Origin of the sequence: Nocardia aobensis NBRC 100429 (assembly GCF_000308375.1) — a bacterium.
In the GTDB taxonomy this organism is placed as follows: Bacteria; Actinomycetota; Actinomycetes; order Mycobacteriales; family Mycobacteriaceae; genus Nocardia; species Nocardia aobensis.
Map to the genome: position 1 here is coordinate 1 of NZ_BAFQ01000139.1, position 56,117 is coordinate 56,117.

Consider the following 56,117-nt stretch of genomic DNA (forward strand, 5'->3'; position numbering starts at 1 on the left):
GGCCGGGGCACCGCGGCGCTGCTGGTCCGCGCCGCCGGCCACACCCACGCGGCGGATTCGCTCGCCCCGTCGGCGGCGGGCGGTGCCGCCGCCCTGCTGCCCCGCTTCGGGGCGGATTCCGCGCGCCGCCACCGGGAATCCGGTGCGGTGGAACTGGGCGGGCACTGGCCCGGTCTGCGACTCGACGTCGACACCGCCGAGGATCTCGACCGTGCGCTGTCGCTCGGGGTCGGCACGGCCACCGCCGCGCTGTTGCGCGACATCGGCTGGCCGGTAGGTGTTCACGAGAACCTCATTCGGAGGTGTGCCGCACCGTCACATGTGTGCTAGATGATCGCCAGGCCTCTATGGGAGGCCGCACCACGGTGGTGTCGAGCGCGACACCACCCGAGCCGTAAGGAATGATCGTGAGCGTGAGCGAAACGGAGACCGTCCCGCAACAGCCCCGGCTACCGGCGGCCCCGCCGGCGGCCACGCCACCGCCCACCACGGCCGCCGCGACACAGTTGCCCGCAGATCGCTACCTCAATCGAGAACTGAGCTGGCTGGATTTCAACGCCCGCGTGCTGGCCCTGGCCGAGGACCCTTCCGAACCGCTGCTGGAACGCGCCAAATTCCTCGCCATCTTCTCCTCGAACCTCGACGAGTTCTACATGGTGCGGGTGGCCGGCCTCAAACGCCGCGCCGAGGCCGGGCTCTCGGTCCGCTCCGCCGACGGCCTGTCGCCCACCGAACAGCTCACCCTCATCGCCGAACGCACCCAGGAACTGGCCGGGCGGCATGCGCGGGTCTTCCTCGACCAGGTGCGGCCCGCCCTGGCCGAGGACGGTATCGCCATCATCGGCTGGGCCGATCTGGACGACGACGAACGCCGGAGGCTGTCGGGGTACTTCCTCGACCAGGTGTTCCCGGTGCTGACCCCGCTCGCGGTCGATCCCGCGCATCCGTTCCCCTACATCAGCGGCCTGAGCCTGAATCTGGCTGTCACGGTGAAGGATTCCGAGACCGGCGGGGAGCATTTCGCCCGCGTGAAGGTGCCCGACAACGTCGACCGTTTCGTCCGGGTGCGCCGCACCCTCACCGAAACCGCCGGCGCCCGCCGAGATTCCGACATCGCCGCTGTCCCCCGCCTGGCCGCCTTCCTGCCGATGGAAGATCTGATCGCCGCTCACCTCGATCAGCTCTTCCCGGGAATGGAAGTGGTGGAACACCATTCGTTCCGCATCACGCGCAACGCCGACTTCGAGGTCGACGAGGACCGCGACGAGGATCTGCTGCAGGCCCTCGAACGCGAACTGGCCCGCCGCCGCTTCGGATCGCCGGTGCGCCTGGAAGTTTCCGACGATATGACCGAGCACATGCTCGAGCTGCTGCTGCGCGAACTCGACGTCGACCCGGGCGATGTGATCCAGGTTCCCGGCCTGCTCGACCTGTCGTGCCTGTGGCAGGTCTACGGCGTCGACCGGCCGCTGCTCAAGGACGCGCCCTACGTTCCGGCCACCCCGCCGGCATTCGGTGAAAGAGAAACGCCACGAAACGTTTTCGCCGCCCTGCGTGAGGGCGACGTGCTGGTGCACCACCCCTACGATTCGTTCTCCACCAGCGTGCAACGTTTCATCGAGCAAGCCGCGGCCGATCCGCAGGTGCTGGCCATCAAACAGACCCTCTACCGCACCTCCGGCGACTCTCCCATCGTCAACGCGCTCATCGATGCCGCCGAGGCCGGTAAACAGGTCGTCGCGCTGGTCGAGATCAAGGCCCGCTTCGACGAACAGGCCAACATCAAATGGGCACGCGCCCTGGAACAGGCGGGCGTGCACGTGGTCTACGGCCTCATCGGCCTCAAGACGCACTGCAAGACCTGTCTGGTGGTGCGCCGCGAAGGGGCCACCATCCGCCGCTACTGCCATATCGGGACCGGTAACTACAACCCGAAGACCGCGCGGCTCTACGAGGACGTCGGACTGCTCACCGCCGCACCGGAAATCGGCGCCGACCTCACCGACCTGTTCAACTCGCTGACCGGCTATTCGCGAAAGGCCAACTACCGCAACCTCCTGGTCGCGCCGAGCAGCGTGCGCTCGGGCATCGTGGAACGGATCCGGCGCGAGACCGAACTGGCCGCCCAGGGCGTGCCGGCTCGAATTCGCCTCAAGGCCAACGCGATCGTCGACGAGCAGATCATCGACGCGCTCTACCGCGCGTCCCAGGCCGGGGTGCCGGTGCAGATCGTGGTGCGCGGCATCTGCGGGCTGCGCCCTGGTGTGCCCGGGATGAGCGAGAACATCGAGGTGCGCTCGATTCTCGGCCGGTTCCTGGAACATTCGCGCATCATGCATTTCCAGGCCCAGGACGAGTACTGGATCGGCAGCGCCGACATGATGCATCGCAATCTCGACCGGCGCGTGGAGGTCATGGCGCAGGTGAAGGATCCGAAGCTGCGCGAGCGGCTGGCGGTGGTGTTCGATTCCGCACTCGATCCCGCGACCCGGTGCTGGGTGCTGCAGCCCGACGGCAGCTGGGCGGCCCAGCCGAGCCCCGAGGCCCTGGGGCGCGGCGTGCAGGTGCGTGACCACCAGGAGTTCCTCATGCGACTGCGGAGGCCGGACCAGCAGTGAAATCCTCGGCGACACGAGATTTCGATCGGTCCCCGGACGACGGCGACACCGCCCTCGATCGCCTCGGCGACACCGGCGGGTCGATGAGCGACGGCAAGGTGGATGCAGGTGAGAGCAGTTCGGGCGACACCATCTCGGATCCGCGGGTGACCGCCAACATCATCGCCGCCGGCGCGGTGGTGTGGCGGCGGCCCCGCGACGGCGGACCGGTCGAGGTGGCCCTCGTACACCGGCCGAAATACGACGATTGGTCCCTGCCCAAGGGAAAGCTCGACCCGGGCGAAACCCCGATGGTCGCGGCCGTGCGCGAAGTGGCCGAAGAAACCGGCCTGAACTGCCGTCTGGGGCGCTATCTCGGTCGGGTCACATATCCGGTGCCCGGACATCGCAAACTCAAACGAGTGGACTATTGGGCGGCCACTCCCGTCGGCGGCGAGTTCGTCACCAATTCCGAAGTCGACCAGCTGCGCTGGCACCGGGTGGACCGGGTGATGGATCAACTGTCCTACCCGATGGATCGCCGCATCATCCGCAATTTCCTGCGTCTGCCGCCGGATACCGCGACCCTGGTGCTGGTGCGGCATGCGAAAGCGGGCCGCCGCGACCGATTCACCGGTCCCGACGACGAACGGCCGCTGGAAAAGGCCGGTCGCGCACAGGTTCAGGTGCTGACGCCGAATCTGCTCGCCTTCGGCCCGGGCGCGGTGTACTCGGCGCCTCCGCTGCGGTGCGTACAGACCGTCGCGCCGGTCGCCGACGCCCTCGGCCTCGAAATCGCCCGCGAGCCGCTGCTGTCGGAAAGCGGTTATGCCGCAGCACCGCAAGCCGGTGTGGATCGGCTGCGGGAACTGGTCTCCCCCGACGTCGTTCCGCTCGTGTGCAGTCAGGGCAAGGTCATTCCGGATCTGCTGCAACGCTGGGCCGACGACGACGGTCTCACCCTGCCGCCGGCCCGGAACCGCAAGGGCAGCGTGTGGGTGCTGTCGGTCGCCGACGGACGGCTGGTCGCCGCCGATCACCTCGATCGGTCCCTGCGTACCCACTGAAAACCTGCGTACCCACTGAAACGCAATGACCCCGGCCCGAAAGGACCGGGGTCATTGTCGTCGCGTCACTCGCTATCGCCGCGTGGTGCGCTTGGTTGCCGTGCGCTTGGCAGCGGTCTTCTTGGCGGGCGCCTTCTTGGCCGCGGTCTTGGCCGCGGTCGTCTTCTTCGCCGCGGTCGTCTTCTTGGCTGTCGCCTTGGTGGCCGTGGTCTTCTTGGCGGCGCTCTTCTTCGCCGCGGTCGTCTTCTTCGCCGCGGTCACCTTCTTCGCGGGCGCCTTCGCGGCTGCCTTCTTGGCGGTCGTCTTCTTGGCCGGAGCCGCCTTCTTGGCCGTGGTCTTCTTCGCGGCGGTCTTCTTCGCCGTGGTCTTCTTGGCGGCGCTCTTCTTCGCCGCACCCGACACCGGCGCTGCCACACCGCGTTTCACGGCCGGACCGGCCGCCGCGATCTTCTGCTTGCCCGAGATGATCGCCTTGAACTGCGCACCCGGGCGGAACGCGGGCACCGAAGTGGGCTTCACCTTCACCGTCTCGCCGGTTCGGGGATTACGCGCCACCCGTGCCGCCCGCTTGCGCTGTTCGAATACACCGAATCCGGTGATTGTGACGCTCTGACCCTTGTTCACCGCACGCACGATCGTGTCGACAATGTGCTCGACTGCCGCAGTGGCCGTGCGCCTGTCAGTACCCAACTTCTCGGTCAGAACATCGATCAGTTCCGCCTTGTTCATTGAATCCTCCGCAGACTAATGGCCCGTCGTCGGACCGACTAGGTACCACGGTAAACCCTGAATGGGCAAGAGTCTATGTGCCACGCCAAATTTCATGTGGCGTGGCACACGCACAGCAACCTCGATTGGTTGCTCTCAGCTAACACTCGAGACTGTTCAGTCCCCGGAAATAGCCGCTGGAATGGTGGTCGGTTTCCAAGACGGCCTTGCCTTTTCGAACTGCTCGATGGCCTCTTCCTGCCGAAGTGTGAGTCCGATGTCGTCCAGACCTTCCAGCAGCCGCCACCGGGTGTAGTCGTCAATATCGAAGGGCAACACGGTGGTTCCAGCGGCCACAGTGCGCGCCTCGAGATCGACGATCAATTCCAGGCCGGGATGTTCTTCGATCAACTTCCAGAGCAATTCGACATCATGTTGTGACATCTGCGCGGCCACCAAGCCGCCCTTACCGGCGTTGCCCCGGAAGATGTCGGCGAAGCGGGAAGAGATCACCACCCGGAAGCCATAGTCCATCAATGCCCAAACCGCATGCTCTCGCGACGATCCCGTACCGAAATCCGGTCCCGCGACCAACACACTTCCCCGGTCGAACGGGCTGGTGTTGAGAATGAAGCCCGGATCCGAACGCCAGGCGGCGAACAGACCGTCCTCGAATCCCGTTCGAGTCACCCGTTTCAGATAGACCGCCGGGATGATCTGGTCGGTATCGACATTCGACCGGCGCAACGGCACGCCGATCCCCTTGTGCACCTTGAACGGTTCCATAGTTGCTCCTGTAGTCCTGAGGTGAATTCCGGCCGGTCAGTTCAGATCCGCAGGCGCCGACAACCGGCCCCGCACCGCCGTCGCGGCCGCGACCTGCGGCGAAACCAGATGCGTACGGCCGCCTTTACCCTGACGCCCCTCGAAGTTGCGGTTCGATGTCGAAGCACACCGCTGACCGGGAGAAAGCTGATCCGGATTCATTCCCAGGCACATCGAGCAGCCGGCCTGACGCCATTCCGCGCCGGCGGCGGTGAAAATCTCGCCCAAACCCTCGGATTCGGCCTGGGCGCGCACCCGCATCGAGCCCGGAACGATCAACATCCGCACGCTCTCGGCCACCTTGCGGCCCTTCAGAACGTCCGCCACGGCCCGCAAATCCTCGATCCGGCCGTTGGTGCACGACCCCACGAAAACCGTATCCACGGACACCTCACGAAGCGGAGTACCCGGCTCCAAATCCATATAAGTCAGCGCCTTCTCGGCGGACGCTCGCTCGTTTTCGTCGGCGAAATCCTCCGGATTCGGCACCACATCGCCCAGCGGGGCGCCCTGACCGGGGTTGGTGCCCCAGGTGACGAACGGCGTCAACGACGAGGCGTCCAGGTGCACCTCGGCGTCGAAAGTGGCGTCCGGATCGGTCTTCAGCGCCTCCCAGGCGGCCACCGCCGCATCCCAGTCCGCGCCGGTCGGAGCATGTTCGCGGCCCTTCAGGAATTCGTAGGTGACCTCGTCGGGGGCCACCATGCCCGCCCGGGCGCCGGCCTCGATCGACATGTTGCACATCGTCATCCGCGCCTCCATGGACATGGCGCGCACGGCCTCGCCGCGGTATTCGAGCACATAGCCCTGCCCGCCGCCGGTGCCGATCTTGGCGATGACCGCCAGAATCACGTCCTTGCTCGTGACGCCGGGCGGCAACTCGCCGTCGATATTGATCGCCATGGTCTTGAACGGCCGCAGCGACAACGTCTGCGTCGCCATCACATGTTCGACCTCGCTGGTGCCGATACCCATCGCCAGCGCGCCGAATGCGCCGTGGGTGGAGGTGTGCGAATCACCACACACCACGGTCATGCCCGGCTGCGTCAAACCCAGCTGCGGACCGACCACGTGCACGATGCCCTGTTCGATATCACCCATGGGATACAGCTGGACGCCGAATTCCTCGCAATTGCGCCGCAGGGTTTCCACCTGGGTGCGTGAGATCGGATCCGCGATCGGCTTGTCGATATCGACCGTCGGCACGTTGTGGTCCTCGGTCGCGATGGTCAGATCCGGCCGGCGCACCGGACGACCCGCCGCCCGCAACCCGTCGAAGGCCTGCGGACTCGTGACCTCGTGCACCAGGTGCAGATCGATGTAGATGAGATCGGGTTCGCGCTGCGCACCCTCCCCCGCACCCCGTGCGACGACATGCTGGTCCCAGACCTTCTCCGCCAGCGTGCGTGGCCGTTCGGCCATGACAACCACCTCTCTGTGTTATCTGCGACGGCTTCGCCGTCGCGGGTTCGCGGCCCCCTGGGCCTCGATTTTTCCCTCCTCCGCTCAGTCGCTGCGCTCCCTCGCTCCGTCGGTCCAAAATCGAGGCGGGCCGCGAACTCGCAGGTGGACTCCCTGTCAGAGGTCCACCGGAGGTGCGTTCTCACATCGTTCGATCAGACTTGCCAATCTCACTATGCGAGACGCTAATATCGTTCTATGAGACAGCATAGCGGTATCGGGGTGCTCGACAAAGCCATGGCCGTGCTTTACGCCGTGGCCGAACAACCGTGTGGGCTCAACGAGCTGTGCACCCGCACCGGACTGCCCCGGGCCACCGCGCATCGACTGGCCGTGGGGCTGGAGACCCATCGGATGCTGGCCCGCGACGCCGCCGGCTCGTGGCGGCCCGGCCCGGCGTTGTCGGAGCTGGCCACCACTGCCGAGGACCCGCTGCTCGACGCCGCCGCCGTCATCCTGCCCCGGCTGCGCGAGATCACCGGCGAGAGCGTGCAGCTCTACCGGCTCGACGGGCACTCCCGCATCTGCGTGGCCGCTCTCGAACCCACCTCCGGCCTGCGCGACACCGTCCCGGTCGGCGCCCGCCTGCCGCTGACCGCCGGATCGGCCGCGAAGGTTCTGCTGGCCTGGGCCGACCCGGAGCTGCAGCGCGGTGTCCTGGCCGACGCGATCTTCGGCGAGCGCGCCCTGGCGGAGGTCCGCCGCCGCGGCTGGGCGCAGAGCGCCGCCGAACGGTCCGCGGGTGTGGCCAGTGTCTCCGCACCGGTCCGCGACGGGTCGTCCCAGGTGATCGCCGCGGTCTCGGTTTCCGGCCCGATCGATCGCATGGGCCGGCGCCCGGGTGCGCGCTGGGCCGCCGACCTCGTGGCCGCCGCCGACGCCCTGCACAAGCGACTCTGATCACCCCGATCCCGAGCTGTGATGCCGGCCATACGCCGTAAAGTATCGTGACCGCATGGGAGTGAACCAACGCGCACAGATCGTGATGTCCGAGACGGAGATCACCGAATTTCTGGAACGCAGCCGCATTATGACGCTGGCGAGCCTGGGCAAGAACGGAACGCCGCATCTCACGGCGATGTGGTACGGCTTGGTCGACGGTGAGATCTGGTTCGAGACCAAGGGCAAGTCGCAGAAGGCGGTGAATCTGCGGCGCGATCCGCGCGTCACCGTCCTGGTCGAAGCGGGCGACACCTACGACCAGTTGCGCGGGGTCTCGATCGAGGGCCGCACGGAGATCGTCGAGGACCCGGAGGCACTGTTCAAGGTCGGCGTCAGCGTCTGGGAACGCTACACCGGGCCCTACACCGAGGAGCTGCGCCCGATGGTGGAGGCGATGTTGAACAAGCGCGTCGCGATCCGCGTGGTGCCGGAACGGGTGCGCAGCTGGGATCATCGGAAGCTCGGTATGCCCGCGATGCCGGCGGGTGGATCCACCTGGCCGGTGCGGGACTGACCGCACGCCGGCGAGAGACCTCGGAAACGAGAAAAGCCCTCCAGCTCGCGCTGGAGGGCTTTCGAATGTAGCCCCGACGGGATTTGAACCCGCGCTACCGCCTTGAGAGGGCGGCGTCCTAGGCCGCTAGACGACGGGGCCAGAGGACTTCCCCGAGGGGAGATCTCCGTGGATCTTTCGATCGAGGAGGCTCGGCAAGCTTAACCGGCCGAGACCCGGCGACCAAATCGCCGGGGATGCTGTTCCGACTCGACCGAACGAAGCGAATCAACATTCTCCGCTGGGGTACCAGGACTCGAACCTAGAATGGCTGAACCAGAATCAGCTGTGTTGCCAATTACACCATACCCCAATGACCTGGGCTTTCAGCCTCTCCCCTGCCGGTTCGAGGCCCTCGTTCCGGGCCGAGAAGAAGAGTACCAAACCCCTCCCCGATATATACAAATCGTCTGGTCAGAGCCACTTTTCAGCGCCGGTACGGCCCGCCGGGCTCTCGTCGGGCGGTCACGAAGCCGCGACCGCCCGACGCAGCGACCGATTCGGCCAGCACCCGGCGCCGCCACTACGCCAGCGCGGCCCGCAGCCGCTGCATGGTCACCTCGCGGCCGAGCAGTTCCAGCGATTCGTACAGCGGCGGGCTGATGTGCGATCCGGTGACCGCCACCCGTACCGGACCGAAGGCCTTACGCGGTTTGAGCCCCAGATCGTCCACCAGAGCCTTTTTCAGCGCCTCCTCGAGCACGGGTGGCGTCCATTCGGAAACACCGTCCAGCGCCGCGACGGCGGCCTGCACCACCGGCGCCGCGTCGGGGCCCAGATTCTTTTGCGCCGCGGCCTCGTCGACAGCAAACTCCTCGGCGGGCACGAACAGAAACTTCAATAGATCCCACGCATCACCGAGAACCACGATCCGGGTCTGCACCAACTCGGCCGCCGCGGCGAAAACTCCGTCGTCCACTTCGGCGCCGATGTGGCCCTGTGCGGTGAGGAACTCCCGCAACCTGTGGGCGAAATCCCCGGTATCCAGCAAACGAATGTGTTCGGCGTTGATCGCATCCGCCTTCTTCTGGTCGAAGCGCGCCGGATTCGAATTTACTTTCGATATCTCGAACGCATCGACCATCTCCGCCATCGAGAAGACATCGCGGTCCTCGGTGAGGCTCCATCCGAGCAAAGCCAGGTAATTCAGCAAACCTTCAGGAATGAATCCGCGGTCCCGATGCGCGAAGAGATTCGACTCCGGATCACGTTTGGACAACTTCTTGTTGCCCTGGCCCATCACGAAGGGCAGATGGCCGAACTCCGGGGTGAACTCCGCCACCCCGATCCGCTGCAAAGCGGCATACAACGCAAGCTGGCGCGGGGTGGAGGAAAGCAGATCTTCCCCGCGCAACACGTGTGTGATTTTCATCAGTGCGTCGTCGACCGGATTCACCAGCGTATAGAGCGGATCTCCGGTGCCGCGGGTGAGCGCGAAATCGGGCACCGTCCCGGCCTTGGCAGTGATCTCCCCGCGAACCAGATCGTTCCACACCAGATCGGTGGCGGGCATCCGCAGCCGCACCACCGCCGGGCGGCCCTCGGCCTTGTAGGCGGCGATCTGCTCGGGGGTCAGATCGCGGTCGAAGTTGTCGTAGCCGAGCTTCGGATCGCGTCCGGCGGCGCGGTGACGGGCCTCGACTTCGTCTGGGGTGGAGAAGGATTCATAGGCCTCACCGGCCGCCAGCAACCTCTGGACGACATCGAGATGAAGCTCACGCCGCTGCGACTGACGGTAGGGACCGTAGGGCCCGCCGACCTCCGGCCCCTCGTCCCAGGTCAGTCCGAGCCACCGCAACGCGTCCAGAATCGCGTGGTACGACTCCTCGGAATCGCGTGCGGCATCGGTATCTTCGATACGGAAGACGAAGGTGCCGCCGTGGTGGCGAGCGAACGCCCAGTTGAACAGCGCGGTGCGGATCAGGCCGACATGCGGTGTGCCGGTGGGTGACGGGCAGAATCGGACCCGTACGTCAGTCATATTCCTTCTCTCGATCAACGTTTGGCGGCAACAGGATTGGTAAGGGTACCGATGCCCTGAACCGTCACGGATACGGTTTGCCCATCCGTCATCGGTCCTACACCTTCCGGCGTTCCGGTGAGAATGACATCACCGGGCAGCAATGTCATCACCCTGGTGACCCATTCGATCACCTTCGGAATGTCGTGCAGCAGAAGTGAAGTCCGGCTGCGCTGGCGCACCTCTCCGTCGAGTTCGGTGGTGATCTCGAGATCGCCCGGATCGAGTTCGGTTTCGATCCAGGGGCCGAGCGGGCAGAAGGTGTCGTAGCCCTTGGCGCGCGTCCACTGCCCGTCGTGGCGCTGCTGGTCACGCGCGGTGACATCGTTGGCGACGGTGTAGCCGAGGATGACGTCGGCGGCCCGGGCGGCCGGCACGTCCTTGCACGGGCGGCCGATCACCACCGCCAGTTCGCCCTCGTATTCGACCTGAGAGGAATTGGGCGGCAAGAGGATCGGCAGGTTCGGTCCGACGATGGCGGTGTTGGGCTTGAGGAAGATCACGGGATCCTCCGGCGCGGGGCCGCCCATCTCCGCGGCGTGCGCGGCGTAGTTCTTTCCGACGCACACCACCTTGCTGGCCAGAATGGGAGCCAGCAGTCGCACATCGGCCAGCGGCCAGGTACGGCCGGTGAATGTCGGGGTACCGAACGGATGCTCGGCGATTTCACGAGCGATCTCGTCGGAACCGTCGGTTTCGATACTCACGAACGCGACCCCATCGGGGCTGGCAACACGACCTAGACGCATGGCGAAGAGTCTATCCACCTGCCCGAACACGGCCGACCACCCGGTCTGCGACGGGCAGATGTGACGAATTTCGAGTTGCCTACCGGGCACGTCCTGGGTGTACGGTAAGAGCCTGTTCACAGAGTAAGACACTGATCCCAAAATATGAGATTCGAGGTGAGGGCGATGACCACCGCGACAGATGTGCGCACGACCCGGCGGTGGACCATGCTCGCCCTCGGAGTCTTCGCCCAGAGCTCGAGCGCGGTCATCGTGCACGGCACCCCGTTCCTGTTGCCGGCGCTGACCGATCGCGGAATGCCCTTGGCCACAGCGGGTCTGCTGGTCGCGATGCCGACGGTCGGCCTGGTGTGCACGCTGATCGCCTGGGGGTACATCGTCGACCGAGTAGGTGAGCGCTCGGTTCTGGTCGCCGGTCCGGTCGTGATGTGTGTGGCAGGTGTGGCTGCTGCGACGGTGACCAATTACGGCGCGCTGGGTGTGCTGCTCTTTCTGGCCGGTATGGGCGCTGCCAGCACCAACGGCGCGAGTGGCCGGGTGATCGTCGGCTGGTTCCCGGTCGATCAGCGCGGGCTGGCGATGGGTATCCGGCAGACCGCACAGCCGCTGGGTGTCGCGATCGCGGCGATGTCGATACCGGCTGTCGCTGCCGCACACGGGTTTTCCACGGCGATCCTGGTTCCGGCGGCGATGGCGGGCGTCGCGGCGATCGGCTGTCTGATCGGAATCGTCGACCCGCCCCGGCCGGCGAGCAACGGCGAGCATCCCGACAACCCGTATCGGGGCGATTCCACGCTGTGGCGCATCCACGCGGTGTCGGTGCTGCTGGTGATTCCGCAGGCCACTCTGTGGACGTTCGCGCTGCTCTGGCTGCATCGCGACGCCGGGTTGTCGCTTCCGGTGGCCGGGGCGATCGTCACCGCGACCCAGATCCTGGGCGCCGCCGGGCGCATCGGCGCCGGTATCTGGTCCGACCGCGTCGGCAGTCGCCTGCGTCCGTTGCACACCGTGGCGATCGCGGCCGTGGTCTCGATGGCGGCCCTGGCCGGTGCGGCCTGGTTGCACTGGTGGTGGGCGGCGATCCCGATCCTGTTCGCCGCGTCGGTGATCACCGTGGCGGACAACGGCCTGGCCTTCACCGCCGTCGCCGAGATCGCCGGTCCGTACTGGAGCGGTCGCGGTCTGGGCATCCAGAACACCGGCCAGAACCTGGCATCCGCCGCTGTCGCACCGATTTTCGGCGCCCTCATCACCGCCGCCGGTTTCCCCGCGACCTATCTGGTCGCCGCGATCATCGCCGCGGCCGCCGTCCCCATGGTGCCGATCGCCCGCAACCGCTGACTCCCGGCTTCCCCACGGCCGCACCCCTTTCCGTCACAGTACGGAGCGCGACCGTGGGGAAACCTCACGCCGCCAACGTTTTTCGAGGTTGTACCTACAACCTGAAAAGGCCGCTCGGCGAAACGAACGATCCCCCTGTCGCGCAATTGTTTACGCGACAGGGGGATCGGCTGGAAAACTCAGATCGACGCGGCGATCCGGTCGCCGATTTCGACCGTGGAGGCGGTGCCGGTGCGGGCGGCGAGGTCCTTGGCGACCGCGGCTTCGATGCGGGCGGCTTCCTCGGAGCGGCCGAGGTGGTTCAGCAGCAGCGAGACCGAGAGGATGGCGGCGGTCGGGTCGGCCTTGGACTGGCCGGCGATATCGGGGGCGCTGCCGTGGACCGGTTCGAACATGCTCGGGTTGGTGCCGGAGGCGTCGATGTTGCCCGAGGCCGCCAGGCCGATGCCACCGGACACCGCCGCGGCGAGGTCGGTGATGATGTCGCCGAACAGGTTGTCGGTGACGATCACGTCGAAGCGGCCCGGGTCGTTGACCATGTGGATGGTCGCGGCGTCGATGTGCTGGTAGGCGACCTCGACCTCGGGGTATTCGGCGCCGACCTCGGTGACGGTGCGCTGCCACAGCGAACCGGCGAAGCTCAGCACATTGGTCTTGTGGACCAGCGTGAGGTGCTTGCGGCGCTGCTGGGCCTTGTCGAAGGCGTAGCGCACCACGCGCTCGATGCCGAATCGGGTGTTGGTGGAGACCTCGGTGGCCACCTCGTGCGGGGTGTTCACGCGGATCGCGCCACCGGTACCGGTGTAGGGGCCCTCGGTGCCCTCGCGCACGACGACGAAATCGATTTCCGGGTCACCGGACAACGGGCTGGTGACGCCCGGGTACAGCTTCGACGGACGCAGGTTCACGTGGTGGTCGAGCGCGAAGCGGGTGTGCAGCAGCAGACCGCGCTCGAGCAGGCCGCTGGGGACCGACGGATCGCCGATCGCGCCCAGCAGGATGGCGTCGTGCTGCTTCAACTCCGGCAGCACCGACTCCGGCAGCACCTCGCCGGTGGCGTGGTAGCGCTTGGCGCCCAGGTCGTACTCGGTCTTCTCGACCCCGGGCACGACCACGTCGAGTACCTTGAGCGCCTCGGCGATGACCTCGGGCCCGATACCGTCACCGGCGATGACAGCCAGCTTCATATGACAACGCTCCGTTCGTTCCTGCTCGCGGCTCGCAACACGTATGCGGCCGAATCAGCCAAGGGCGGTCGATCGGCGGCGTAATGCCCGGCCGGATCGCCGACACCGCCACACTATCGGTCCCCCGGATCAGCCCGGTAAGCAGGGCGAGCCGCTCCCAATGAGTGAGATCGGGGACGGGACCGCGACCGCGGCCGCGGTTCCGCGAGCCCTGCGAGCGGCTGCGATTCTTCCGACCTGCCGCGTTCGCGCACCCCCCGATGCGGGCTCGGGACAAAGGCGTCCGGTGTCGCCGCTGTCCCCCGCCGCCCTTGCTCGTTCCCCGAGTCGCCCGGTACGCAACCGGTTGTTCTCCGAAAACGCACAATGCGCGCGAATCCTGCTCCGCACCATGGCGGTTGGATTCGCGCGCACTGTAACCTACTGCGGCCGAGCCGATTCCGGCCCGGAATATCTCAGCTCAGGTCGACCTGAACGACCTTCGCGGCGTCGACAGCCTCGGCGATCGCGGACTGCACATCGGCCGGGACGGACTCCTCGACGCGCAGGATGACCGTCGCGCCTTCCTTGTCGATGTCCTGGCTCAGCTGCGCGGCCTTGATGTCGATAGCCGCCTCGCCCAGCTTGGTGCCGATCTTGCCCAGGGCGCCGGGACGGTCGTCGTAGTTGAGGATCGCCAGGTTGAGACCCTCGGCACGCATGTCGTAGTTGCGGCCGTTGATGTTGACGATCTTCTCGACCTGTGCGGGCTCGGTCAGGGTGCCGGCGACGTTCAGGGTGCGGCCGTCGCCGAAGACGGCGCGCAGATCGACCAGGCTGCGGTGGGTCGGGCTCTCGCTGTGGGTGGTGACGGAGGCCTCGAGGCCCCGCTCCTCGGCCAGCGACGGGGCGTTGACGAAGGTGACCGCGTCCTCGATATGCGCGGAGAACACGCCACGCAGCGCCGAGAGTTCCAGCACCGCAACCTCTTCCGAGGACAACTCGCCGCGCACCTGGATCTCGAGGGAGACCGGCAGCTCGTCGGCGAGGGCGCCCAGCAGCACACCCTGCTTGCGGACGATGTCCAGCCAGGGCGCGACGATTTCGCTCACCGCGCCACCGGCGACGTTCACCGCACCGGGCACGAACTCACCGGCGAGGGCGAGCTGCACCGACTTGGCGACATCGGTGCCGGCGCGGTCCTGGGCCTCGGCGGTGGAGGCGCCCAGGTGCGGGGTGACGACGACCTGCGGCAGCTCGAACAGCGGGCTGTCGGTGGACGGCTCGGTCTCGAACACGTCGATGCCGGCGGCGCGCACGTGGCCGGAGGTGATGGCGTCGGCCAGGGCCTGCTCATCGATCAGACCGCCGCGGGCGGCGTTGACGATGATGACGCCCTTCTTGGTCTTGGCCAGGGTCTCCTTGTTCAGCATGCCCTTGGTCTCGGGGGTCTTGGGCAGGTGAATGGAGATGAAGTCGGCGCGCTCGAGCACCTCGTCCAGGCTCAGCAGCTCGATGCCCAGCTGGGCGGCGCGGGCCGGGGAGGTGTAGGGGTCGTAGGCGATGACCTTGGTCTCGAAGGCGGCGAGGCGCTGTGCGAACAGCTGGCCGATGCGGCCCAGGCCGATGACGCCGACGGTCTTGCCGAAGATCTCGACACCGTTGAACTTGCTGCGCTGCCAGGTGTGCTCGCGCAGGGTGGCGTCGGCGGCCGGGATCTGGCGGGCGGCCGAGAGCAGCAGGGTGACGGCATGCTCGGCAGCGGTGTGGATGTTGGAGGTCGGCGCGTTGACGACCATGACACCGCGCTCGGTGGCCGCGGGCACGTCGACGTTGTCGAGGCCGACGCCGGCGCGGGCGACGATCTTGAGGTTCTTACCGGCCTCGAGCACCTCGGCGTCGACGGTGGTGGCCGAACGGACCAGCAGCGCGTCGGCCTCGGGCACGGCGGCCAGCAGCTCGGGTCGATTGGGGCCGTCGACCCAGCGAACCTCGACACCGTCACCGAGCGCATCGACGGTCGACTGGGCGAGCTTGTCGGCGATCAGAACAACAGGACGGCCATTTTGGCTCACTGTGGGGCACTCCTGGGGAAAGAGGTCGGCATTTACCGCGGACCAGCTTAATGGTCGCGCTTCGGCGCCGGTGTACCGCCCGGTAGGCAGGCGCCCTCACACCGCGGCCGAACCTCCGCCGCACCGCATGCGGGTCCGGACGCGGAAGGGCCCCGCATCTCGAAAGATGCGGGGCCCCACTATAAGTCGCGGACAGTTCACGCTACGTAAAGTGGCGCGCAGTCAGCGGACTCGATCAGATAACGCTGACGTTCTGAGCCTGCGGACCCTTCTGGCCCTGCCCGATCTCGAACTCCACGCGCTGCCCCTCGTCGAGGGACCGGAATCCACTACCGCTCACAGCCGAGTAGTGCACGAACACATCGGGACCACCGTCGTCCTGAGCGATGAACCCGAAGCCCTTCTCGCTGTTGAACCACTTCACTACGCCTTGCGCCATTTCATACCTTCTGTAGACGAGCCGGGCCGACCAACTTCACGGTCGGCCCGTTCTCGGTGTTCAAGCCTGCCATGGACCGCGTCCTCGCGCCACCACAGCGGTCCTCCCGCGGGCTGGAAACCACGCGCGAACCGAAAATCCTGCTTATCCAGCGGTGTCGCCGTGATTGTCCCGTGATAACTCGGACCACGCCGCTCGTCGCGCCGCCACGGGTGCCCGGAATCGCGCCGGCGGGTCGTTCGGCCGTACAAATGGGTCGACCCCGGACACCGCGGTCCGGGGTCGACCCGAGGTCGCGTCGAGCGACCGAAATCAGCGATCAGCCACCGAAAGAGCCGGTCCACAGGGTGTTGACCAGGCCGTGGAAGGCCGCACCCAGGGTGTCGAACAGGCCGTTCACAGCAGCACTACCGGTGTCGATGATAACGGGGATCATAAATACCTCTTCGTTGTTTCAATTCAGTCGTACAAACTGACGATCAACATATCGAGGGCCCAGAAAGGCGCGTTAGCCCGATTTCGGGAAAAGTGATCTGCCCGACAGGTCACAGTTCGTGTGGGTCGGGCCACAGTCGGCGCATCGGCTCGATTCGGACGCCCTTGGCTTCCGGGCCCGCCTTGGTATGGCGTACGTCGAACTCGACCCGCTGGCCCTGGACCAATCGGCGGAAACCGTCGCCGTGAACCTCGGTGTATTCGACGAAAACGTCGGCTCCGCCGCCATCCGGAATTATGAAACCGAAGCCTTTCTCACTGTCGAACCACTTCACCGTGCCGTTCAACTACGCTTCTCACTCACTTCTCGATGTCGGGGCAGGCAGAGGGTAACCGGAGCCCCACCGCCAGTCCAGCGCTGGCGGTCGTCCCGCGCGGTGGCGTTCACTCGGGCGGCGGGCGACGCAATTCATGTTGCAGCGCTTCCAGTTCCGCGCCGCCGGCCATCTGCCGGGTGAGCTCGGGAAGATCGATCTGCGACTTGTCGTAGCCGCCGAGTGCGCGGCCCCGCCGTAGCAGCAGGAATCGGTCGCCGACGGGGTAGGCGTGATGCGGATTGTGCGTGATCAGCACGACTCCGAGACCGCGATCCCGGGCCTGCGCGACGTAACGCAGCACCACGCCGGACTGTTTGACGCCGAGCGCGGCGGTCGGTTCGTCGAGAATGAGGACCTTCGCGCCGTAGTGGACCGCGCGGGCGATAGCGACACACTGCCGCTGCCCACCCGACAGCGTGCCTACGGGCTGTTCCAGATCGCGGATCTCGATTCCCATGTCCGACAACGCCGTCCGCGTGATGTCGCGCGCGGTCGCACGGTCCAGCAGGCGCAAGGGTCCGGCGCCCCTGGTCGGTTCCGAGCCGAGGACGAAATTGCGCCACACACTCATCAGCGGTACGACCGCCAGATCCTGGTAGACGGTGGCGATACCGCGGTCCAATGCCTCGCGTGGCGAGGAGAACCGGGTCGGTGCACCGTCGATGCGCAGTTCACCGGCATCGTGGCGGTGAACGCCGGCGAGGATCTTGATCAGTGTCGACTTGCCGGCGCCGTTGTCGCCGAGCACGCAGGTGACCTCCCCCGCTCGGACGACCATCGAGATGTCGGCGAGGGCGACGACGCCGCCGTAGCTTTTCCCGATACCGACCGTCTCGATCAGCGGCGCGGAGGCCGGCTGTTCGGTGTCGCTGTGTCGAGTGGTCATCGGCGCAACCTTTCCGCGCGTTTGGCGAACGCGTTGTTGACCAGTACCGCGGCCAGCAGCAACACACCGAGGAACAGCATGAACCAGTCGCTGTCCCAGCGTGCGAACACGATGCCCTGCCGGGCCATACCGAAGATCAGCGCGCCGATGGCCGCGCCCAGCACGGATCCGAATCCGCCGGTGAGCAGGCAACCGCCGACGACCGCGGCGATGATGTACTGAAATTCCAGTCCCACCCCCTGATTCGCCTGCACGCTCGCGAACCGCAGCAGATTGCAGGAGCCGACGATCCAGCCCGCGAAGGCGGTGCCCATGAACAGCAGGATCTTGGTCCGTGCCGCCGGTACGCCGACGGCACGAGCACTGGGCAGCGAACCGCCTACCGCGTAGATCCAGTTGCCGAAGCGGGTGCGCACCAGCACGAGCGTCGCCACCGCGGTGACCGCGATCCACCACAGCACCGAGGCCTGGATGCGGGCGTCGCCGAGATTCGTCGTCGCCGCGAAAACCCAACCGGCCGAGGCATATCCGGGCGCCGACCGGATACCCGACACCTGCACGGTCCCGGTGACCAGCCGTGTGACGCCGAGATTGAGACCTTGCAGAGCCAGGAATGTGCCCAGCGTGACGATGAAGCTGGGCAGGCCCGTCCGCATGACCAGCCAGCCGTTCAGCGCGCCGACCGAGAGGGCGAAGAGCAGCGAGACGCCCAGCGCGAACCACACGTTCCATCCGGCGTGCACCGCGAGCATGGCGGTCACCAACGCCGTCGACGCGGTCATCACGCCCGCGGACAGGTCGAATTCGCCGCCGATCATCAGCAGTGCCACCGCGACGGCCATGATGCCGAGCGTCGAGGCGTCGTCGAGCCAGGTGGCCACCCCGAGTGGGCTGAGGAACTGGTCGGTGATCACGGCGAAGAAGACGAAGACCACCAGCGCGCCCAGACCGGCGCCGATCTCGGGCCGGACGATCAGCCGGTTCAGGAGTGACGGCCCGATCGCGGCGGGTGCGGTGGATTCGGAAACCGTTGCGGTGTCGGTCATGACAGCTCCCTGCTCAGCGCGTGCCCTGCGCCACCAGGGCGGCGATGGCATCGACGTTGTTCTTGTCCACGAAGGCCGGCCCGGTCTGCACCGGCATCCCGCCACCGACCGTGTTGAGATTGCGCCGATACAGCTGCAGCATCACCACCGGCAGATATCCCTGTTCGTACTGCTGCTGGTCGACCGCGAACAGCAGGGTTCCGGCCCGAATCGCATCCACCACATCGGGATTGAGATCGAATGTGGCGACGGCGGCGCGGGAGTGGGATTCGCGAACCCCGTCGACGGCGCGGGCGGCGATCTGCGAATTGAGGGTCAGCACGGCGTCGATCGAGCGATCCGCCTCCAGAGCTCCCTTGATCCGCGACTGCGCATCGGCCGGATTGTTGATGTCGACCTGCAGCGTGGTGGCGTTGCCACCGAATCCGTCGATCGCGCCGGCGCAGCGGTCGTTGGCGCCGATATTGCCGGCCTCGTGAATGACGCAGAGCATCCTGGTTTTGCCGGCGTCGCGCAGGCGTTTACCGGCGGCCGTCCCGGCTTGGCGCTCACTCTGCCCGACGTGCCCGATCGCGCCGGCGGCCGCGCTGTCGGCTTCACCGGAATTGATCGTGACGACCGGGATCCCCGCCGCGACGGCATGCTCGATGGACTGGCGCAGCGCCTGCGGATTGGCCATCGACACCACGAGTCCGTCCACATGCTGCGCGACCGCGTTGTCCACCAGCTTGGCCTGCTCCCCCGGGTCGCCCGAGGAGTTGTAGTCGACCCGGATTCCCAGATCCTTCCCGGCCGCCTCGGCACCGTTCTTCACCACATTCCAGAACGCGTCGCCCGGACTGCCGTGCGTGACCACGGCGACCGAGCTCAGCGGAGCGGTCGAAACCGTTGCGGGAGTGTGTGATTCGGTGACATCAGCGCCGGGACCACTGCACGCCGCCAGCATCGCGGTGAGAGCCAGCCACGGCGCGAGCCGATGCACGAGGCCGCGACGACGGCGCGGCGCGGAAGGTTGGTCGGGAATCCGGTGTGGCCGTGTGGTCATCGCGCCTCCGGGCATTCGACAGAACAAGGCGGGCTCGTTTCCGAGCACTCCAGGTGTATTGAACACCACCGGACCGGCCGCGACCGGTGATACGCGCCCGCGGGCGGCGTCGGGGTATGCGTCTCCGCCGCTGGACTACTCTCGTCAACATGGTTGTCGGAAAGCGCGGGAGGGCCCCGATCGACAGCCCCGGATTCGAGCTGCCGTTGCTGCTGTTCGCGGGGTTCCGCTCGCTCATCGACGAATTGCACGCCGAATTGGCGCAGCACGGACATCCCGACATGCGCCCGGCCCACGGATTCGCGATGCAGGCGATCGGCGTGCAGGGCGCGACGGCCAGCGATATCGGCCGCAAGCTGGGCGTATCCAAACAGGCGGCGGGTAAGACGGTCGAGCGGCTGACCGCGCTGGGCTATGCCGAACGGGTCGAGGATCCCGAGGACGCCCGGCGCAAGATCGTCCGTCTGACCCCGCACGGGATCGACGCACTCCGGCGGTCGGCCGAGATCTTCGAGCGGCTGCGACGCCGCTGGGTCACAGAGCTCGGCGCCCAGCGCGTGCGGGATATGGAGTCCGCGTTGCGCACGATGGTCCCGCCGGAATCGTTCCGGCTCGATGTCGCGGGGTGGTTCGGGGGCTGACCAGCTTCACTCCACCGGTCCCAGGCTTGCCCTATTCGACAACCAAGTTTACTGTTTAGACAACTTGGTTGTCTAACTCGAACGGATCGCCCCATGCATTTCCCCACCCACACCCTTGACTCCGCACCCGCCGAAGCCCGTCGCACCATGACCGCGAGCGCCGCACACCTCGGCTACCTCCCGGCCGCGGTGGCGAAGATGGCGACGTCACCCCGACTGCTCGACGGCTTCATGAAACTCAACGCCCTGTTCGAAGGCGGCACACTCGACGAACTGTCGCGCGAAGTACTGGTCATGACGATGGCCACCCGCAACGAATGCCACCTGTGCGTCGCCATGCACACCGCGAAGCTGACCGCGATCGGCGCGGACCCGGAACTGATCGCCGCGCTGCGCGAACAGCGCCCTCTCCCCGACCCCCGCCTGGCCGCGCTCCAGGAGTTCACGCTCACCGTCGTCGACACCGCCGGCGACGTCCCCGACGAGCGCGCGAGCGATTTCCTGTCCCACGGCTACACCCCCGAACAAGCCCTCGAGGTAGTGCTGGGTATCGGCACCTACACGCTGTCCACACTGGGCAATCGACTCACCGCGGCCCCGCTGGATCCCAGCCTGACCGCATTCGCCTGGTCGGCGGGACAGCACACGGCATAGACAACTGATTGCAATCGGCAAGCACCACGGTTAGAGTGCTGAGTAATTGCAAACAGCAAGCACTCTGTGAGAGGACCCGCCATGCCCCGTCTCCGCGTCCACAATTTCTCGATCTCGCTGGACGGGTACGTCGCGGGTCCCGACCAAGGTCCCGATCATCCGCTCGGTGTCGGCGGTGAGCGCCTGCACGAATGGGTTTTCGCGACCCGCTTCGGCCGGCGGATGATCGGCCGAGAGGGCGGCAGCACCGGAATCGACGACGAACACCTCGCCGCCGGTGAAGCGAATATCGGCGCGACCATCATGGGCCGCAACATGTTCGGGCCCGTGCGCGGGGAATGGCCCGACGATTCCTGGACCGGCTGGTGGGGTTCCAATCCGCCCTACCACCACCCGGTCTTCGTGCTCACCCACCACCCGCGCCCGGCACTGGAGATGGACGGCGGCACCACCTTCCACTTCGTCGACGACACGTCCGAAAACGTTCTGGAACAAGCCTTCTCCGCGGCCGGCGGCAAGGACGTCCGTCTCGGTGGCGGAGCCGCGACCGTCCGCCGCTTCCTCCGCGCCGGCCTCGTCGACGACCTCCACCTGGCCCTCGTCCCCACCCTTCTCGGCACCGGCGAACGCCTCTACGACGACCTCGGCGACCTCCCCGGCTACACCGTCTCCCCCGCCCGGCCGGGCGACAACGTCACCCACATTCACCTCACGAAAGTGGCCGGCTGACCGGACGGCGCGGCACTTGACCTCAACCGCACTCGAGCTCTTAGCGTGGTGGCATGACTTTCACCGCGGCCGAACACACATATCTGACTTCCCAATCGCTGGGCCGGCTGGCCACCGTGACGGCGGACGGGCGGCCGCAGTTGGTGCCGGTCGGGTTTCGGGTGAACGAGGACGGCACCATCGATATCGGCGGGCCGAGTCCCAGTGCCCAGCGGTATCGCAATGTGCGAGGTAATCCGAATGTGAGCCTGGTTGTCGACGATATGACGCCGGACGATCCGGCTGAGGTGAAGCCCGGCTGGGGGCGCGGGGTCGAGATCCGCGGCGTCGGCGAGATCCTCGATGTCGATACGCCTCCGGTGGCACCGGACTGGTTCGCGCACACCATTATTCGCATCCATCCGCGGCGGATCCGCAGCTGGCATATCGATCCCGCGAATCCGGACGGCGAGGCGCGGGATGTGAGCTGAGTCTCTTCTCAGCCCTGGGCGTATCGCGGCCGTGACGTTCGCGCCGAAATCGGCGAGGGTTGCGGGACAGGCGAGTTGAAAGGGGCTGGTCGTGTTCGCGACTGCCGCATCCGTCCGGGTACGCCGAATCCTGGCGAGGACGGCGATAGCGGGACTGATCCTGATGGGGATGGTCACCGCGACCGCCGGGCAGAGTTCGGCGCAGGCGCCGACGAGCGAGCCGAGCTCGGTCGGCTGGTACTACCCGGGAGTGACGCCGTTCGATCCGATACCGCTGGACTACCTGTACGGCTGGAATCCGTGGTATCGGCCGTACTACTCCTGGTATAGGCCGGTTTACCCGCCGGGGTGGTTCGGCAGCAGCTGAATCGCAGGACTCAGGGGTAACCCCGAGTTCCCGTCATCCCCGCGGCCGATTCGGCCCTGAACCTCGTGCCACCACCCGTGACGCGGTGTCCGATTTACGAGAGACTGCGTTCGGTGTAACTGATTGGAAGGATTCACCGTGATTGCCAGAACCGAACATCGCACCAAGCGCACGGCGGCGCGCATCGCCGTCGCCGGCGCCATCGTCGCAGCGCCGCTTGCCGCACTTGCCATTCCGGCCCAGGCCGATGTGGTGAGCGCCCCGGCGGCCACCGACATCGCACACCCGGGTCACGGGCACGGCCCGTTCGGCGGCCTCGGCGACTGGGACCGTCGCGGCGACTGGGACCACCGTGGCGATTGGGACCGCCGCGGCGACTGGGACCGTCACCACCACGGCAACGACTGCAACCCGTGGGACCGGCACGGCAACGGCTGGAACGGTTTCCGCCAGGTCGTTCCTCCGGGCTGGTTCGGCAGCAGCTGATCCGACGCTGTTCGCGGCCCGGTGCCTCCACGGCGCCGGGCCGTTTGTCGTCACCGGCCGTTTGCGGCGATCGTCGCCGCCACACCGTCGAGGATCAGGTCCAGGCCGAAGGCGAAGTCCGAGTCGGGATCTGCCTCGGCGGGCTCGATGGCGTCGAACAGTCCCGAGGCCAGCAGTGCGGCCATATCCGGCAGCCGCTCTGGATCCACCAGCGCACGCAGATGACGGCTGTAGTCGTGCAGGGCGCCGGCGGGGTCGAGATCGGCTGCCGCCATGGCGTGTTCGAGTTGGCGGGCGGTGACGAACGCCTCGCGGACGTACCCGCTGACCACCATGATGGCCCCGACCTTCGCCGGCCAGTCCAGAGGGGTTTCACGCACTGCGCGCAGCCCCGCGTCCATCCAGGCCACGGTGTTCGGTCCGCTCGGCGGCCCGGTGATCGGCAGCTGGGTCAGCCACGGGCGGGCTCGATGCACATCGAGTTGCGCGAGTGCCCAGGCGCGCAGCATCGAACGCCATGAACCGCTGGGCAATTCGGGTGGGGCACCCATTCCGGCATCGGACATCAGCCCGAGGAGTTCGTCCTTAGATCCGATGTGACGGTAGAGCGACATCGGCGTAACGCCCAGCGCGGCAGCAATTTTCGGCAGTGTGGCGGCGGCGAGACCGTCCCGGTCCGCCAGCTCGACCGCCGTCGCGACCACCCGATCGACATCGAGTGCGGCCGGACGGCCCAGTTTGGCATCCACCGGCAGCCGCCACAGCCGGGCCAGATGGTCGGGCACCTCCCGATCGGTCATCAGCGCGCATCCCGTCGTCGACAATTCATCCTTCGGGAGTTTAGTATGGTCGATATAGTATAAGACATATACTTACTATTGCCGCCGATCGGAAGGACGATCCGTGCACACCGAAACCCTCCGCCGCACCGCGGGTATCGCCGCGGTCTGCGGCGCCGCGCTCATGCTCGTCGAACTGCCGCTCTACTTCGTCTACGAAGGACCGCCCCCGGACTGGAACATCCTGACCCGCGGCCTGATCGGTCTCGTCGGGCTCATCGGGGCGGTGGTGTTCATGTCGGCCTTCGGTCACCTGGTGAAGGCCGCGGACCGACGCTACGAATGGCTCGGTTCACTGGCCTCGACCGCCGGTTTGATGTGGGTTACAGTCGCTTTCGTCTCCATGGGCCTCGAGATCGGCGCGACGATCCAGGCGCCCGAGCCGATCGATCCCACTGTCACCGTGTCCGGCACCTATGTGCTGTACGGAACGGTCACCCGGCTCCTGACCGCCCTGTTCATGACCACGGCCGCCGTCACGATCCTGCCCACGCGGATTCTGCCCGCGTGGGCGGGGCGCTCGGCGGCGGTCCTGGCGGTGGTGAATGTGGCGTTCGCACCGTCGATGTTCTTCGGGAACACTCCGGCGAACTTCTACGCGGCGAACGGATGGGGCACTACCGCAACGGTTTCCGGACTCACGATCATCTGGTTGCTCGCGGCGGGAATCGCGCTGCTCACCTCCGCATCGCCGAGAGCGGTTCCCGGCAGTTCCAGGGCGGTGGCACCACAGTTGATCGACTGACGAAACCAGCGGCACACCCAGGACGGGTCTACATCGACCGGAGATAGTCGGCCGCCGCAACACCGATCGTCTGCGCGACGAGCGCGAGGGCCGGTACGTCCAACTTCCACTGCTGCCAGTAGAGCGGCACATCGACCCACTGCTCCGGCGCGAAATTCCGCAACGCGCCCGTCCGCAGCAGTGGGTCGGCGTGCGGTTCGGGCACCAGCCCCCACCCGAGCCCGGCGACGATGGTGTCGCGGAACCCTTCCGAGGTGGGCACGTAATGGCGGAGCCGGCTCGCACCCGCCCTGCCCGAGGTGACGGTGCGAACGTAGTGATCCTGCAATTCGTCCCGGCGATCGAAAACGATGACCGGAGCGTCGGGAAGCGACTGTTCCAGAGGTCCGGCCGCGAAATGACGCTCGACGAATTCCGGACTCGCGACCGGCAGGTACCGCGCCAGGCCCAGCAGCCGTGCGGTACATCCGGTCACCGGCTCGGCCAGCGACGTCACCGCCGCCATCACCGTGCCCTCCCGGAGCAGGGTGGCGGTGTGGGATTCGTCCTCGCGATGCAGGTCGAAACAGAGCGGCGGATCCTGCGGCACCCGTGACAGCGCGGGCAGAAACCAGGTCGCCAGCGAATCGGCGTTGACCGCGATGGACAGCGTGGTGGACTCGGAGTCTCCGGCGATCCCCAGCTCTCGTTGCGCCGCCTCCTGCAATGCGGCCAGTTGCCGCGCGAAACGCACCACCGCCCGGCCGGATTCGGTGGGCCGGACGGGTTTCGTGCGCATCAGCAGGACGCGGCCGGTGCGTTGTTCGAGCGCCTTGATGCGTTGACTCACCGCCGAGGGCGTCAGATGCATCGCGGCCGCGGCGGCGTCGAATGTGCCTTCGTCCACGACCGCGAGCAGCGTGCGGACCTGATCAACCGGAAGCTCGGACATCACGGTTGCTAATGATAGTTAAGGAACTTTAGCTGTACTGATTCTGTCAACGCCCATACCGTCGGCGGCGTGAACAGCGGTATCTTCTCGGCGGCCCTGGCCGGATTCGGTGCCGGCCTATCCCTGATCGTCGCCCTCGGCGCGCAGAACGCCTTCGTCCTGCGCCAAGGCGCACGTAGGCAAGCCGTCGCGGCGGTGGTCGCCATCTGCATCGCCTCCGACGCCATACTGATCATGTGCGGTGTCGGCTGGCTCGGCGCACTGGTCAGCGCCTATCCCGCCGCCCTGACCGTCCTCGGACTCGCCGGCGGCTGCTTCCTGATCGCCTGCGGCGCCGCCGCCGCCCGCCGCGCACTGCGCCCCGCCACCACCGCCCTCGCGACCACCGGCGACGCCACCGCGTCCATCCGCACCGCGATCCTGGTCTGCCTGGCGATGACCTGGCTCAACCCGCACGTCTACCTCGACACCGTGCTGCTGCTCGGCTCGGTCGCCGCCGGACACGGATCGCTGCGCTGGGCCTTCGGTGTCGGCGCGATGGTCGCGAGCGGAGTGTGGTTCGCCGGGCTGGGATACGGGGCGCGGCTGCTCGCGCCGGTCCTGTCGCTGCCTGCGGCGTGGCGAGTGCTCGACGTCTTCGTGGCGGCGACGATGTTCGTCCTGGGGGTGGTGCTGATGATGCAACTCGCTTGAGGACCGGCCTCGGGTTCGCCGAGCGGCTCGCCACGTGCGCCGCAGTACGCTCGATACTCGCCGGGCACTCAAGCTTGTCCGCCTCGACTTGGCGAATTGCACTGCGCCACAATCTCTTTCGGTCACCCGTTCAGAATCGGTTTCGCAGGCTGACCCCGATCTGTAAGCGGCATGTCAGTTCATGTCGAGATGTCATGCCCCCGAGGCCATGCACTGGCGGATACCCAATGATGGGAAGTTGATCGAGGCCCGGACCTCTAGCTTCGGGACGAGACCGCGCCGGTCCCATCCATCATCGAAATCGAACGTCTCCGCGTTCCTCCAGAGGTTGTTGTATGACTCGCACTACGCCGCCACGTCCGGTCGATCTCGTGGCCGTCTTTCCTGAGCTGGCGCCACTGGCCCGCACCGCGACTCGGTTGCACCCCCGTCCGGGAACACCATCGGCGCATGACAGTTCGATCGGGGGGCCACCGTTGTGGCCGGCGAACGAGCCATGGCCGTACTGCCGCGCTGAGGACCACGATTCGGAACCGGAGTCCGACGGTTCGATTGCGATGGTGCCGGTCGCGCAGTTGTACGTCCGTGACGTGCCCGGTTTGTCTCCGCCCGAGGGGGCGGACCTGCTGCAAGTGTTGTGGTGCCCCTTCGAGCACGACGACGATGGTATGCCCAAGACCGCACTGTTCTGGCGGTCGGCAGCGGCGATCACCGACGTTCTGAGGGATCCTCCGGAACCCGCGGAGTACGAGGAAGACCTGGTGCCCGAACCGTGCATGATCCATCCGGAACAAGTGATCGAATACCCGAACTCAGGGGAGCTCGAGGGGGAGCTTCGGCAACGAGTGGACCAGTGGACCATGGCCCAGATTCCCGGCGTCGAGTTCGGCGGTCTCGAAGGCGACGATCACCCTTACAACTTCTTGTGTATCGCACCCGGATGGAAGATCGGCGGCTTTGTCAGATGGGGCATGCAAGATCCCTATCCGAATCCTTGCCCCACCTGCGGCACCCCGACCGAGCCGCTACTGACGATCGCCAGCCGCGAGTGGCGATCCGACATCCACCACTGGATTCCGTACGAGGACCAAGCCGCCAAGGGCGGGCCGAGCACGCCGACCCAGATCTGCGTCTCCGACGTCAACGACCAGATCATCCGGATCTGCCCGGTGTCACATGAGCACCCACACATCCAGATGATGCAATAACCAATTACACGCTGAACGTTCACTTCCACGGCTGCGGTGTCACCGTGCTCGGCATTACCGAGCACTATGGTTCAGGTCCGGCCGTGTTTCACCACCCCACCACCCCGACGAACTCCTGGCCGCGATACTCACTCGCATCCACCTGCGCGACGAACACGAACGCCGACAACGTGAACGCGAGCAACACCAGCGTTGGTTGCACTCGCGCTCGCGACCACCCGACACCAGCGCGGCCTGACACCCGACCACCGGCCGGGCAGTCCGCCGTGCGCGAATCAGGGCGCTGACGCTCACAGCCGCCGGGATCGGTCCGGCCGCACCCGCCCGGCGGCCACCAGAGTCCTCATCGCCACTGCCTTCGCAGCGCACAGGGCGGGATCACATTCCAAGTGCAGCTGCATATCCTCGTGCGCCTCCCCCACCGTCGGCACCGGCGACCGAGCAGCGTGGGTCAACGAGAACCACAGGATGTCAGGACGCACAACGGCTTTCACAGTGGGACAAGCGCCTTCACCGAACTTCCGATCGCCCCCGACATCCGGCCAAGCACAGGAAACCCCGGCAACCGCCAACGCCGCCACACCGACAACCGTCACCACCGAAGCGATCAACCCCGACATCTCAATCGCCCACCTCGGGCAGCGAATCACGCGAAGCCGAGGCCGACTCCGAAGAAATCGTCGGCCGCGCCCGCGCGTAGGTAACCTCCGGCTCAACCGCCTCCACATCGCATGCCGCGCAGACGATTCGAAGCCGCTCACCGAGATGCTCCACACTCGGAACCACAACCGCCGCAACGTTGTACCCACCGATCCGATCGAGCAGCCGCATGATCGGATCATCGATATCCCCCGCCGTCCGAAACACGATTCGCACCAACGAGTACCCCAACTTCACCGCATGCGCGAGCACCCGCTGCTCATTCGCCGGCCACCCCGGCAAGGTCCGGTCGATATAACCCAGCGCCCGAGGCGGCCCCTTCGGCAGCTCAGCCGAGGAAACATAAGCGGTAGGCAGCGTCATACCAACCTCCCGGTCGACACGATGAGATACATTCAGCTCCTTCGGTTTTCGTTGGTAAGCACCCGCCGCCGAGGATCACCGCCGGTCGTGGATGGCGTCACAGATATCCGGACATCGACCCGGCGGCGGGGCCGATTCGAGCTTCACGGAGAAACGACGCAAATCGAAGGCATGGAACCGCACCGAGGTAATACGCTTCCGCTACTGGCCGTTGAGGGTGTCGATCGGGGGCAAGGATGATCGTCAGCACATGGACCGGCGCGGAGGTACGTGCACTTCGCACGGTCGCACTTCGACTTACGCAGGAGCAGTTCGCTGAACGGCTCGGTTTTCAACCTCCGACCATCCGCAAGTGGGAGAGAGCAACTCATGAGCGCCCGGTGCGCGGCGATTCGGCCGCGGCCTTGGATGTGGAGCTATCCCGACTGACCGACGAACAGCGTGACCGGTTCGCTTCTGTTGCTACCGATAAGGTTGCGCGTCCCGTTGCTCGCGACCCGAGGACTCCGCCCCGAACAACCGATAACCTGGGTGAGCACGATGAGCTGAACACCTACGGAATCGAGGACGAGGTGAAGCGGCGCGAGTTCGGAATGTTCATGGGTGCCGCCGCCCTTACGGCAGCTGCCGACACCCCACGCATTTCCCGCACAGTCGGAGTAAGCGACGCTCGCCAGTTGGCCGAACGCGTAACTGAACTCGCTCGGCGCGAGCAAGCTATCGGCGGTGCCGGACTTGTGATGACCGGGCTCCGAGATCTCGCGATCGCGAAGCAACTGCTGGAAACCGGCGCCTTTTCCGATCGAGCCGCATCCCTGTTCATGAGCGCCGCCGGCGAATTGGCCACGATCACCGGTTGGATGGCATACGACGCCGACATCCACCCGCTCGCCCGACAGTGCTACGCCGACGCCTTCGCACTGGCCAATCAAGCCGGTGACGACGACCTGACAATCCACGTATGCCTGAACGCCGCACATCAATCGCTCGCCCTCAGCCGAACCGGGGAAAGCAACCCGCACCGCGCCCTCGGACATCTAGAGCGCGCAGGCCAACTCACTCATGGCCGACCACCCGGCCGAATTCACGCCTTGATCGCAATTCGAGAAGCACTCGCCCACGCAATCCTGCGCGACAGGATGGCGTTCGACCGCGCAGTCGCGACAGCGTGGCGCGAACTGGACGCCGCCATATCCTACGAACCTCTTTCCGAATGCCCGCGATGGCTGCGATTCGTGAACGCGAGCGAGATTCGCTCACAAGAAGCCCGCGGACTGGGCGACCTCGGCCAGCCCGGGAAGGCACTGGCACTACTGGTCGCCGACGACGACACGAACGAGGCCGGAACCCGCAACCGTGCCAACTACCGCGCGGGCCTGGCCGCAACACTCGGCAAAACAGGTGACATCAACAGCGCTGTGGCTGAAGCTCTTTCCGTCCTGGCCGAATTGGAGAGCGCCGTATCCTCCACACGCACCCTCCGACTGCTGGCCCCCGTCCGTGCGATCGCGGACAACATCCCGGATGACCAATTCGCCCGCCGCTACGACAACCTCCAGCGACAAGCGACAGGTGTCTCATGAGCGACCCACCCTCGATCGACGGGCTAACTTTCCAGCACTACACGGCCGCCGAAGCACGAACAGTCCGATACCAAGTCGAGCAGATCTTCCGAGACTCGTACACCGACGCCATCGAATCCGGCGAAGATTTCGAAGCGCCCGAAGCATTCATGCACCGCTTCGACACTTACACCGACCCGGGCCGAACGGGCTTCGAACTCGTAATGGCGCGTTCAGCCGACGAGCCCGTGGGCCAGGCGTGGGGATGGCCTCTGGGAGGCGAAAGCAGGTGGTGGTCGGGTTTGCAACTGGACGAGGGCGATGCGGAGGCTTTCACCAGAGAAACCGGTAGCCGTACGTTCGCGTTGAGTGAGCTGATGGTGCGTAAGGAGTTCACGGGCAAGGGGATTGCCCGCGCGCTGCATGACGAACTTCTCCACAACCGAACCGAGAGCCGCGCGACTTTGCTCGTACGCCCCGACAACGCCCGAGCCTATGAGACGTACCTGCGATGGGGTTGGAAGAAGGCGGGTTCCCTTCGACCCGACTGGCCTTCGGCACCTCGGTTTGACGTGCTCATCTACGAACGGAACCAAGGGCGAGCCGACATGTGACGGCCACCCCGCTCATAGTCGAGATTCGATGTGCCCAAACAGCTCTGGCGCAGACTCGTGACCGACGACGATCAACACCACCGAACCGAACATGGCACACTTCACACATGACAAGCGACGTCGAAAGGCACCTTCGCCAGATGGTGTTCGATCACCTCAACAAAGCCATCGAGGCTAAGGGGGATCGGGCCTTCACCCGCCAAGAGTTGAACTCCTTCTGGGTTGGCAACCACCATCGGCGACTGATCGACGTTGCAAAGGGCATTTGGAACCCTAAAGACCTCCTAGCGACTCTTGCTATCGTGTCCGACCCCACTGGCCGGTATGCCGACCAGGAGATCAGTGACTCCCTGCTCTCGTACGACTATCAACAAGACGCAGTGGAGGGCGACAACACGAAGCTACGTCGGGCGCTCGATCTCGGCTTGCCGCTCATCCTCTTCCGCAAGATCCGCCCGAGCGTGTACATGCCCGTTTTCCCTGTATACGTCATTGCTGATGACAGGCCGAATAGAAGATTCTTGATCGCGATCGACGAAGAAATTCGCCGGTTCGATGACCCCTTCGATCTGAAGCCGGACGAGCGCCGTTATGTAAACAGAGTAACCAAGCAGCGGCTTCACCAGCCCGAGTTCCGCAGCCGAGTACTGACGGCGTACGAGAACCAATGTGCTGTTTGCAGTCTCAAGAAGATCAAGCTACTCGATGCTGCTCACATCACTGCTGATGGCGACCCCAACGGGACGGCCACCGTCGATAATGGACTTACTCTGTGCAAGATCCACCATGCAGCGTACGACGTCAACTACCTCGGCATATCGCCTGATTACCTCGTGCACATCAACAGTGACTTGATGGATGAAACCGATGGCCCCATGTTGAAGCACGGGCTGCAGGAGATGCACCAACGGCCGTTAACAGTTCCGACGCACAGAGACGAAAGACCATCGAAAGAACGTCTCGCCGAGCGCTTTGCAGCCTTCCGGGCTGCATAGCATCGCGGAAGACCTGTGCTGATGCGCCTACCTCGTGGAGTCACCGGTTTCTGGCAGGTCGGAGAACCACCGCTGGGTCGAGTGGATGAGCGAGAGTTCCGCGCCGCTTGCCACGCAGTGGCACGAACCACCGGAGCGGCCGTCTCCCCTTCGCCGCCGAATAGCCTGTCCGGCAACTTTTTTCATTGCACCATCGCACACTCGGATAGAGGACGAACCGTAGTGTGCAATATGTATGCAGCGCTGGTTGCGATCGCCGAACCGATGGGTACGGACGAACTGGTGCCCACCTTTGCCGACGATCAGCTCATTGCCAAGGCGCTCAACTCCCTTTGCCAGTTCGGAGTGCTGTCACAACATGATCTGAGTCGGCCGCTGGCAGACTTCGATCTTTCGGAGTTGGCGACGGCTGAACTCGAGCAGGTCCGGTATTGAACCCACATACCCTCGGGAAGTCACCTTCAATCGGTGGGATTGACTACCCACCAGCTCCGCGGCGCGGGGCTACGCCGACCGGGGGCGCAGCACCACGATGCCCGGAACAGATTGCAGGTATTCGCCCAGCGGGGTGTCCACCACCTTGTTGTTGGCCGCAAGGGAGGACGCGTTTCGGAAAACGGGGCCGCTCGGTGTGCTGATGAGGATTCCGACGTGGGTGACGTCCAGGCCGGGCTGGTCGGCGTAAGCGCCGATGTAGTCGCCGGTTCGTAGGCCGTTGACGACACCTTGGTCTATCGCGGAAGTGGGGAGGTAGGTGATGTCGCGGTCGACCACTGGGATGCCGGGGAGGTAGACGCTGCCGTCGTCCTTTGCGTTGAGGTGTTTGGGGACGGTGATTGCGGCGGGTGACAAACTGGCGGTGATGTCTGTGGCGGCGGTGTCGGCGACTTGTGCCCAGTCGGTGAAGAAGTGTTTGCGGTGGGTGTAGTCGACTTGGGCGGCGGCGTAGCGGGTGTCGATCAGGTTGGCTTCGAAGCGGTTTCGGTCGGTGGTTCGGCTCAGGGCTTCTACGTAGTCGAGGAAGGTGAAGCAGTCCACCTGACGGAAGTCGGCGACGAGTTGTTCGGGTTGGGTTGCCGAGCCGATGAGGGTGTTCGCGGCGTAGGGGGTGCCCAGGAATTGCTGGGACAGCAGGTCGAGTAGTTCGCCTTTGCTCGCTCCGGCGGCGCCCGCGCGCAGTGCGACCAGTTCATCGATGCGGTGGGAGGTGGTGTCGTCGATGGCGGCGTCGGCGCTTGCGCGTGTGGGCAGCAGGAGCGCCGCGGCGACGAGGACGAGCAGGATCGGCAGTGTGCGGGTGGAGCGCAAGACACCTCCCGGGTGACGAGTGGAATGGCCGGTATCCACCGTAGACCAGCCGGCGGCCGCTCCGGACTGCTGTTCTGATCAGGGGAGGCCGATCGGAACGCGGCTCGTCAACGGACGAGCGTAGGGCCGAGGTCGCCCGCGGCGGCTGCTCTGCGCCTCCAGGTTTCGGCCGCGTCGACACGACCGGCCAACGCGAGTAGGTAGGCCAGGCCGGACATCGCGCCGGGGTGGCCGGCGTCGGCGGCTCTGCGCCACCATGTTTCGGCCTCGTCGGTTTGTCCTCGATGCTCGAGGATGCCGCCGAGGAGAAACATCGCTCCGGGATGACCTGAGTCGGCGGCGCGGCGGTACCACGTTTCGGCTTCCGCCATACGGCCGGTCTTCTCCATCGCTACCGCCAAGCTGCACATAGCGACGGGGCGTCCCGCCTCGGCGGCTTTGCGGTACCACCACTCAGCCTCCTCGGGCCGGCCCGACTCCATCAGCAGGGCACCCAGGTTGGTCATCGCAACGGCTTCGCCCGCCTCAGCGGCTTTGCGGTACCACGACTCTGCCTCCCCCACTTCGCCGAAGGTTTCGAGTAACGAGCCCAGGTTGAACATCGCGGTCATGTCCCCGGCATCAGCGGCCTTTCGATACCAGGTCTCGGCCTCTCGTTGCCTACCCGCCTGCTGCAATGTGCAGGCCAGGTTGAACATCGCCTTGGGATGTCCGGCTTCGCCGGCCCGCTGATACCAGGTTTCGGCGTCCTCCGACCTGCCCGCCTCCTCCAACGTGATCGCCAGGTTGAACATCGCCTTGGGGTGCCCGGCGTCGGCGGCCATGCGCCACCAGGCTTCTGCCTCGTGCGTCCGGCCCGAGTCATCCGCGAGCACGCCCAGGTTGAACATGGCAGTGGCATGGCCGGCGTCGGCAGCGCGCCGGATCCACAGCTCGGCGGGCTCGACCTTGCCGGCGTCCTCCAGGAGCAACCCCAGGTTGAACATCGCGTTGGGCTCGCCGGTGTCGGCGGCTCGGCGGTACCAGGCCTCGCCTTCCTCGACCTGTCCCCGCGCCTCCAAGCGAACTCCCAGAGCATTCATCGCACCGGTGTGCCCGGCGTCGGCTGCCTTGCGGAACCACTCGTCGGCACATTCCGAGCGTTCCGTCGTCTCGAGAAGTACGGCAAGGTTGTTCATTGCCCTCGCGTGGCCAAGGTCGGCGGCGCGGCGAAACCACCTCTCGGCATCCGCCACCTGTCCAGCATCACGCGACCTCGCCCCCAGGTTCGACATGGCATTGGCGTTCCCGAGGTCGGCGGCCCGGCGAAACCACTCCTCGGCTTCGGACGACCGACCCGCATCTTCCAGAAGCAGCCCGAGGTTGTTCATCGCGCCAGTGTGTTCGTTGTCGGCGGCGCGGCGGTACAGGGCTTCAGCCTCCTGAATACGCCCTGCGTCTTCAGCCGCGACGGCACCGCCGAACAGAGCAGCGGCGGAGGCGGATCGGGTCGGGTCGGCTCCTCCTCCGCGAGCGCTGTGGTCGGAAGTTTCGTGGGCGCCGCCTCCGGCCGATGCACCGCGCACAGAGCGCTCACGGCCGCTGACGCCAACGCACGATCGCCGGCCGCACCGGCGTCGTCGAGATCTTCGGCCAGCGACGCCTTCTTGGCTTCGGAATCCGGCTTCCGCTCCAGCACCGAAACATCGACGTCCGGGTATCTCTCGGCGATCAGCCGCTTCAGATCACCGTACGCGTCCGTGGCCTGTTGTGCCACAACATCTTTCGAGCTGCTCGATGCTATCGCCGAGAGCACGAGCGAAATCACGAAATCCATGTCGAATCCTCCCGCCTCAACCCCATGAGCAGTATTGCCGAACCCACCGACAACTCCGTCTCGGCTAGTGGTGAAGCCGTGCGACCCTCGCAGGGCCGCACACGGTCAGCACATGGTCGTGCGGCGAGCCTTCGTCGTTCGGACCACGCGGCGCGGCTCGCCTGATAGAACTGACTGCGACCGTCGTCAGTTCTGCTCGGCAGAGCGACACCCAGCAGAGAGGCCGGCTCAGTGGACCGCAGCTCATTCCAGAAACTCTTCGACCTCAGCGGGCGCACCGCGATCGTCACCGGCGGTACCCGGGGTATCGGGCTGGCGCTGGCCGAGGGGATGGCCTGCGCCGGCGCGAATGTGGTTGTGGCAAGCCGGAAGCCGGAGGCCTGCGAGAAGGCCACCGAGCGGCTACGGGACCTCGGGGCCGAGGCGATCGGGGTGCCCACTCATCTCGGTGAGATCGACCAGTTGCAGGGGTTGGTCGCGACGACGGTGGAGACGTTCGGCGGGGTCGACATCGTGATCAACAACGCCGCCAATGCGCTGGCGCAGCCGTTGGAGGTGATGCAGAAGGCGGCGGTGGACAAGTCGTTCGCGGTGAATGTGCAGGGGCCGTTGTTTCTGGTGCAGGCGGCGTTGCCGTATCTGCGGGCGAGCAAGCATGCGGCGGTGTTGAACTTCGCGTCGATCGGGGCGTTCGGGTTCTCGGGCGGGCTGGCGATGTATTCGGCGGGGAAGGCGGCGTTGTTGTCGTTCACTCGCTCGATGGCGGCCGAATTCGCCGGCGACGGGATTCGGGTGAATGCCATCGCTCCGGGTGCGGTGGATACCGATATGGTGCGCAACAATCCGCGGGAAGTGGTGGACGCGATGGCTGCGGCACCGTTGCTGCGGCGGCTCGGTCAGCCGGACGAGCTGGTCGGGCCCGCGCTGCTGTTGTGTTCGGACGCAGGCAGTTTCATCACCGGGCAGACGTTCGTCATCGACGGTGGCACCGTTCCGCGCTGATCGAAGGAGGCAGGCATGTCCGCGCTGGGTATCGAATATCGGCCCTCGGGTGTGGTGGTGTTGACCATCGACCGGCCGCACCGGCGCAATGCGCTGGACAATCAGACCGTCGCCGAATTGCACCGGGTGCTCGACGAGGTGAACGGGAAGCCGGAGGCGCGGGCGCTGGTCATCACCGGTGCGGGAGCGGGGTTCTCCTCCGGTGCCGATCTGAAGTCGAAGCCCGAGGATTTCACGGCCACCGATGCGAGTCCGACCGCGGCGCTGCTGGGCGCGGTGCAGTCGCCGGTCGCGCAGATCTATGCGAGCCAGGAGTTGATGGCCTCGGCGTTCGAGAAGATCCATCGGCTGCGGCAGCCGGTGATCGCGGCGGTGAACGGGGCCGCGGTCGGTGGTGGGTTCGCGCTCGCGCTGGCCTGCGATATCCGGTATGCGAGTCCTAGCGCCCGCTTCGGGGCGGTCTTCATCCGGCACGGGATCTCGGCCTGCGATATGGGTACCAGCTATCACCTGCCGCGGTTGGTGGGCGCGTCCCGATCGGCCGAATTGCTGCTCACCGGAAGGGTTTTCGAGGCCGACGAGGCCGCGCGGATCGGGCTCGTCCTCGAGGTGATCGGCGAGGACGAGCTGCTGGACCGGGCGATCGCCAAGGCGGAGGAGATCGCCGCCCATTCCCCGCTCGCGGTGTGGATGACCAAGGAGACGATGTGGCAGACGGTGGATGCGCCGAGTCTGCGCCATGCACTCGACATCGAGAACCGCACTCAGGTGATGTGCAGCGCCACCGGGGAACTCGCGGAATCGTTCGGAGCCTTCCGCGACGGGGACGAGTTCCGCTGGCGCCCATTGTGAACCGGCGGCCCCGCACTAATCGTGCAAACCTGAACTATTGCGAGTTTTCCGCCATTTTCGCTGAGGCTTGCACGAAAAGTTCACCGATGTGCGACGGCAACACGCATCGGCGTTCCCGGCTCAGGACTGGTTCGCCGTGATTCGGAAGTGGTTCGGCTCGGCGTCTTCCGGAACAGCATCCGCGGGCGTGAAATCCTCTACCAGCGAGCGTAATCCGATCAGGTGACGGGCGTGGGCGTCCAGAGCGATGTCCTCGTCGGAGGCCGGGATCCACTGGCGGATCGAGCGCGCTTTGGCGTCCGGGTCCAAGGCGACGACCACGGCCAGGCCGTGGGCCGCCAGTTCCGGTTCGCCGGAATGCGGGTCTGTGGAGGTGACGTGCACGCTGATGTGCATGCTGCGGGGTCCGGTGTGGATCAGCCGGGCCGTCGCCTCCACGGCGTGGCCGATGACGATCGGCCGGTAGAAGCGGATGCCGCCGAAGTACGAGGTCAGGACGTGCTGGCCGGCCCACTTCGCGCCGCAGACGTAGGCCGCTTCGTCGATCCACTGCATGGTGCGGCCGCCGTGGACCTTGCCGCCCCAGTTGATGTCGGAGGGAGCGGCGAGGAAGCGCAAAGTCGCACTGGGCGCTGTCCCCTCCGCGGTGTAGCGCTGGGCGGCCATCGCGGCTTCGATTTCCTTGCGGACGGCGATTCTGACCTTCGCCTGGCGGTGCCGCCGCAATTCCAGGGCGGTGCTCGGATTCCATTGCGGCACTTCGACGGTGCGGCGGTCGCCGTCGACGGCGACGAAGATGGTCAGGCATTGGGCGCTCTGGACCGGCTTCACGCGGGTCGGGTCGGTCGAGTAGACGGTGACCAGGATGTGCATGCTGGTGCGGCCGGTGTGGACCAGGTTGGCGTGCAGTTCGACCAGTTCGCCGACCTCGATGGGGCGGTCGAGGTGGATATTGCCGACGTAGGCGGTGACGCAGTAGTGGCCGCTCCACTGCGCGGCGCCGGCGTAGGCGACCTTGTCGATCCATTCCAGTAGCTTGCCGCCGTCCACGGTGCCGACGATGCCGGCGTCGGCCGGTTTGACCAGGAAGCGGTGGATCACCTCCGCCCGCGGCCCCGCGACGGCCGGGGCGGGCAGATCGGCGGTCAGTGTATTCGGCACAGCGAAAGGTCCCTTTCCGAGAGCGTTGTTTCTTCGCCGACACCGTTGTCCCGAGCACCCTAGGCCGCCGCGGCGGTTACGAGCGAGTAGGCGGTATCCCTCGGAGCGCGCGGGCCGAAGAGTGTCGGTGCGGGTCGCTACAGTCGGCGCGTACCAGCACGACTACACGGGGCGGAAATATGGGATACGACATCAGCTTTCATCCGATCGACATGCGCGTGGTGGAGGAACGGATCACCCCGTACCTCGCCGGGCAGGATGTGGAGATCGATGATCTGGTGGCCGATGCGGTACGGCAGGCGAAGGTGCGGTTCCGGGCGAATGCCTGGGGGCTGGGCACCAGCAAGGTCGCAGGCGACCGCGATTTCGATACGTTTCTCTACATCTGGGGGCGGCCGTTCTTCGTCACGGCACAGGATCCGGCAACGGTTGCCGAAACCGTTGTGCGCTACTGTAATTCGTCCGTCGACGAGGTCGACGATCTGGCCCGCGAACAGATCGCGCTCCTCGACCCCGGCCTGGTGAAACACGTCGAACCCGATATGAACGGCACGCTGCCCGCCGACGCGCACCTCGCGGAGGGCTTCCGCTGGAAACTCGATCTGCTCCGCGCCGCCGCACTGGCCGTCCGCGAGGGCCGCTCGACCATCCCCAACGCCGACGGCGACGAGATCCCCGCCGCCGACGCACTGACCGGCAATGTGCACTTCGCGCTGGTCGAATTCCTCGCCGCCCTGCTTCCCGGCTGGATCGAGCGGGGCAAGGTGTGGCCCACCGAACTGGCGGGACGAGCCGCCGTCGACGCCTATCCCCCGATCGACGACAATGCGCCGTTGCTCGGCTGTCTACCCACCGAATTGCCCACGCTGCGTTGGGAATCCGAGTCGATGATCGGCGGGAACTACACCATCGGCGGATACACCGCTCCGGACGATGTCCGCGCCCTGCGCCGGTGGCTCGCGCGCAATATCGAACCGCTCACGGCGGTCGGCGACCAGTGGGACGACCGGCCCTACGTGCAGGGCGCACTCCGAAAAATCGATGAAGCCCTCGCCCTGGCCGAACTCACCGGCTCCGGTTTCGTCGAAGCCGCCGAGATCTACATCCCCATGCAAGGCACCATGAACTAGGGGCAGCCCGGGTTGGTGGGGCTACTCACCAACCCGGGCGCGGTGGACGATCAGTACGCATCGGTCGCTGCCTGCACTCGTCCGGAGTCGATGGCGCGCAACAGTTCTCGATGATCAGCGGCGGTTTGATCGGCGTAGGTCAGGGCGAACTGCGTCATGGCCTTCTCGAAGGCCTCTCCCCCGCCGAGGTAGTCGGCGATGGCGATGCGGTCGCCGGAACGGGCGTGTGCCCGCGCGAGGGTGTGGCCGCAGATTCCGGCGTAGTCGCGCAGGGCGGTCTTCGACATCTGCGTGATGTCGGCGCCGCCCTTCATATCGCGCAACTGCCGGAAGTAGTAGTTGCGGTCGTTCGGGCCGGAGACCCAGCCGAGGAAGATGTCGCTGGAGGTCTGCAGCAGACGCTGGCCGTGCACGACGCGGTGGCCTTGGTGCTGGAAGCGGCTCGGTGCGAGATATGGTTCGAGGACCGACTTTTCGGCCTCCTTCATCTGCAGGAACAGCGGGCCGCCGGTGTCACGGTCGACGGTCAGGATCACATAGCAGCGGGTGCCGACGCTGCCCACGCCGACCACCTTGTGCGCGTAGTCGACGATGCGGTAGCGATCGGCCAGCACCCGCCGCTCCTCCGGCAATGACCGCCGGTAGGCGGTGAACACCTCTTCGACGGTCCGAGCGTCGACGTAGTCGACCGGTGTCAGCAGCGGCGGCCGATGGCGGATGCGCAGCGCTCCCTGCTCGTCGGTGTAGGTGAGTTTGCTCAGCGCGCCGAGGCTGGTGCGTTTGCGGGCCGCATCGAAGGCCCGGTCCACACCCTCGCGAAACTTGGGTCGGCTCACCATATTCGCCACCGTGGCCTCGTCGACCCGCTCGTACCAGACGTCGAGGGAGTCCATGCCGGCCAGGCGCCGCATACATTCCCGGTAGGCCGTGGCCGCGGTCCGAGCCGCGGCGGTGGCCTCCTCGTCGGTGAAGCCCTTCTCCCTGGCCGCCACGACCACACTCGCCACCAGCCTTTTGACGTCCCATTCGAAGGGGCCGGACAGGGTTTCGTCGAAATCGTTGAGATCGAAGACCAGTGACCGTTCCGCTGAGGCGAAGATGCCGAAATTCGACAGGTGCGCGTCACCGCACAACTGCACGGTCAACCCGGTGTGCGGGATCGTGGCGAGGTCGGCCGCCATGATCGCGGGAGCGCCGCGCAGGAACGGGAACTGCCCTGCGGCCATTCGGGCATAGCGAATCGGGACCAGGTCGGGAAGCCGGGTCTCGGCCTGCCGCTCCAGGATCGCGATGGGATCGCGATCGGGGGCGGGACGGAATCCGCCGAGCGACGAGCGGGGAACGGTGGCGCGCACCGCACGCCCCGTGGAGAGGGGTTCGCTGGGAACGGGGTCGGCCACTGTTTTCGTCATGCACCAAGTTTTGCCCCGGCACACGGTTGCGGCAACCATCTGGCGAACACCGTGATCCGCTTGCCGCCGACACGACCGTGCCGCCCTTCGCAGCGCTGGTTCTGCGAAGGGCGGCATACCGGTGTGGTTCATGCGTTGAGCGGGATCGCGATGACCACCTCCTGCTCGTTCTCCGGAAGATAGTGCACCTGGACGATCCGTCCGACCTGCACGTTCGAGACGCCGGCCGGTGGGAGGAACTTCTCCGCGTGGGCGCTGAAGGTGCTGCCGTCGGGCCGGGTGATCGCGAGCCCGAGGTCGATCTTCGCGTAGCCGTTGCGGATTTCGCCGGGCACCGACAGCGACTGCACCACCGCCTGCGCGGCCACGCCGCGACCGGCGATGTCGATCTTGGCCCGCGTGGTGACTCCCTTGCGAATCAGCGATTCGTTCATCGCCTGCTGCGCCGACGCGCTGTCGCCGGATCGATCGACCTCCACCTTGTCGGTCCGCCCGGGCAGATAGCGCACCGGCAGTACGACGCCGGGGCGCAGCAGGGCCAGTTCGGCGAGGGGCACGATCATTTTGGCGGTCGAATCGAAGACCTCGCCGTGAGCGCCCTCGACACTGAACTCGATCCGCAGCTGCGGCTGATCGTTGACGGTGAGGCCGGTTTCGCGAGCCGACTTGACGGTCCCGAGGCCGAGCAGGCCGTTGCGGAACTCCGCGCTGTTGCGGCCGGTGAGCGCCGACAGCACGCCCTCGCCGGTGAACGCGAAGGCCATCACCACCGTAGTGAGCGCGATGATCGGCAGTGCGAGAAAACCGTTGAGCCAGGCCACGAAACCGGGCTCCCAGGGGCCGGTCGTCCGGTAGGTGAAGCCGTGCCAGAGGTAGGCGCCGACCGCGAAGGCGGCGAAGGCGAGGGCACCGGCCCGTACTGTGGTGCGCACGATGGTTCCTCCCGGCTCAGCCGTTGACGATGGTGGGGCAGGCGAAGGTGATCTCGAACTTCGCGGTGGCGGGGCCGGCCATCGGGTTCGTCATATCCGGCGCGGCGACACCCTCACCGGTGATCTTGTAGGTCTTGCCGTCCTTCGACACGGTGGCCGAGCCGCCCGGCTGGCCGTTGCCGAAGCCGACGGCATACGGCATACCGGAGGCGCCGCCCTTGCTGCCGCCGATGGCGACCGCCTGCACGGTGCCACCCTGTGCGGTGAGGGTGGCGCTGACGCTCAGCTGGCCGTAGGTGGGGTTGGCGGTATCGGTCAAGGCCAGCGCGAGGGTCCCGCCGCGCTGGGCGCAGGTGGTGTCGAAGTTCGCGCTCAGCGCCTTGCCGTCCACGAGGGCAGCGGACTTGCCTCCCGCCGGGGTCTGGGTCGCCGGTGCCGCGGTGGTCGATGCCGGGGCGGCGGTCCCGGAGTCGTCGCCGCAGGCGCCGAGGGCCAGGGTCAGGCCGGCGGCGGCGAGGGTGGCGGCGGCGATCCGGATCTGCTTGGTGCGCATGGTGTTCGTTCCTTCGTTCTCGGTGAGTCCGGCCCTGGGAGCGGGCCGTTGTTCACAAGGTAGGAACGGTTCGCCGCCTACCGATCCCAGGTTTCGGGCCCGGCCGCGGGGCGGTAATCGGGCCTCTGCCCTGGTGGCGGCGGTGGGTTAATCTGACCGAATGCGACGACCGCGCGCCATGGTGCTCGACGAGGTGTGGCGCGGTATCGACGGCGTCGAGGCGCTCAGCGGCGCCCAGGGCGGGCCGCTGCGCCGCACCGTGAAACTGATCCTCGACCCGCTGGTGATCCGCCCTGTCCAGTACCCCGCCTGCGCCGGACCGACGCTCACCGCGGACGGTGCCACCCTGCTCGCGGCCCGCGTCCATGCCGCCGCCGACGTCCTGCGCGCGACCGCGGGCTGGTTCAGCCTGCTCAAACAGGTGCGGCGGGCATTGCGCATCACCGATGGCAACCCGCAGGACCTGTATTTCCAACGCTGTTTCGAACTCGCGACCGTGTCGGGGGCGCCGGATCCGGTGCGTGACAGGCCCACTGCCACAGCCGCATTGCACGACATCCATCACCTGGCGGCCGGGCGCACCACGCAGGCGTTGAAGAACCATCTCACCGATCGCTCCACGACCAGCGAACTCGCGGCGCTGATCGATACCGCGTGGCTCCGGCGACCGCAATCCGCGCCCGCGGTCGCCGACCACACCACCGCCCTCGCCGCACTACTCGATTCGTGCGCCACCGCCCGAGCCGATGACGCCGCCCGCGAACTGCGCACCTTGATCACGGAGCGAGCGGGGACCCATTCAGGAATTACGCTGTGGCACAGCGCTTCCGGTGACTCGGCACAGGAACTGGGCCTCACCGCGCACCGCCTGCCGGTGGCCCCCGCGCTCGGTACCGGGGCATCGACCGCGACACTGGCACTGCCGTTCGACCGCACCATCTACGAACGTGTTTTCACGGTGTTGCAGGCCTCCACCGAGCGCTCGGACCTGCCCACGATCCCGGAACTGGTGACCGAGGAGATCGCCCGGAGTTGCGCACCGTGGGCGCTGCTCGACGAATCACTTCGGGTGACAGCGGCAGCGGGCGTGCAACTGGCACGGGGTCTCGCACCTGTCACCGGATCCGATCGGTCGCCCGCGAGTGAACCGGCAACCTCGAGCCACGGCGACTGTGTTCGTGAGATGAGAAGTTCTGCACGCCAGGGCAGTTCCGTTCCACACCGCGCCACCGCCGCCCATCGGGCGATCAACGGGAGGTGGCGGCGCGAGGCCTATGTACTGCAGGCACGCCGCCTCGCTGTGCACGACACCGGGCAGTCGTCCGATCCGCTCGCTGTGATCGCGGCCGAGCTTCGCCGTCCCTGGCGTTCGTATCTGCGGCGGCTGTGGGTTCGCCTGCACGGCCGCGATGTCCGCGGCGCGTCCCTATCGCCGACCGGGCCGCAAACCTCCGAGCTGTGGGATCTGCTCGACGGGGTCGCACGTTCGGTCATCCTCGATCACCGAACGCGGGTGCGGAAGGCGCTGACCGCCAATTCCTTTGCGACCATCGTTGATTCGCTGGAATCGAGGGCCGGATGATGCCCGAGGCCGTACTCCTGCACCGTGACGACGAGGTCGTCATCGTCTCCCCCGCCGGTGCACCCACCGTCCACGACGCGACGCCCGGACTCGACACGCTGGTTCTCGAGGTGATCGGCGGTCATCTGTCGTGGAGTTTGCTGTCCGGGCACACCGTTCCGGCGGCGGTGCTGCACGATCCGGACGCCGCACAGGACTGGCTCTGGGCCGTGTACGGCGAACCGGTGGCGCTCGCTGTCGCCGACGGCCGTTCCGGCGAGTCGGCCGCGACACCGGCGACACCGGCGCGTCCCGAATTGGCCTACACCGCACGGCAACTCGGCTATGCGCAGTGGGCCGCGCAGTGGTGGCCCGCATCCACCATCGACGGCATTCCCGCGCTCGATCCCGATGTGCTCGGCCGGGACATCGCGGCTCTCACCGAAGCCTGCGATCTGATCGTCGACGGGTCCGACGCACAGCCGGGGCCGGTGTCACCTTCCGAGGCGGTTGCCCCGCGTCGGCAGGACTATGCCTTGGCGGCCGGTGCCGCCGACGCCGGGCGCACCGGATTGGTGCTGGCCACGGGCACGTCGGGCTGGGATTGGCGCCGGTGCCCGCCAGGCGTGGTGGATGCCTCGGAGTTCGCCGTCTCGTGGCGGCTCACCAGAGAATCCGGCAGCACCTCGGTCGAGGTGCGTGCGGCGGCGGCTCCGCACCTCGATGCCGGTCTGCCTGGGCATCTGTGGCCTCACGCTCGCGTCGTGACCGACCCCGTGCCAACGGATTTCCCGCTGCAGCTCGACGGCGATACCTGGTTCGGCGGAGCGCTGATCGACGCCGAAGGTGTTGTGCGCGTCGATATCTACGTGCCCGGGGTCGGGCCTGTCCCCGACGGGACATCGGCATCGGAGGCCATTTACGGGCCGGGGCAACGGCAGCGGATCAGGGAATTCGTGATCGACCGATTGCGGTCGGCCCAGCCGTCCATGCCGTTACTCGAGGCCGAGCGCGCCGCCGCCGCATCGGATACGGACTTCTGATGGCCGACGCTGTTCCTCCCGGCCTCGAACTGCTCCACGAGGGCGCCGCGGCCCACGCGCGCGGCGACGTCACCGAGGCACTGCGGATATTCGAGCACGCCGCGCACAGCACCACCGGCGGCGTGCGGGTCAGCGCCCTGGTCAATGCGGCGAGTATGCGCGACGAACTCGGCGACCACGCCGGCGCCATCACCGGATTCCGCGCCGTGCTCACCGAAATCCCCGACGACGCGACGGAAAAGCGCGCATCCACCCTCGTCAACTATTCGCAGGCACTGCAGCACGTGGGCGATCTCGACGCCGCGCAGACGGCGCTGGAGCAGGCACGCGATCTTCTCACCGGCCACAGCGAGTTGTCGACGTTGCGGGTCTCGTGCCTGATCTCGCTGACCGCCGTCGCGATGCATCGCAGCCAGTGGGCGCGGGCCATCGAGCTGGCCACCGAATCACTGGAGTTCACCGAGCGATTCGCGCCGCCGTTGCGCGGCCACCCGCTCGCCAATCTCGCGGCCGCGCACTTCGAGTCGGGGCGCGCTGAACTCGGGGTCGACTTCGCCCATCAGGCCCTGAGCGCATTCGAGGCAGCCGGCGACGGGAACGGCACGGCCGAAACCCGGCAGACGCTCGCGATGATGTATGCCCGCCTGGGCCGTCCCGACGACGCCGACCGGTATCTCGTTGCCAGCCAACAGTATTTCGAACAGGCCGGTCTCGGCTACCGCGCCGGGCTGGGACTACAGCTGATGGCATATCTCGGCGAACGACACGGCGACCTCGACCACGTCGAACAACTGTATCGCCGCGCGCTGACATCGTTCGAGCAATCCGGTGCGGCGCTCGAATCCGCCGGAGTTCGAATTCGTTTGGCGACACTGGATTTCGCACACGGCCGGGTCGGGGAGGGGCAGGCACAACTGGCGGCCGCCTACGAGATCTATGCGGTGCGCGGGCTCGGTCTGCAGTGCGCGCGGGTCGACTATTGGCATGCCGCGCTGTGGGAGTCGGTCATCGCCGACATGGTCACGCCGCCGCCCGCGGAGGTACTCGCCCTCGCTCGGGACTTGGCCGTCACCTCCGCCCTCGCCATCGACGCGGTGCGCTACAGCTTCGCCAACGGGACCCAGCGTGAACAGTGGAACCGTGAGATCGCCGCACCAGCCGTGCGGCTGGCGTTCCGCTTCGCTCACCTGTGCGGTAACGGCGAGCTGATTGCCGATCTGATCGAGACCGTGTGTGCTGGAACATCTTTCGACACCGGCGCGGTAACCGAAAGCGGACCGCCGAGGCTTCCGTTCGACCCGATACCGACGCCCGACGACGCGTTCGATGGACCCGACGCCGGTTCCCTGCAACTCGGCTCGGCGCTGGCCCAGGTCGCCGCTGCGGCCGGGCTGCCTGTCTCCCCACCGCCACGGCTGTCGGTGTCTCCGGATGGCCATATCGCCTTGGACACCTATATCACCGCCGCCGAACAACGCTACGGCCGGAGGGTCCGGGAGGATCGGGTGCTGGCGTTATGAGCGAGGAGACACCCGGCGGACAACCGACGGTGATCGTGCGTATGGCCGACGCGGGCGATCTGTACATGTCGTGGCGCTGGCTCGGGGATACCGCGAGTCCGGGCGTGGCCGCGCTGCCCGGCGCCGACATCGACGCCGTGGTGCGGCGGCTCGCGGCGGCACTGCCCGATCCCTCTCGCTCGGGTGGTCTCGAAAAGGCGCTCACCACAGATGCTTTCGCCGCGCGCGATTCTGAATACGCACTGGCGCAGGCACTCAGCCGCGCACTGCTCCCCCAGGCCCTCGCGGTCCAGCTGCACGACCTGCTCGTGCGCGGTGTCCGTCCGCATATCCGGTTGCAGCCGTCGCCGCGAGTCGCGCAGGTGCCGTGGGAAATCATCGCCCCCGATCCGAACCTGCGGCTGATCGATATCGCGGATCTCAGCCTGCTCGCACCGGCGAGTACCGTCCACGCTCCCGGCCGCACCGCGCGCAACTGGGTGGTCGACCGCGAGCTGCCGGTGGTCGCGGTGCTCGATCCGCGTGTGCCGGGATTCCGGGCGGAATCCGAACTCGGTTCGGTGCTCGGACGGATGAGCTCCGGCTCGCCGCTCACGCAGACGGTTTCCGAATACGTTGCACAGCAGCGTCTTCGGCCGATAGTCGACGACCCGCTGCACGCCTTCCGGCGCACCGATCTCGACCGGTCCCGCCTGAGCGCCCTCCTGCGGGACGGGGCCGCCCGGCTGGTCTACGTCGGCCACGTCACCGCCGAACGCCCGGAATCCGGTCTGAGCGAGAACGCCGAACTCCACCTCGCCTGCACCACCGACACCACCGGTTTCGCCCGGCCGCAGCGCACGCATCGCCCGCTGTCGGCCAAGGATCTGCTGCTGGGCACCCATACGCTGGAGACCGAACCCGTTGCCGGACCGCAACTCTGGCCGATTCCGAGCCGAGTCGCGCTCATCGCCTGCGAAAGCGGCGGCGATCTGCGCTTCACCGAGGCGCTCGGCTTGGTGGCCGCGATGATCCACGGCGGTGCCGAACTCGTCACCGCCACCCGCTGGCCGCTGCCCACCGATCTGGCATTCGAGCGATTCGCGGGCGTTACCGGCACGACACCGCTGCAAGATGTCATCTGCGCAGTCGACGAGGCGCACGAACAAGTGGAACCCATTGCCGCCCTAGTCAATTGGCAGCGTAAGCGGCTGGCAGCTTGGCGTGAGAGGGGCGCGGTGGAGGACTCACCACTGCTGTGGGCGGCCTTCGCCACCGTCGACGCCGGGAGCTGAGCAGACAGTACGAATGAACCCCGTTGAAACTACCGATGCAGCATCGCCACAACAGTCATCTGATCGAGGATCGAACAAGCCGAACCGGTTGCCGCCCTGGCGAATTGCAGGACGCACGACGCACTGCCCGGGCTGTGGCCGGCATTATCGAGTACTGACCGTCGCGGCGGGCGGCAGTCGCCACAGTCGCCGGGATTGAGCGCTGCGAGACATAGCGAGTGCCGGGCACTCACGCGCACTGCCGGTCTCCAGGCAGGGTGAACTGGCGCCGCATCGAAACGATCTTCGTCGTGGGTAGCGCTCGATGAGGTAGATGGGTCGGCTGACCGAACGCCCAGCGCATACGCAACGACCCGCCGGACAAGATTGCCCGGCGGGTCGTTATGCGGTGGGAAACCTTACGCGGTTTCGGTGATCGGCCGGTCGACCCAGCTCATCAGGTCGCGCAGCTTCTTGCCGGTGACCTCGATCGGGTGCTCGGCGTTCTGCTTGCGCAGGCTCTCGAGCTCCTTGTTACCGCCCTCGACGTTGGCGACCAGGCGCTTGACGAAGGTACCGTCCTGGATGTCCTTCAGGATCGCCTTCATGCGCTCCTTGGTGTCGGCGTCGATGACCCGCGGGCCCGACAGGTAGCCACCGAACTCGGCGGTGTCGGAGACCGAGTAGTTCATCCGCGCGATGCCGCCCTCGTACATCAGGTCGACGATCAGCTTCAGCTCGTGCAGCACCTCGAAGTAGGCCATCTCCGGCGCGTAACCGGCCTCGACCATGACCTCGAAGCCGGTCTTGACCAGCTCTTCGGTACCACCGCAGAGGACGGCCTGCTCACCGAACAGGTCGGTCTCGGTCTCTTCCTTGAAGGTGGTCTTGATGACGCCGGCGCGGGTGCCGCCGATGCCCTTGGCGTAGGACAGCGCCAGGGCCTGGCCCTCACCCTTCGGGTCCTGGTCGATGGCGATCAGGGCCGGGACGCCCTTGCCGTCGACGAACTGGCGGCGCACGAGGTGGCCGGGGCCCTTGGGGGCGACCATGCCGATGGTGACGTTGGCCGGAGCCTTGATCAGGCCGAAGTGGATGTTCAGGCCGTGGCCGAAGAACAGGGCGTCGCCGTCCTTCAGGTTCGGCTCGATGTCCTCGGTGAAGATCTTGGCCTGCGCGGTGTCGGGGGCGAGCAGCATGATGACGTCCGCCCACTCCGAGACCTCGGCGGGAGTGCCGACGGTCAGGCCGGCCTCTTCGGCCTTGGCCCGCGACTTGGAGCCTTCCTTGAGGCCGATGCGCACCTCGACGCCGGAGTCACGCAGGCTCAGCGAGTGTGCGTGGCCCTGGGAGCCGTAGCCGATCACGGCGACCTTGCGGCCCTGGATGATCGACAGATCGGCGTCGTCGTCGTAGAACATCTCGACTGCCACTGTGGTTGTGTCCCTTCGTTGATTCTTCTGAATAAGTGTTAGCGGGTCGCGGTGATCGACTTCGGCCCGCGACCGACGGCCACCACGCCGGATTGCACGATCTCACGGATGCCGTACGGTTCCAGCATCCGCAGCAGCGCCTCGAGCTTGGACCGGGTGCCGGTCGCCTCGATGGTCAGCGCGTCGGGCGACACGTCGATGACCTTAGCCCGGAACAGGTTGGCCGATTCGATCACCTGGGTGCGCACACTGGCATCGGCACGCACCTTCACCAGGATCAGTTCGCGGGCCACCGAGGCGTCGGCGTCCTGCTCCACGATCTTGATGACGTTCACCAGTTTGTTGAGCTGCTTGGTCACCTGCTCCAGCGGCAGATCCTCCACGGTGACGACGATGGTCATCCGCGAGATCTCCGGAACTTCGGTGCCACCCACGGCCAGGGATTCGATATTGAATCCACGCCGGGAGAACAGACTCGCCACCCGCGCCAGCACGCCGGGTTTGTCCTCCACCAGCACGCTGAGGGTATGGGTCGTGCTCACAGGTTGGTCTCCTTCTGCGAGGCCCGTTCGTGCGCCGACAGGGTCGCCTTGTCGTGCGACATGGCCTCATGGATGACGGCGGGCTCGGAGGCCTGCTCGTCCTCGTCGAACAGGGGGCGGATGCCGCGGGCGGCCATGATCTCGTCGTTGGAGGTGCCGGCGGCGACCATCGGCCACACCTGCGCGTCCTTGCCGACGATGAAGTCGATCACCACGGGACGGTCGTTGATCGACTGCGCCTCGCGGATGGCGGCCTCGACGTCCTCTTCCTTCTCCACCCGGATGCCGTGGCAGCCCAGCGCTTCGGCGAGCTTCACGAAATCGGGGATGCGCAGGGTGTGGGTGCCCAGGTCGGTGTTGGAGTAGCGCTTCTCGTAGAACAGGGTCTGCCACTGCCGGACCATGCCCAGGTTGCCGTTGTTGATCAGCGCGACCTTGATCGGCACGCCCTCGACGGCACAGGTGGCCAGCTCCTGGTTGGTCATCTGGAAGCAGCCGTCACCATCGACCGCCCACACCTCTTTGTCCGGCGCGCCCATCTTGGCGCCCATCGCCGCGGGCACGGCGTAGCCCATGGTGCCCAGGCCACCGGAGTTGAGCCAGGTGCGCGGCTTCTCGTACTTGACGAACTGCGCGGCCCACATCTGGTGCTGGCCGACACCGGCGACGTAGATCGCCTCCGGTCCGGCGAGGCGGCCCAGGGTCTCGATGACGTACTCCGGCGACAGCGAGCCGTCGGAGGTGGGGCCGTAGCCGAGCGGGTACTGCTTGCGCACACCGTCGAGGTAGGTCCACCAGGACGCCAGATCCAGCAGCGGAGCCTCGGCGTTGGTGAAGGCCGGATCGGACTTGAGGGTCTCGATCAGTTCGGTGATGACCTCACGGCAGTCGCCCACGATCGGCACATCGGCGTGGCGGTTCTTGCCGATCTCGGCGGGGTCGATATCGGCGTGGATCACCTTCGCGTGCGGGGCGAAGGAATCCAGCTGACCGGTGACGCGGTCGTCGAAGCGGGCGCCCAGCGTGATCAGCAGGTCCGACTTCTGCAGAGCGGCAACGGCTCCCACGGTGCCGTGCATACCGGGCATACCCATGTTGAGGGTGTGGCTGTCGGGGAACGCGCCGCGCGCCATCAGGGTGGTGACCACCGGGATGCCGGTCAGCTCGGCCAGTTCCAACAGCTCCGGCGAGGCGTCGGCCTTGATCACGCCGCCGCCGACGTAGAGCACGGGAGCCTTGGCCTCGGCGATCATGCGGGCCGCCTCGCGCACCTGCTTGCCGTGCGGCTTGGTCACCGGGCGGTAGCCGGGCAACCGCATCTCCGGCGGCCAGCTGAAGGTGGTCTGCGCCTGCAGCACGTCCTTCGGGATGTCGACCAGCACCGCGCCCGGGCGGCCGGACGAGGCCAGGTGGAACGCCTCGGCGATGATGCGCGGGATGTCGATGGCGTCGTTGACCAGGAAGTTGTGTTTGGTGCACGCCATGGTGATGCCGGAGATGTCGGCTTCCTGGAAGGCGTCGGTACCGATCAGGCCACGGCCGACCTGTCCGGTGATCGCCACCAGCGGCACCGAATCCATCTGCGCGTCCGCGATCGGGGTCACCAGGTTGGTCGCGCCCGGACCGGATGTGGCCATACACACACCGACCTTGCCGGTGGCCTGGGCGTAACCGGTCGCCGCATGTCCGGCGCCCTGCTCGTGGCGGACCAGCACGTGGCGCACGCGCGTGGAGTCGAAGAGCGGGTCGTAGACGGGGAGAATCGCACCACCCGGAATGCCGAATACCGTGTCGACGCCGAGCTCCTCGAGGGAGCGGACGACGGACTGGGCGCCGGTCACCTTCTCGGGCGGGACCTGGCGGCGGTTTCCGGTCGCGGCCGCAGCCGCGGGAGTCGGCTGGGAAGCCGAGGGCGCTGGCCTGCGGGCCGAGGGCCCGGGCCGTGCGGTTGGTGCGCTCACCGTCTTTTTCCTTACTGCTTGTCGTTCACCGCTTCGCTCTCACGGGGCGCCTGCGCGGCGCTCGAGCGAACATCGAAGCCGTGAACACAACTTGTCCGAACACAAAAAAGCCCCCGTCAGCCGATGGCTGAGCGAGGGTGGCGCGTCGCAGTTGCGAGCTTGACGTAGTCGACCTCGAGTCGTCAGGCTCAGCGCTGGACGCGCCGGCCGATTACGAGAAGCTCGTTTCGATTCACGCGCTCGACGGTATGCGCGCGAGAGTCGATGAGTCAAATTACTTGACGTGCGGTGTCTCATTATGTGAGACGGGGCGGTTCGAGTGTCGCTTCACCATGATGCGAGGATGGGGGTGTGTCATCGCCGCAGCAGTCCGTGCCACCAGCTCAATCGTCCCACACCGCCGAGGGCGGATCCGATACGGGGCGTGTGATCCGTATTCCCCGGCTGGCGCATCTCGGGGTGTTCATCCTGCTGTTCTGCGCGGCGTTCCCGTTCTTCGGCTGGCCGGCGGTGCTGTGGATCCTGTTCCTCATTCCGATCGCGGCCGCGTGGTGGGTCGAACGCTCCCGCACCACGGTGTCGGCCGGTGGACTCGATCTGCGGACGATTTTCGGTTCCCGGCACGTCGACTGGTCGCAGATTCAGGGGCTGCGGATCCCCAAGCGCGGCTGGGTGCGCGCCCATCTGAGCGACGACTCCGAGGTGGCTCTGCCGGCGGTGAGCTACGACCGATTGAAGGATCTGGTCGCGGCCTCGGACGGGCGGATTCCGGATCCGTTCGCGCGGCCGGAGAAGAGCGCGGCGAGCGCGGAGGACAAGAGCGGCGGCGGCCAGGAAGGCAGCGCCGACGAGACCCCGGAATCCGGTGCAGCGGACAGCTCGTCGACCGACGCTGCCGACAAGCCGGACACCCCCACGGACGACTGAGCGAACTACTTCTTCAACTCCGCCGCTTCGGCGGGTTGTCGCAGCACGACCGCGGCGATCGAGTGGGATGTTTCACACTCTCGCGCCAACCCCGAACGCCGGGAACAAATCCGAGCTTTCGCGGCGCTGCCCTGAGGACGTCCCCACTCGGGGCGCAGTCGCCGCGATCATCGCATCGCGGTGCGGGTCCGTGGTCGAGACCCCACCCGGTGACGGCCGCTCGGACCGGCTCGACGTGCGTCGTGCTGCCGCGCCACCCCGCGGCCGCACGACCACCCGCCTCCGGTGAGCACGCTCCGGTGGCGGGAGTAACGTTGAAGCGCCGAACAGACACTCTGCTCTTGCGAACAGACACCTCTGCCGACGACACCACTCGCCGAAGAGACGCTCCGCACGGTGGCCGACCAGCCCTCGGCCCCGGCGACCCACCGGACGATGAGCACCGACGAGCAGAGCCCTGCCCGAGTAGAGCCGCTCCGGCCACCGCGCCGACCACCGAGGACCGAATTCATGCCACCGCTTCGCTCACGCACCACCACCGCCGGACGCAATGCCGCAGGCGCACGCGCACTCTGGCGGGCCACCGGCCTGACCGACTCCGATTTCGGTAAGCCGATCGTCGCGATCGCGAACTCCTACACCCAATTCGTGCCCGGCCACGTGCATCTCAAGGATGTCGGCGAGATAGTCGCCGACGCGGTGCGCGCCGCCGGCGGTGTGCCGCGCGAATTCCACACCATCGCCGTCGACGACGGCATCGCGATGGGTCACGGCGGCATGCTCTACTCGCTGCCCAGCCGCGAAATCATCGCGGACTCGGTCGAATACATGGTCAACGCGCACACCGCCGACGCGCTGGTGTGTATCTCCAACTGCGACAAGATCACTCCCGGCATGCTCAACGCCGCCATGCGGCTGAACATCCCGACCGTGTTCGTCTCCGGCGGTCCGATGGAGGCCGGTAAGGCCGTGGTCGTCGGCGGTGTGGCCCAGGCGCCCACCGATCTGATCACCGCGATCGCCGCCAGCGCCTCCACCGAGGTCAGCGACGAGGGCCTCAGCGAAGTCGAGCGCAGCGCCTGCCCGACCTGCGGTTCCTGTTCCGGCATGTTCACCGCGAACTCGATGAACTGCCTCACCGAGGCACTGGGCCTGGCACTGCCCGGCAACGGCTCCACCCTCGCCACCCACGCGGCGCGGCGGGCCCTGTTCGAGCGGGCCGGCAGCACCGTCGTCGACATCGCCAACCGCTGGTACCGCGACGACGACGATTCCGTCCTGCCGCGAAACGTCGCCAACGCCAAGGCCTTCCGCAACGCGATGGCCCTCGACGTCGCGATGGGCGGTTCCACCAACACGGTGCTGCACACCCTGGCCGCCGCGCAGGAAGGCGAGATCGATTTCGACCTCGCCACCATCGACGAGATCTCGCGCCGGGTGCCCTGCCTGTCGAAGGTCTCCCCCAACTCCGACTACCACATGGAAGATGTGCACCGCGCCGGTGGCATCCCCGCCATCCTGGGCGAACTGCGCCGCGGCGGACTGCTGGAAACCGATGTGACCACCGTGCACACCGCCTCCTTCGACGAGTGGCTCGATACCTGGGACATCCGCTCCGGCAAAGCCTCCGACGAAGCGATCGAACTGTTCCACGCCGCGCCCGGCGGCGTGCGGACCACCGTGCCGTTCTCCACCGAGAACCGCTGGTCCTCGCTCGACACCGATGCCGAGGGCGGATGCATCCGCGATATCGCGCACGCCTACACCGTCGAAGGCGGCCTGTGCGTGCTGCGGGGCAATATCGCCCTCGATGGCGCCATCCTGAAAACCGCCGGTATCGACGAGGATCTGTTCACCTTCGAAGGACCGGCCGTGGTGCTGGAATCCCAGGAGGACGCGGTTTCGGCGATCCTCGGCAAGAAGATCACCCCCGGCGACGTCGTCGTGATCCGGTACGAAGGCCCCGCCGGCGGCCCGGGTATGCAGGAGATGCTGCACCCCACCTCGTTCCTCAAGGGCCTCGGCCTGGGCAAGGTGTGCGCGCTGATCACCGACGGCCGCTTCTCCGGCGGCACCTCCGGGTTGTCCATCGGGCACATCTCCCCCGAGGCGGCCAGCGGCGGCGCCATCGGCCTGATCGAGAACGGCGACCGCATCCGCATCGACGTGCACACCCGTGCGCTGGAGCTGCTGGTCGACGACGAGGTGCTCGCCGAGCGCCGCGCCAAGATGGAAGCGCGGGAACGGCCGTGGCAGCCGGTGCAGCGCGACCGGCCGATCACCACCGCGCTGCGGGCCTACGCCGCACTGGCCACCTCCGCCGACAAGGGCGCCGTCCGCCGCGTGCCCTAGGCTGTGCCGCCTCCCCGCGTTCCTGCGTGCCGTGGGGTGCGGGAAGGGGGTGTCGGTCTCGCGTCAGGTGATCGACCACGTTTGGTGTGCTACGGTGAGTTACCGAGGTCCATATCGAACCTCAGCCGCAGGTCAGAGCGACACAGTATCGCCTGACCTGCGGCTGATCGTCGTCTGTTCGCCGGCAACCGGCACGGCGTCCCGCCCTGCCGAGGAGTGATCGCCCCACGATCCGGCGACCGCGAACCGGGATGGCGGAAAAAGGGGGATTCGTGGCGCGCACAGCGGGGCGCGCCATGTCCGAATCGAGCAACATTTGTCTGGCGCCGACCGTTCAGAAGCGTCGTCGCCCCAACCGGTTCCGGTCGCGACCTGCGGGCAACAACCGAGAATCCGATCACGAGGAGTCCCCATGCCTTTCATTACAACGTCGGACGGCGTCGACATCTACTACAAGGACTGGGGCAGCGGACAGCCCATCGTCTTCAGCCACGGCTGGCCTCTGTCCTCGGATGACTGGGACGCACAACTGATGTTCTTCTTGTCCCACGGTTTCCGGGTGGTTGCTCACGACCGGCGCGGACACGGCCGTTCCGCTCAGGTCGCCGACGGGCACGATATGGACCACTACGCCGATGACCTGGCCGCCGTGGTCACCCATCTCGATCTGACGAACGCGGTTCATATCGGTCATTCCACCGGCGGCGGGGAGGTCGTGCGTTATCTGACCCGCCACGGACAGGATCGGGCGGCAAAAGCCGTTCTGATCAGTGCGGTGCCGCCGATCATGGTGAAGACCGCCGACAATCCGGGTGGATTGGACAAGTCGGTCTTCGATGACATCCAGGAGCAGGTCGCCACCCGCCGGTCGGACTTCTTCCGCACGTTCGCCGAAGGACCGTTCTACGGCTACAACCGGCCCGGCGCACAGCCCTCCGAAGGAGTGATCGCGAACTGGTGGCGCCAAGGTATGACCGGCGGCGCCAAAGCCCACTACGACGGTGTCGTCGCATTTTCCCAGACCGACTTCACCGATGAGCTCACGAAGATCACGATCCCCACCCTCGTCATGCACGGAGAGGATGACCAGGTGGTCCCGATCGAGAACACCGGCATCCGCTCGGCCGAACTGTTGCCCAACAGCACCCTCAAGACCTATCCGGGTTTCCCGCACGGGATGCCGACGACCGAAGCCGCGACCATCAACGCCGACCTGCTCGCATTCATTCGTAGCTGAGCGGTCGTTCCGCGCCGGAGCTCATCCGGGCCGGTCCGCCGGATCTGCGGCAGTTGGGCGACCAGTGACCCCTGTGCATGCGAAACCGATGTCGCCCGAGTGAAAGATCGGAAGACGGGTCGCCCCGCTGCGGCGGGGCGGCCCTTTCGCTTCCGGGGCGGGGGTAATCATCGAGTGCGCGAAACGGCTGCTCTCCGACGGGAGCGGCCGTTTTCAGTGGGTTGTAGTCGGACGTCGCAGCTACCTACCTGCGCAGGTGATGGCTGACGTCGCCGATGAGGTCCATGGTGACCGCGCGTTCGGCGAAGGCCCAGGTGCCGTCGGTGCGGTGGAAGCGGTCGGCGTAGCGGCCGCTCACGATGGGTTGCAGTGGTAGGTCGGGGGTGGCTTGCAGGACGGTGAAATACGATCTGGCCGTGGCAGTGCCCTCGGC

Annotated in this window: 54 protein-coding genes, 2 tRNA genes and 1 pseudogene (1 of these 57 running past the window's edge); 29 read left to right on the forward strand and 28 right to left on the reverse strand. The window is 66.6% G+C overall.

The features are described from left to right. The 3 genes and pseudogenes from RJ03_RS38455 to RJ03_RS17595 all read left to right on the forward strand — a co-directional run. Window positions 1–330 (forward strand): annotated as a pseudogene (locus RJ03_RS38455) (2-phospho-L-lactate guanylyltransferase); the annotation flags it as partial. Window positions 331–401: 71 nt separating this feature from the next. Further along, on the forward strand, window positions 402–2,618 hold the full coding sequence (locus RJ03_RS17590; RefSeq protein ID WP_036503806.1) for an RNA degradosome polyphosphate kinase: 2,217 nt from the start codon (window positions 402–404) through the stop codon (window positions 2,616–2,618). Window positions 2,619–2,701: 83 nt separating this feature from the next. Further along, entirely contained in the window at window positions 2,702–3,664 is a 963-nt protein-coding gene (locus tag RJ03_RS17595; protein WP_083870978.1) for an NUDIX hydrolase, read from the forward strand. Window positions 3,665–3,736: 72 nt separating this feature from the next. Here RJ03_RS17595 and RJ03_RS17600 read toward each other — a convergent pair whose 3' ends face one another. The 3 genes from RJ03_RS17600 to leuC all read right to left on the reverse strand — a co-directional run bounded on the left by RJ03_RS17600 (window position 3,737) and on the right by leuC (window position 6,619). Then, the gene (locus RJ03_RS17600) at window positions 3,737–4,393 is read right to left on the reverse strand and encodes an HU family DNA-binding protein (protein ID WP_036503808.1); all 657 of its coding nucleotides are present in this window, start codon (window positions 4,391–4,393) and stop codon (window positions 3,737–3,739) included. Window positions 4,394–4,549: 156 nt separating this feature from the next. After that, window positions 4,550–5,158, reverse strand: a complete 609-nt coding sequence (gene leuD, locus RJ03_RS17605) for a 3-isopropylmalate dehydratase small subunit (protein ID WP_036503809.1) — start codon at window positions 5,156–5,158, stop codon at window positions 4,550–4,552. Window positions 5,159–5,194: 36 nt separating this feature from the next. After that, entirely contained in the window at window positions 5,195–6,619 is a 1,425-nt protein-coding gene (leuC, locus tag RJ03_RS17610; protein ID WP_036503811.1) for a 3-isopropylmalate dehydratase large subunit, read from the reverse strand. Window positions 6,620–6,856: 237 nt separating this feature from the next. On the opposite strand from leuC, the gene RJ03_RS17615 reads away from it, so the two are divergent. Together RJ03_RS17615 and RJ03_RS17620 are read left to right on the forward strand one after the other, a co-directional pair. Next, complete coding sequence (locus tag RJ03_RS17615) at window positions 6,857–7,558, forward strand: IclR family transcriptional regulator (RefSeq protein WP_036503812.1); 702 nt, start codon at window positions 6,857–6,859, stop codon at window positions 7,556–7,558. Between the two features lie 55 nt (window positions 7,559–7,613). Beyond that, on the forward strand, window positions 7,614–8,114 hold the full coding sequence (locus RJ03_RS17620; protein WP_036503813.1) for a PPOX class F420-dependent oxidoreductase: 501 nt from the start codon (window positions 7,614–7,616) through the stop codon (window positions 8,112–8,114). A 68-nt stretch (window positions 8,115–8,182) separates the two neighbouring features. Here RJ03_RS17620 and RJ03_RS17625 read toward each other — a convergent pair. From RJ03_RS17625 to RJ03_RS17640, 4 genes are all read right to left on the reverse strand, one after another. After that, window positions 8,183–8,255: transfer RNA gene (locus tag RJ03_RS17625), tRNA-Glu, on the reverse strand. A 139-nt stretch (window positions 8,256–8,394) separates the two neighbouring features. Continuing rightward, a tRNA-Gln gene (locus RJ03_RS17630) sits at window positions 8,395–8,466 on the reverse strand. A gap of 210 nt (window positions 8,467–8,676) precedes the next feature. Next, complete coding sequence (gene gltX / locus RJ03_RS17635; protein ID WP_036503817.1) at window positions 8,677–10,134, reverse strand: glutamate--tRNA ligase; 1,458 nt, start codon at window positions 10,132–10,134, stop codon at window positions 8,677–8,679. Window positions 10,135–10,148: 14 nt separating this feature from the next. Next, on the reverse strand, window positions 10,149–10,922 hold the full coding sequence (locus RJ03_RS17640; RefSeq protein WP_036503906.1) for a fumarylacetoacetate hydrolase family protein: 774 nt from the start codon (window positions 10,920–10,922) through the stop codon (window positions 10,149–10,151). Window positions 10,923–11,087: 165 nt separating this feature from the next. Here RJ03_RS17640 and RJ03_RS17645 point away from each other — a divergent pair, with 165 nt between their 5' ends. Next, a complete protein-coding gene (locus RJ03_RS17645; RefSeq protein WP_036503818.1) occupies window positions 11,088–12,263 on the forward strand; it encodes an MFS transporter in 1,176 nt (391 codons plus the stop codon). A gap of 179 nt (window positions 12,264–12,442) precedes the next feature. Here the strand turns inward: RJ03_RS17645 and RJ03_RS17650 are convergent, their stop codons facing one another. The 7 genes from RJ03_RS17650 to RJ03_RS17680 form a co-directional block, all read right to left on the reverse strand. Then, on the reverse strand, window positions 12,443–13,450 hold the full coding sequence (locus RJ03_RS17650) for a 3-isopropylmalate dehydrogenase (protein ID WP_036503821.1): 1,008 nt from the start codon (window positions 13,448–13,450) through the stop codon (window positions 12,443–12,445). Window positions 13,451–13,905: 455 nt separating this feature from the next. Further along, window positions 13,906–15,504 carry a phosphoglycerate dehydrogenase gene (gene serA / locus RJ03_RS17655; protein WP_036503822.1) on the reverse strand — a complete coding sequence of 533 codons (1,599 nt, stop codon included), beginning with the start codon at window positions 15,502–15,504 and terminating at the stop codon, window positions 13,906–13,908. 235 nt (window positions 15,505–15,739) lie between these two features. Beyond that, window positions 15,740–15,943: a cold-shock protein gene (locus tag RJ03_RS17660; RefSeq protein WP_025351824.1), complete on the reverse strand. Its 204-nt coding sequence runs from the start codon at window positions 15,941–15,943 to the stop codon at window positions 15,740–15,742. A 545-nt stretch (window positions 15,944–16,488) separates the two neighbouring features. Further along, on the reverse strand, window positions 16,489–16,725 hold the full coding sequence (locus RJ03_RS17665; RefSeq protein ID WP_036503825.1) for a cold shock domain-containing protein: 237 nt from the start codon (window positions 16,723–16,725) through the stop codon (window positions 16,489–16,491). Window positions 16,726–16,822: 97 nt separating this feature from the next. Continuing rightward, window positions 16,823–17,641, reverse strand: a complete 819-nt coding sequence (locus RJ03_RS17670; RefSeq protein WP_051024806.1) for an ATP-binding cassette domain-containing protein — start codon at window positions 17,639–17,641, stop codon at window positions 16,823–16,825. Beyond that, on the reverse strand, window positions 17,638–18,687 hold the full coding sequence (locus tag RJ03_RS17675; protein WP_036503834.1) for an ABC transporter permease: 1,050 nt from the start codon (window positions 18,685–18,687) through the stop codon (window positions 17,638–17,640). The genes RJ03_RS17670 and RJ03_RS17675 overlap by 4 nt, the downstream gene beginning before the upstream one ends. 13 nt (window positions 18,688–18,700) lie before the next feature. Further along, window positions 18,701–19,732, reverse strand: a complete 1,032-nt coding sequence (locus tag RJ03_RS17680) for a sugar ABC transporter substrate-binding protein (protein WP_083870949.1) — start codon at window positions 19,730–19,732, stop codon at window positions 18,701–18,703. Window positions 19,733–19,881: 149 nt separating this feature from the next. On the opposite strand from RJ03_RS17680, the gene RJ03_RS17685 reads away from it, so the two are divergent. The 6 genes from RJ03_RS17685 (at window position 19,882) to RJ03_RS17710 (ending at window position 23,079) form a co-directional block, all read left to right on the forward strand. Continuing rightward, on the forward strand, window positions 19,882–20,373 hold the full coding sequence (locus RJ03_RS17685) for a MarR family winged helix-turn-helix transcriptional regulator (protein ID WP_036503838.1): 492 nt from the start codon (window positions 19,882–19,884) through the stop codon (window positions 20,371–20,373). Between the two features lie 93 nt (window positions 20,374–20,466). Then, the gene (locus tag RJ03_RS17690) at window positions 20,467–21,027 is read left to right on the forward strand and encodes a carboxymuconolactone decarboxylase family protein (protein WP_036503839.1); all 561 of its coding nucleotides are present in this window, start codon (window positions 20,467–20,469) and stop codon (window positions 21,025–21,027) included. An 81-nt stretch (window positions 21,028–21,108) separates the two neighbouring features. Beyond that, window positions 21,109–21,756 carry a dihydrofolate reductase family protein gene (locus tag RJ03_RS17695; protein ID WP_036503841.1) on the forward strand — a complete coding sequence of 216 codons (648 nt, stop codon included), beginning with the start codon at window positions 21,109–21,111 and terminating at the stop codon, window positions 21,754–21,756. 53 nt (window positions 21,757–21,809) lie between these two features. Next, window positions 21,810–22,226: a PPOX class F420-dependent oxidoreductase gene (locus RJ03_RS17700; RefSeq protein ID WP_036503844.1), complete on the forward strand. Its 417-nt coding sequence runs from the start codon at window positions 21,810–21,812 to the stop codon at window positions 22,224–22,226. A 91-nt stretch (window positions 22,227–22,317) separates the two neighbouring features. Then, entirely contained in the window at window positions 22,318–22,593 is a 276-nt protein-coding gene (locus RJ03_RS17705; RefSeq protein ID WP_157122021.1) for a hypothetical protein, read from the forward strand. Window positions 22,594–22,731: 138 nt separating this feature from the next. Beyond that, complete coding sequence (locus RJ03_RS17710) at window positions 22,732–23,079, forward strand: hypothetical protein (RefSeq protein WP_157163446.1); 348 nt, start codon at window positions 22,732–22,734, stop codon at window positions 23,077–23,079. A gap of 50 nt (window positions 23,080–23,129) precedes the next feature. Here RJ03_RS17710 and RJ03_RS17715 read toward each other — a convergent pair whose 3' ends face one another. After that, window positions 23,130–23,879, reverse strand: coding sequence for a TetR/AcrR family transcriptional regulator (locus RJ03_RS17715; protein ID WP_036503853.1), 750 nt, complete (start codon window positions 23,877–23,879; stop codon window positions 23,130–23,132). A 103-nt stretch (window positions 23,880–23,982) separates the two neighbouring features. On the opposite strand from RJ03_RS17715, the gene RJ03_RS17720 reads away from it, so the two are divergent. Further along, on the forward strand, window positions 23,983–24,663 hold the full coding sequence (locus RJ03_RS17720; RefSeq protein ID WP_036503854.1) for a hypothetical protein: 681 nt from the start codon (window positions 23,983–23,985) through the stop codon (window positions 24,661–24,663). Window positions 24,664–24,691: 28 nt separating this feature from the next. Here RJ03_RS17720 and RJ03_RS17725 read toward each other — a convergent pair whose 3' ends face one another. Further along, complete coding sequence (locus RJ03_RS17725) at window positions 24,692–25,594, reverse strand: LysR family transcriptional regulator ArgP (protein WP_036503857.1); 903 nt, start codon at window positions 25,592–25,594, stop codon at window positions 24,692–24,694. A 69-nt stretch (window positions 25,595–25,663) separates the two neighbouring features. Here RJ03_RS17725 and RJ03_RS17730 point away from each other — a divergent pair, with 69 nt between their 5' ends. Together RJ03_RS17730 and RJ03_RS17735 are read left to right on the forward strand one after the other, a co-directional pair. Continuing rightward, the gene (locus RJ03_RS17730) at window positions 25,664–26,287 is read left to right on the forward strand and encodes a LysE/ArgO family amino acid transporter (RefSeq protein WP_036503858.1); all 624 of its coding nucleotides are present in this window, start codon (window positions 25,664–25,666) and stop codon (window positions 26,285–26,287) included. A 557-nt stretch (window positions 26,288–26,844) separates the two neighbouring features. Then, entirely contained in the window at window positions 26,845–27,495 is a 651-nt protein-coding gene (locus RJ03_RS17735; RefSeq protein WP_198163998.1) for a hypothetical protein, read from the forward strand. 621 nt (window positions 27,496–28,116) lie between these two features. On the opposite strand, the gene RJ03_RS17745 is transcribed toward RJ03_RS17735, so the two are convergent. Further along, window positions 28,117–28,518 carry a hypothetical protein gene (locus RJ03_RS17745; RefSeq protein WP_036503863.1) on the reverse strand — a complete coding sequence of 134 codons (402 nt, stop codon included), beginning with the start codon at window positions 28,516–28,518 and terminating at the stop codon, window positions 28,117–28,119. A gap of 236 nt (window positions 28,519–28,754) precedes the next feature. Between RJ03_RS17745 and RJ03_RS37220 the strand changes: the two genes are divergently transcribed. From RJ03_RS37220 to RJ03_RS17770, 4 genes are all read left to right on the forward strand, one after another. Beyond that, window positions 28,755–30,101: a helix-turn-helix domain-containing protein gene (locus RJ03_RS37220; RefSeq protein ID WP_157163447.1), complete on the forward strand. Its 1,347-nt coding sequence runs from the start codon at window positions 28,755–28,757 to the stop codon at window positions 30,099–30,101. After that, complete coding sequence (locus RJ03_RS17760) at window positions 30,098–30,694, forward strand: GNAT family N-acetyltransferase (protein WP_036503867.1); 597 nt, start codon at window positions 30,098–30,100, stop codon at window positions 30,692–30,694. The genes RJ03_RS37220 and RJ03_RS17760 overlap by 4 nt, the downstream gene beginning before the upstream one ends. 107 nt (window positions 30,695–30,801) lie before the next feature. Continuing rightward, a complete protein-coding gene (locus RJ03_RS17765; protein ID WP_036503868.1) occupies window positions 30,802–31,689 on the forward strand; it encodes an HNH endonuclease in 888 nt (295 codons plus the stop codon). 231 nt (window positions 31,690–31,920) lie between these two features. Then, window positions 31,921–32,124, forward strand: a complete 204-nt coding sequence (locus RJ03_RS17770; protein WP_036503869.1) for a hypothetical protein — start codon at window positions 31,921–31,923, stop codon at window positions 32,122–32,124. A 69-nt stretch (window positions 32,125–32,193) separates the two neighbouring features. Here RJ03_RS17770 and RJ03_RS17775 read toward each other — a convergent pair whose 3' ends face one another. From RJ03_RS17775 to RJ03_RS38460, 3 genes are all read right to left on the reverse strand, one after another. Then, a complete protein-coding gene (locus RJ03_RS17775; protein ID WP_036503870.1) occupies window positions 32,194–32,997 on the reverse strand; it encodes a DUF1460 domain-containing protein in 804 nt (267 codons plus the stop codon). Window positions 32,998–33,104: 107 nt separating this feature from the next. Next, complete coding sequence (locus tag RJ03_RS17780; RefSeq protein WP_245552315.1) at window positions 33,105–34,463, reverse strand: tetratricopeptide repeat protein; 1,359 nt, start codon at window positions 34,461–34,463, stop codon at window positions 33,105–33,107. After that, window positions 34,364–34,813 carry a Het-E N-terminal domain-containing protein gene (locus RJ03_RS38460; protein WP_036503871.1) on the reverse strand — a complete coding sequence of 150 codons (450 nt, stop codon included), beginning with the start codon at window positions 34,811–34,813 and terminating at the stop codon, window positions 34,364–34,366. Before RJ03_RS38460 ends, RJ03_RS17780 begins: the two co-directional genes overlap by 100 nt. Window positions 34,814–35,044: 231 nt before the next feature. On the opposite strand from RJ03_RS38460, the gene RJ03_RS17790 reads away from it, so the two are divergent. Together RJ03_RS17790 and RJ03_RS17795 are read left to right on the forward strand one after the other, a co-directional pair. Then, complete coding sequence (locus RJ03_RS17790) at window positions 35,045–35,815, forward strand: SDR family NAD(P)-dependent oxidoreductase (RefSeq protein WP_036503872.1); 771 nt, start codon at window positions 35,045–35,047, stop codon at window positions 35,813–35,815. A 15-nt stretch (window positions 35,816–35,830) separates the two neighbouring features. Beyond that, window positions 35,831–36,667: an enoyl-CoA hydratase/isomerase family protein gene (locus tag RJ03_RS17795; protein ID WP_036503873.1), complete on the forward strand. Its 837-nt coding sequence runs from the start codon at window positions 35,831–35,833 to the stop codon at window positions 36,665–36,667. 120 nt (window positions 36,668–36,787) lie between these two features. Here the strand turns inward: RJ03_RS17795 and RJ03_RS17800 are convergent, their stop codons facing one another. After that, window positions 36,788–37,828, reverse strand: a complete 1,041-nt coding sequence (locus RJ03_RS17800; RefSeq protein ID WP_063820402.1) for an acyl-CoA thioesterase — start codon at window positions 37,826–37,828, stop codon at window positions 36,788–36,790. 179 nt (window positions 37,829–38,007) lie between these two features. On the opposite strand from RJ03_RS17800, the gene RJ03_RS17805 reads away from it, so the two are divergent. Further along, window positions 38,008–38,958, forward strand: coding sequence for a hypothetical protein (locus tag RJ03_RS17805; RefSeq protein ID WP_036503874.1), 951 nt, complete (start codon window positions 38,008–38,010; stop codon window positions 38,956–38,958). A 50-nt stretch (window positions 38,959–39,008) separates the two neighbouring features. On the opposite strand, the gene RJ03_RS17810 is transcribed toward RJ03_RS17805, so the two are convergent. The 3 genes from RJ03_RS17810 to RJ03_RS17820 all read right to left on the reverse strand — a co-directional run bounded on the left by RJ03_RS17810 (window position 39,009) and on the right by RJ03_RS17820 (window position 41,855). Then, a complete protein-coding gene (locus RJ03_RS17810) occupies window positions 39,009–40,370 on the reverse strand; it encodes a DUF2252 domain-containing protein (protein ID WP_036503875.1) in 1,362 nt (453 codons plus the stop codon). Window positions 40,371–40,498: 128 nt separating this feature from the next. Continuing rightward, on the reverse strand, window positions 40,499–41,302 hold the full coding sequence (locus RJ03_RS17815; protein WP_036503877.1) for a hypothetical protein: 804 nt from the start codon (window positions 41,300–41,302) through the stop codon (window positions 40,499–40,501). A gap of 16 nt (window positions 41,303–41,318) precedes the next feature. Further along, the gene (locus RJ03_RS17820) at window positions 41,319–41,855 is read right to left on the reverse strand and encodes a lipoprotein LpqH (protein WP_036503880.1); all 537 of its coding nucleotides are present in this window, start codon (window positions 41,853–41,855) and stop codon (window positions 41,319–41,321) included. A gap of 178 nt (window positions 41,856–42,033) precedes the next feature. On the opposite strand from RJ03_RS17820, the gene RJ03_RS17825 reads away from it, so the two are divergent. Genes RJ03_RS17825 through RJ03_RS17840 form a run of 4 tightly spaced genes read left to right on the forward strand, consistent with a single transcriptional unit; the run spans window position 42,034 to window position 47,253 of the window. After that, window positions 42,034–43,437 carry a hypothetical protein gene (locus RJ03_RS17825; RefSeq protein ID WP_036503881.1) on the forward strand — a complete coding sequence of 468 codons (1,404 nt, stop codon included), beginning with the start codon at window positions 42,034–42,036 and terminating at the stop codon, window positions 43,435–43,437. Then, complete coding sequence (locus tag RJ03_RS17830; protein ID WP_036503883.1) at window positions 43,434–44,459, forward strand: hypothetical protein; 1,026 nt, start codon at window positions 43,434–43,436, stop codon at window positions 44,457–44,459. Before RJ03_RS17825 ends, RJ03_RS17830 begins: the two co-directional genes overlap by 4 nt. Beyond that, a complete protein-coding gene (locus RJ03_RS17835) occupies window positions 44,459–45,979 on the forward strand; it encodes a tetratricopeptide repeat protein (RefSeq protein WP_036503885.1) in 1,521 nt (506 codons plus the stop codon). The genes RJ03_RS17830 and RJ03_RS17835 overlap by 1 nt, the downstream gene beginning before the upstream one ends. After that, on the forward strand, window positions 45,976–47,253 hold the full coding sequence (locus tag RJ03_RS17840; protein WP_036503886.1) for a CHAT domain-containing protein: 1,278 nt from the start codon (window positions 45,976–45,978) through the stop codon (window positions 47,251–47,253). Before RJ03_RS17835 ends, RJ03_RS17840 begins: the two co-directional genes overlap by 4 nt. Before the next feature lie 398 nt (window positions 47,254–47,651). On the opposite strand, the gene ilvC is transcribed toward RJ03_RS17840, so the two are convergent. From ilvC to RJ03_RS17855, 3 genes are read right to left on the reverse strand one after another with little or no spacing between them, the layout of a single operon-like run. Then, on the reverse strand, window positions 47,652–48,653 hold the full coding sequence (gene ilvC, locus RJ03_RS17845; RefSeq protein WP_174372318.1) for a ketol-acid reductoisomerase: 1,002 nt from the start codon (window positions 48,651–48,653) through the stop codon (window positions 47,652–47,654). Window positions 48,654–48,703: 50 nt separating this feature from the next. Continuing rightward, entirely contained in the window at window positions 48,704–49,207 is a 504-nt protein-coding gene (gene ilvN / locus RJ03_RS17850; protein ID WP_036503889.1) for an acetolactate synthase small subunit, read from the reverse strand. Then, window positions 49,204–51,168 (reverse strand): acetolactate synthase large subunit, encoded by a 1,965-nt coding sequence (locus tag RJ03_RS17855; RefSeq protein ID WP_036503890.1) that lies wholly within the window; start codon window positions 51,166–51,168, stop codon window positions 49,204–49,206. Before RJ03_RS17855 ends, ilvN begins: the two co-directional genes overlap by 4 nt. Window positions 51,169–51,594: 426 nt before the next feature. Between RJ03_RS17855 and RJ03_RS17860 the strand changes: the two genes are divergently transcribed. The 3 genes from RJ03_RS17860 (at window position 51,595) to RJ03_RS17870 (ending at window position 55,684) form a co-directional block, all read left to right on the forward strand. Further along, a complete protein-coding gene (locus RJ03_RS17860; RefSeq protein WP_083870975.1) occupies window positions 51,595–52,095 on the forward strand; it encodes a PH domain-containing protein in 501 nt (166 codons plus the stop codon). A 510-nt stretch (window positions 52,096–52,605) separates the two neighbouring features. Continuing rightward, on the forward strand, window positions 52,606–54,447 hold the full coding sequence (ilvD, locus tag RJ03_RS17865; RefSeq protein WP_036503891.1) for a dihydroxy-acid dehydratase: 1,842 nt from the start codon (window positions 52,606–52,608) through the stop codon (window positions 54,445–54,447). 412 nt (window positions 54,448–54,859) lie between these two features. Beyond that, window positions 54,860–55,684 (forward strand): alpha/beta fold hydrolase, encoded by an 825-nt coding sequence (locus tag RJ03_RS17870; protein ID WP_036503892.1) that lies wholly within the window; start codon window positions 54,860–54,862, stop codon window positions 55,682–55,684. Between the two features lie 244 nt (window positions 55,685–55,928). Here the strand turns inward: RJ03_RS17870 and RJ03_RS17875 are convergent, their stop codons facing one another. Beyond that, a protein-coding gene (locus tag RJ03_RS17875; protein WP_036503893.1) for a nuclear transport factor 2 family protein crosses the window boundary here: on the reverse strand, window positions 55,929–56,117 show its 3' portion. 255 nt of this gene lie beyond the right edge of the window; only the last 189 of its 444 coding nucleotides appear in the window; its start codon lies beyond the right edge, outside the window; it ends in the stop codon at window positions 55,929–55,931.

What these genes read in the sequence shown, in the direction of transcription:
- RJ03_RS17590 (WP_036503806.1), top strand. Translation starts at nt 402, where the DNA reads ATGATCGTGAGCGTGAGCGAAACGGAGACCGTCCCGCAACAGCCCCGG.
- RJ03_RS17595 (WP_083870978.1), top strand. Translation starts at nt 2,702, where the DNA reads ATGAGCGACGGCAAGGTGGATGCAGGTGAGAGCAGTTCGGGCGACACC.
- RJ03_RS17600 (WP_036503808.1), bottom strand. Translation starts at nt 4,393, where the DNA reads ATGAACAAGGCGGAACTGATCGATGTTCTGACCGAGAAGTTGGGTACT.
- leuD (WP_036503809.1), bottom strand. Translation starts at nt 5,158, where the DNA reads ATGGAACCGTTCAAGGTGCACAAGGGGATCGGCGTGCCGTTGCGCCGG.
- leuC (WP_036503811.1), bottom strand. Translation starts at nt 6,619, where the DNA reads ATGGCCGAACGGCCACGCACGCTGGCGGAGAAGGTCTGGGACCAGCAT.
- RJ03_RS17615 (WP_036503812.1), top strand. Translation starts at nt 6,857, where the DNA reads ATGAGACAGCATAGCGGTATCGGGGTGCTCGACAAAGCCATGGCCGTG.
- RJ03_RS17620 (WP_036503813.1), top strand. Translation starts at nt 7,614, where the DNA reads ATGGGAGTGAACCAACGCGCACAGATCGTGATGTCCGAGACGGAGATC.
- gltX (WP_036503817.1), bottom strand. Translation starts at nt 10,134, where the DNA reads ATGACTGACGTACGGGTCCGATTCTGCCCGTCACCCACCGGCACACCG.
- RJ03_RS17640 (WP_036503906.1), bottom strand. Translation starts at nt 10,922, where the DNA reads ATGCGTCTAGGTCGTGTTGCCAGCCCCGATGGGGTCGCGTTCGTGAGT.
- RJ03_RS17645 (WP_036503818.1), top strand. Translation starts at nt 11,088, where the DNA reads ATGACCACCGCGACAGATGTGCGCACGACCCGGCGGTGGACCATGCTC.
- RJ03_RS17650 (WP_036503821.1), bottom strand. Translation starts at nt 13,450, where the DNA reads ATGAAGCTGGCTGTCATCGCCGGTGACGGTATCGGGCCCGAGGTCATC.
- RJ03_RS17660 (WP_025351824.1), bottom strand. Translation starts at nt 15,943, where the DNA reads ATGGCGCAAGGCGTAGTGAAGTGGTTCAACAGCGAGAAGGGCTTCGGG.
- RJ03_RS17670 (WP_051024806.1), bottom strand. Translation starts at nt 17,641, where the DNA reads ATGACCACTCGACACAGCGACACCGAACAGCCGGCCTCCGCGCCGCTG.
- RJ03_RS17675 (WP_036503834.1), bottom strand. Translation starts at nt 18,687, where the DNA reads ATGACCGACACCGCAACGGTTTCCGAATCCACCGCACCCGCCGCGATC.
- RJ03_RS17680 (WP_083870949.1), bottom strand. Translation starts at nt 19,732, where the DNA reads ATGACCACACGGCCACACCGGATTCCCGACCAACCTTCCGCGCCGCGC.
- RJ03_RS17685 (WP_036503838.1), top strand. Translation starts at nt 19,882, where the DNA reads ATGGTTGTCGGAAAGCGCGGGAGGGCCCCGATCGACAGCCCCGGATTC.
- RJ03_RS17690 (WP_036503839.1), top strand. Translation starts at nt 20,467, where the DNA reads ATGCATTTCCCCACCCACACCCTTGACTCCGCACCCGCCGAAGCCCGT.
- RJ03_RS17695 (WP_036503841.1), top strand. Translation starts at nt 21,109, where the DNA reads ATGCCCCGTCTCCGCGTCCACAATTTCTCGATCTCGCTGGACGGGTAC.
- RJ03_RS17700 (WP_036503844.1), top strand. Translation starts at nt 21,810, where the DNA reads ATGACTTTCACCGCGGCCGAACACACATATCTGACTTCCCAATCGCTG.
- RJ03_RS17715 (WP_036503853.1), bottom strand. Translation starts at nt 23,879, where the DNA reads ATGACCGATCGGGAGGTGCCCGACCATCTGGCCCGGCTGTGGCGGCTG.
- RJ03_RS17725 (WP_036503857.1), bottom strand. Translation starts at nt 25,594, where the DNA reads ATGTCCGAGCTTCCGGTTGATCAGGTCCGCACGCTGCTCGCGGTCGTG.
- RJ03_RS17735 (WP_198163998.1), top strand. Translation starts at nt 26,845, where the DNA reads ATGGTGCCGGTCGCGCAGTTGTACGTCCGTGACGTGCCCGGTTTGTCT.
- RJ03_RS17745 (WP_036503863.1), bottom strand. Translation starts at nt 28,518, where the DNA reads ATGACGCTGCCTACCGCTTATGTTTCCTCGGCTGAGCTGCCGAAGGGG.
- RJ03_RS37220 (WP_157163447.1), top strand. Translation starts at nt 28,755, where the DNA reads ATGATCGTCAGCACATGGACCGGCGCGGAGGTACGTGCACTTCGCACG.
- RJ03_RS17760 (WP_036503867.1), top strand. Translation starts at nt 30,098, where the DNA reads ATGAGCGACCCACCCTCGATCGACGGGCTAACTTTCCAGCACTACACG.
- RJ03_RS17765 (WP_036503868.1), top strand. Translation starts at nt 30,802, where the DNA reads ATGACAAGCGACGTCGAAAGGCACCTTCGCCAGATGGTGTTCGATCAC.
- RJ03_RS17770 (WP_036503869.1), top strand. Translation starts at nt 31,921, where the DNA reads ATGTATGCAGCGCTGGTTGCGATCGCCGAACCGATGGGTACGGACGAA.
- RJ03_RS38460 (WP_036503871.1), bottom strand. Translation starts at nt 34,813, where the DNA reads ATGGATTTCGTGATTTCGCTCGTGCTCTCGGCGATAGCATCGAGCAGC.
- RJ03_RS17795 (WP_036503873.1), top strand. Translation starts at nt 35,831, where the DNA reads ATGTCCGCGCTGGGTATCGAATATCGGCCCTCGGGTGTGGTGGTGTTG.
- RJ03_RS17805 (WP_036503874.1), top strand. Translation starts at nt 38,008, where the DNA reads ATGGGATACGACATCAGCTTTCATCCGATCGACATGCGCGTGGTGGAG.
- RJ03_RS17810 (WP_036503875.1), bottom strand. Translation starts at nt 40,370, where the DNA reads ATGACGAAAACAGTGGCCGACCCCGTTCCCAGCGAACCCCTCTCCACG.
- RJ03_RS17820 (WP_036503880.1), bottom strand. Translation starts at nt 41,855, where the DNA reads ATGCGCACCAAGCAGATCCGGATCGCCGCCGCCACCCTCGCCGCCGCC.
- RJ03_RS17825 (WP_036503881.1), top strand. Translation starts at nt 42,034, where the DNA reads ATGGTGCTCGACGAGGTGTGGCGCGGTATCGACGGCGTCGAGGCGCTC.
- RJ03_RS17830 (WP_036503883.1), top strand. Translation starts at nt 43,434, where the DNA reads ATGATGCCCGAGGCCGTACTCCTGCACCGTGACGACGAGGTCGTCATC.
- RJ03_RS17835 (WP_036503885.1), top strand. Translation starts at nt 44,459, where the DNA reads ATGGCCGACGCTGTTCCTCCCGGCCTCGAACTGCTCCACGAGGGCGCC.
- RJ03_RS17840 (WP_036503886.1), top strand. Translation starts at nt 45,976, where the DNA reads ATGAGCGAGGAGACACCCGGCGGACAACCGACGGTGATCGTGCGTATG.
- ilvC (WP_174372318.1), bottom strand. Translation starts at nt 48,653, where the DNA reads ATGTTCTACGACGACGACGCCGATCTGTCGATCATCCAGGGCCGCAAG.
- ilvD (WP_036503891.1), top strand. Translation starts at nt 52,606, where the DNA reads ATGCCACCGCTTCGCTCACGCACCACCACCGCCGGACGCAATGCCGCA.
- RJ03_RS17870 (WP_036503892.1), top strand. Translation starts at nt 54,860, where the DNA reads ATGCCTTTCATTACAACGTCGGACGGCGTCGACATCTACTACAAGGAC.